The following is a 57,671-nucleotide window of genomic DNA, read 5'->3' on the forward strand; positions in this document are numbered from 1 at the left end:
CGGCGCAGCAATCTGAAACCGGTTCAGTGCGATCTGCGTGTGCTATGCACAGATACCCTGACTTTGCTAAAACGCACGATCGGGGCATCGTACCGGATCAGAACCGATTTTGCGGCCGAACTGGCTCCGGTGATGATTGATCCGGTTCAGCTGCAATCTGCTTTGATGAACCTTGCGCTCAATTCCCGTGACGCAATGGGAAGCGGTGGCGAATTGCTGGTCTCAATTGCCAATGTAGTGATCGACGACAGCTATATGGCGCAAGAAACGGACATTGAGCCGGGTGATTACGTGCGTCTGTCGGTCAGTGATGATGGTGCGGGCATGGGTCTTGAGGCACAACGCCGCGCATTCGAGCCTTTTTTCACAACCAAAGAGGAAGGCGGCGGCACCGGGCTTGGGCTGGCGATGGTGTACGGGTTCGTGCGCCAATCAGGCGGCCACGTGACACTGTATAGCGAATTGGGTCTGGGCACGAGTTTCGGGCTGTATTTTCCCGCTGTTCCGCACGAAATGCTGACAAAAGATGTGCCGCTGGCAGGCCATCAGCACCACGCGCTGCCACGCGGAAACGGCGAAACGATCCTGATCGTGGAAGACAATCCGCGTGTGCGCAAACTGTCTGTGGAACGCATTCACGATCTGGGCTTTGCGACACTTGAAGCCGAAAATGGCGATCGCGCTTATGAGATGCTGAAAAGTGGTGCGCAGGTGGATTTGGTGTTTTCCGATCTGGTGATGCCCGGAACGCTGAACGGCTATGATCTGGCGGCGAAAATCACAAAGGAATTTCCAGATTTAAAAGTTTTGCTGGCGTCTGGCTATGCCAGCGATGTGATTACAAGTTCAATGGAACACGACGGGCCTTTGGACATTTTGCACAAACCCTACCGCCAGTCCGACTTGGCAAAGCGCCTTCACGCTATGTTGGTGGACACCGCCGAAGACTGAACAATCTCTACGTTGCTTGCAAAGGTATAGCCGATCCCGCGCACCGTTTTGATCAGTGTTGGGTTTGCAGGGTTGCGTTCAATCTTTTTGCGCAGGCGTGCGACTTGATTGTCGATAGTCCGGTCCAGAGGGCTCCATTCCAGGCCGCCGGTTTTATCCATCAGTTGATCGCGGGACAGGACCCGTTTGGGGCTGTTCAAGAACACATTCAGCAGTTTGAAATCACCGCTGGTCAGCTCACATGGCGCGTTGTCCCGGTCCAGCAGCTCAAGCCGATCAGGAAACGCTGTCATACCATCAAACTTGAAGCGGGGGCTGCCAACGGGGGCATCTGCCGCGGAAACTGGCGCGGGCGTTGCGGACCGGCGCAACACGCTTCGGATGCGGGCAATCACTTCGCGGACGTGAAAAGGTTTGGTGATGTAATCATCTGCCCCGACTTCCAGTCCGACAACACGGTCAATCACGTCGTCTTTTCCCGTCACCATAATGATGGGCACTTGCGACACGGTTCGGATTTGCCGTGCGATGTCGATGCCGTTGTCCGCGCCAAGATGAAGATCCAACGTGACCAAACCAAGCGTGTTTTCCGCCATCACCCGCATGACGTCGGCGCCTGTTTCGGCCTCGACCACCTGCGCGCCTTCGTCTTCAAGCACATTGCGCAAAAGGGTTCTGATCTTGGGATCGTCTTCAACAACAAGGATCGTTTGATCTTTCATACGGGCCTCGTTGGGTCGGTTGCCTGGGCGGATTTACGGACAACGCCGGTTGCGTGTCGAAGTGGTGCAAAAGCGGATACGTTACAAAAAGATACAAAAAACGTCTCCCGAACGATAATTCAAAATACATATCCAGATCAAGGTGACCTTAAACCAACACAGAGGTCCGCCAAAATGTATGTCACACTTCCCAGCGAATTCACAACGGAACCGTCTGTGGCCCCATTGGACTGCGCCACGCCCAAAACAACGCAAACACATCTAAAGCCCGGGACCTATCTTTACTTTGAAGGGGATGAGGTCGAATGGCTGTATCAGGTCACGCACGGTGTTTTGCGATTGACCCGACTGCTGGCGGACGGACGCCGACAAGTCATCGCCTTTGGTTATCCGGGCGATATTGTGGGCTTTCCGGCAAAGGATTTGCATCACACCGATTGCGAGGCACTGACGGATGTGCGGCTGCAACCCTTTCGGCGGGCGCATCTGGAAAGCGGAGATGGCGATCCGGCCCTGCATTGCGCGTTGCTGCAAGCCGCCTTGCGGGAAATAAGCGCGATGCAGGATCATTTCATGATGCTGGGCCGTAAGTCGGCGACAGAAAAACTGGCTTCGTTTCTGTGTGTGTTGTCAGATCGTGTTGGCGATGATCATGGGGCTTTTCGCCAGATAAGCCTGCCCATGAGCCGTTCTGACATCGCCGATTTTCTGGGCCTGACCACCGAAACCGTCAGCCGCACCTTCACCCAATTGCGCAAAAGCCAGATCATTGCGATCGACAACATTCACACAATAATCATCCAACGCCCCAAAGCGTTGCTTGGCCTGACAGAAGGTGCGCGCGACTGAACGCTTTGATTGATCATGATCAATTGCTCCGGTCCGTGCCCTGATAGGCATGAATGGACACACCTAGGGTCAGCGCATCAAGACGCTTTGGTCCAGACCCCTTCAAAGGAGATAACCCATGGCCCCCAAGACAATTCTGGTATGCCTCACCACGCCTGATCATGCCAATACGCTGCTGAAAACAGCAGTGCCGTTGGCGCGCAAACATGGCGCGCATTTGATCGGATTGCATACTATTGAAGCCCTCGTGGTATACCCCGGTATTGCCATGCACATTCCCGACACAGCCTTTGCATCTTTCAATGAAAGCCAGAAACAAGAGGCCGAAGCCATCAAGGCAGTCTTCGAAAAACACACAGCCATCGAGGATTTCGTAAGCGAATTTCGTCTGGTCAGGGCCGAGGCACAATCGGCCAGCGCGCGAATGATCGAAAGTGCGCGGGCGGCAGATTTGGTGATTATGGCCCATGAAGACCCCAACAGCGATCGCTACGATCAGCGTCATGCGCAAACTCAGGTGATCCGCGAAAGCGGGCGCCCCGTGATCGTGGTGCCCCTTGATTATGACGGTCCTGAAATCGGCGCAAACATTTTGCTGGGTTGGAGCGATACACGCGAAGCGGCCCGCGCAGCCCATGATATGCTGGGCCTTGCTGATGATGGGGCGGCACTTACGGTGCTGCGTGTGGGTCCCCCGCCTAAGACAGCGTTCCAGGATTCCAATGCCATCGACACCGTGGAAATGTATGCCCGGCACGGCCTGAAGGCGACGCTGATCCACCGAGATCCCAAGGGGGAAAGCATTGCAGATGTACTGCAAAATGTTGCCTTTGAAACGGGGGCGGACCTGATCGTGACAGGCGCGTTTGGTCATTCCCGTGCCTACGACTTTGTTTTGGGGGCCACCACCTATGCCTTGTTACGGGATCAGAAACTGCCGGTTTTGTTCAGCAAATAGCTGCAGGCACCACAATGTCGGACCATATTGGCAAATGGTCCGACGCCACGCGGGCCAAGGGGCTTTGGTCTACGCCACCGTCGTGAAGCGAAACACCATGAGACAGCGCAAACCGGTCAAGTGCTGCGATGGGGCGGCGTGCGTGAAAAGATCGTCCGGGGCTGTGTGTTTCAAACCGTGCAGCCAAGGGGTCAAAGCCTTTCGTGGCAGACCATTCGTTGAAATCGCCGGCTATAACGCAATGCTGATCCGCGGCCGTGGCCCTGTTCAACTTTTCAAGTTGGGCTTGCCTGTCGCGCCGGCGCAAACCCAGATGTGCGGCAACAACTGTCAGCCCTTCCCCCACATTGACTTTTAAACGTACAGCACCGCGCGGTTCAAATCCCGGCAATTCCAAAAGGTCAACGTGTTGCACCTCAATGCCCTTGCGCATCAATATGGCATTGCCATGCCACCCGATACTGACGCTGTTTTGCGATACAGCAACCACATCAAAATCCGTTTGGGCCGCGATCATTGCACGCGGTAAAGCAGAGGGGCGTTGGCCCAACCGTTTGTCAGCCTCTTGCAGCACCACAATGTCCGCATTCAATCCATTGATCACGTCCAATGTGCGGCTGGGCCGTCGTTTCTGGTCAAGACCCCGCGCCTTGCGCATGTTATAGCTTGCGATGCGTATACGAGTTTCGTGCATAGTGCCTATATAGGAACGATCACGTTCGTTTTTAACACCGTCAACCAAGGCCGCCTGTGAAACTGATCAAAGACAGCAGTGCAATCATGCTCGTGATCTGGGCGATGCTTTTAAGCACCGCTATGATTGCACTTGTGCTGTCGCGCTGGCCTTTGGCCTTTGTCAGCTTTGCCACATTGTTTTTGTCCCTTTTGCCACCGCTGCTTGCGGCACGCTTGTCGCTGAAACTGCCATTGCCGTTTTTGTTGTTCACAACCCTGTTTTTCTTTGGGTCGATCTTTCTGGGCGAAGCTTTTGATTTTTACGAACGCCTCTGGTGGTGGGATATCGCATTGCACGGGCTTTCAGCGCTTGGGTTTGGGCTGACGGGGTTTCTGTTTGTTTTCATGTTGTTTGAGGGCGACAGATTTGCGGCCCCACCTTCGGCCATCGCGTTCATCAGCTTTTGTGTCGCTATGACAGTTGGTGCGATCTGGGAGATTTTTGAATTCGCCATGGATGTGACATTCGGGCTGAATATGCAAAAGTCGGGTCTGGATGACACCATGGGTGATCTGATTGTTGACGCTTTGGGCGGGCTGATCGGCAGCCTGACGGGCTACGTTTATCTGCGCCATGATGCTGCTGGATGGCTGGGACGCGGTTTGCGACAATTTATTGATATGAACCAGCGTCTGTACCGAAAGTACAAACAACGCATCAAAAAGTAACGCATCCTGTCTACTGTGGCGCGTAGTATTGATCTTTGTCAGTTGGTTGACTGCACAAAGTGACACCTTGTCTTGAAAAGACACCGCTTACCCGTTTGAAACTTCTGCCGAAGGAAAACTGCCATGCACCGCCGCACGATACTTTTTGTTCTAAACACAGACACGCCAGACGCGCAGATTTCGCAGGCTGCCGAAGCGGCCGCGCGTGATGAATCGCATTTGGTTTGCCTGTTGCTTGGGCAAGCGTCTGCGCTGCCGGTATATGCATATGGCGGTTCACCGTACGGCGGGATGACGATACCGGACAACTGGAACGAGACGATCGTAGCGGCACAGAACGTGCAAAAGGCCCGCGTGGATGCCATCGAAGCTTTGCTTGCCAAAAGCAACACATCGGGCGACATCCAGTCCGCCCTTTGTGTGGCCACAGACGTGAAACATCATGTATCCCGTCTTGCCCGTGTCAGTGATGAAGCCTTTTTGGACGCCAGTTTGCGTGATACGCCCGATGTCATGCGGGAGGCTGTAGCAGGGGTATTGTTCCACTCTCCGATCGGGCTTCGTTTGAACGGGTCAGTCGCCCAGAAAGCCGCCCGCGTGTTTGTGGCATGGAACAGCAGCGAAGCTGCGGCAACTGCAGTGCATGCAGCATTACCCTATCTGAAAGAGGCAGACGAAATTGTCATTGGGTGCTTTGATCCTGTCATGACGCCTGTGCAAGACGGGCAGGATCCCGGTGTAGATGTGGCCAAATGGCTAAGCCATCACGGGTGCAATGTGACCGTTTCCCAATACCCGAGCGGTGGCCGCGAATTGGGGGCATCCATTCAGGAACGCGCCGCAGAAACGGGTGCCGATCTTATTGTGATGGGGGCCTACGGGCACGCCCGTATGATCCAGACCGTTCTGGGTGGCACCACCCGCACCATGATTGAACAGGCTGACGTGCCGCTTTTGTTGGCGCACTAAGGGTCAGGCGCTGCCCGGCTGTGCCAAATCAGAAACCTTGTCCGCTTGGCCGCGCAAAGCACAAAACGCGGCAAACTGTGACAGGTAAACACGTCCCGTCAGATGCTTTAACAAGCCCCCCCTCTGTAGACGGTCCATGACGGGGCCTTTGACCTCGGACAAAGACAGGTCAATGCCCAGTTCCTTCAGCCTGACGTTGATCAGTTCCAAAGTTTCCAAAGCGCTTAGATCTATCTCGTTCACCGCGGAACACATCAGAACGACGTGTTTAATGTCGGTGTCATCGATGATGCGGTTGTAGATGTGATCCTCAAGAAAGCGTGCGTTTGCGAAGTATAGGCTTTGGTCGATGCGCAGGGTCAGAACGGAGGGATCTGTGACAACGTCGTGGCGCAAGATATTGCGGAAATGCTCGGTGCCTTTGATCATTCCGACTTCGGCAATGTGCGGTCGGGATGTGTCAAACAAGACGATCAGCAAAGATAGCATCACACCAGCCACCACGCCCAGCTCAACGCCAAGTCCCAGCGTCAACACGACGGTGATGGCTACGGCTCCAAAATCCCGTTTTGAATATGCCCAGCTTTCCCGCAACGTCTTTAAATCCACCAAAGACAACACCGCCACGATGATCGTCGCGGCAAGCGTCGCTTTGGGCAAAAAATAGATAAGGGGCGTCAGAAAAACCGCGGCCACGGCCAACCCGATCGCCGTAAGGGCCCCCGCCGCAGGGGTTTCCGCGCCTGCATCAAAGTTGACCACAGACCGTGAAAACCCACCTGTTACTGGAAACCCGCCTGTCAGCGATGCGCCGATGTTGGCGGCACCCAAGCCAATCAGCTCTTGATCCGGATCGATGCGTTGCCGCTTTTTGGTGGCGAGTGTTTGCGCCACAGAAATAGATTCGACAAACCCGATGATCGAAATCAGCGCCGCTGGCCCAAAGAGAGCAGCCAGAAGGTCCGTTGACACATTCGGCAACGTAAAAGGTGGCAAGCTTTGCGGGACGGCCCCGACAATCTGGACGCCTGTCTGCGCAAGATCAAAATGCCACGCCAGCAGCGTCGTTGCGACAACGGCCAGAACCGGGCCTGCTTTTGTCGCAAAATCTGCCGCACCCGGTCGCAGCCCCATGCGGATCAGCGCCGGCCGCAATCCTTTACGCACCCAGAACAGAAACGCGATGGCGCCCGCTCCGATGGCCAGCGTCAACAGGTTTGTGTCAGACGCATGGCTTAGGATCGACTCCAGAAGATCCGGCATCGTGTGGCCGTGTGCCTTGATCCCCAGCACGTGTTTGATCTGGCTCATCGCAATAAGAATTCCTGACGCGGTGATGAATCCTGAAATGACCGGATGGGATAGGAAGTTGGCAATAAACCCCATCCGTAGAACCCCCATCGCCAGCAATATCAGGCCCGACAAACCAGCAAGGCTAAGGGCCGCAGTGGCGTATCCGACATCAATGGTCTGTGTGACGTCTGCCAATGTTGCTGCCGTCATAAGGGAAACAACGGCCACCGGCCCCACGGCCAACGACCGGCTGGTGCCGAAAATGCTATACAGAAGGATCGGCACAATCGACGCGTAAAGTCCGGCTTCCGGTGGCAATCCGGCCAGCATGGCATAGGCCAACGACTGCGGGATCAGCATGATTGTCACAATGACCGCCGCCGTCAGATCGTTGATCGCGGCGGTACGGGAATACGTCCGCCCCCACGCGAGTATCGGCAAATGACGCGTCAGGGCATAGGTGTTTGCCATCTTCACCGCACCGTCAGCTTTTCAGGCGCGGCCATCCATTCGCGCCCTTTCAACATTGCTTTCCAATAGACCGGGGGCAGTATCTTTTCTTTCAAAAGCCACGCGAGGCGGCTGGGTTTGGTCCCGTCAATCAGCCAGTTTGGAAAACTGGGTTGCAAGGTCCCGCCATAGCCGAATTCAGCCAGAACGATTTTGCCACGTTCCACCGTCAGCGGGCACGATCCATAGCCATCATATTGCGACACCGGCGCACGACCGTCGATGTCAGCGATAATGTTGTCCGCCACCACAGGGGCTTGTTTGCGCGCTGCGGCTGCGGTCTTGGCGTTGGGGGCGTTCATCACATCGCCAAGCGACCAGATGTTTTCATGGGTTTTGTGGCGCAGGGTTGCCTGATCCACATCAACCCACCCCGCCCCATCAGCCAGAGGTGACACCGAAATGAAGTCGGGTGCGCATTGCGGCGGGGTGACGTGGATCATGTCAAATTCGACCTCGATCCGTTCCACCGGAGTGTCAGGCTTGGCCACATCAAACCACGCCTTTTTGGCCGGGCCATCAATCGCCACAAGGTTGCTAAAAAAGTTCAACCCAATGCGATATTTATCAACATAGGTTTGCAGTGCAGGCACATAATCCTTCACGCCAAAAAGCACACCGCCCGCGTTGTGAAATTCGATCTCGATGTTGTTGATGGTTTCGGTGCGCGTCCAGTGATCTGCCGACAGATAGATTGCCTTTTGGGGCGCCCCTGCGCATTTTATCGGCATGGGCGGCTGTGTGAAAATCGCCCGCCCGGACGTCATGCCCGACACCAGTTCCCACGTGTAGGGGGCCAAATCGTACCGGTAATTCGATGTCACGCCATTGCGGCCCAGTGTGTCCACAAGCCCTTCAACACGGTGCCAGTCCAGTTTCAAACCCGGACACACAACCAGCCGTTTGTATTTGACCACGCGGCACCCATCGAGGATCACCGCATCCTTTTCAGGTTCAAACGCGGCCACCGCCGATTTCAGCCAATGCACGCCCTTCGGCACCAAAGACCCCATCGTGCGCACTGTGTCTTGTGCCGCAAAAACGCCACCACCCACCATGGTCCATCCAGGTTGGTAGTAGTGCGCATCTGCCGGATCAATCACGGCGATTTCCAACTCTGGTTTGCGGGCCTTAAGACTTGAGGCCGCGGCAATACCCGACGCCCCCGCCCCGACAATCACAACGTCATAAGACGCGTCCGCCTGATCTGCCGGGGTCGTGCCACCATTCGCGATGCGCCGCACAACGCCTTTCATGTCGTATCCAGCAGCCTTGGTCGCACTTAGGATATCAGCCAGCGGCATGTCTTTGGCCTGTGCCAAAGACCAAAGCGTCGCAGACCGCGTTCCGGTGCGACAATAGGCCAGCACGGGCTTAGGCAACGCCTTAAGTTCTGCCGCAAAATCGTGGGTATCGGCATCGTGAACCATGCCACCGGATACAGGGATATACCGCATGTCCAACCCGAGTTTTTCAGCGGTTTTCGCCAGTTCCTCAAATGTGGGTTGATCTGCACCTTCACCGTCTGGGCGGTTGCAGATGACGGATTTAATACCCCGTTCTTTAATTGCCGCCAGATCGGTTTCCGAAATTTGCGCGGCAACAAGGAACTGGTCCGAGATTTTGTGAAGATTCATATGCGTTTCTCTTTGTGGGGCGTTTAAGGCCAGTTTCAAAAGGTGCTTTCAGATCGCGTTGACGGGCACCTTAAGCACAGGTTTGCCGTCTTCCGACTTGGGCACATCGCCTGCGCGCATGTTCACCTGAAGCGAGGGCAAAATCAGCTTTGGCACATCGAGGGTCGCATCCCGTGTTTCGCGGAATTTGACGAACTCTTCCCGGCTTTTGCCTTGGCCGACATGGATGTTTTCGGCCTTTTGCGTGGCTACCGTGGTTTCCCACATGATATCGCGGCCACCGGGCCCATAGTCATGGCACATGAACAGGCGCATATCGTCGGGCAGCGCCAACACCTTTTGAATAGAATCGTAAAGCGCGCCTGCGTCTCCGCCGGGGAAATCTGCCCGCGCCGACCCACCATCTGGCATAAACAGCGTATCGCCTGCAAAGGCCGCATCGCCAATCACATGCACCATACAGGCAGGTGTGTGGCCCGGTGTGTGCATCGCAACGCCGGTCATGCCACCAATGTTGTACGTGTCGCCGTCTTTGAACAACCTGTCGAATTGCGACCCGTCACGCTGGAACTCGGTGCCTTCGTTGAACACTTTGCCGAAGGTTTCCTGCACGACCGTGATTTGATCCCCGATCCCGATTTGGCCACCAAGCTTGGATTGAATGTAAGGGGCCGCAGACAAGTGATCTGCATGCACATGTGTTTCAATCAGCCATTCCAACTGCAACTTGTGCTTTTCGATATAGGCGATGATCTGATCTGCGTGTTCGTAGGTGATCCGTCCGGCAGCATAGTTGATGTCCATCACGGAATCGATCACAGCGCATGACGATGATGCGGGGTCTGTCACCACGTAGCTGATCGTGTTGGTTTGCGCGTCAAAGAAGGGTTCGATCTTTGGGTGAATGTGCATGTTGGTCGGAACCTTGGCCATTTGGATCTCCATTTTTGGCTTTGGTTAGATTTCGCACCATCGGCACTTGGCCGTCAGTGACATGGTCACACTCCGCGCGATCCTCGACTAGGATGCACACTATATTGCCATAAGCCGCCGAACCCCGCGGCTGGGGCTTTTCGCCCAAATCGGAATGCTGTAAGCACCGCGCATCGGGTTATGTGTTCGGGGTCAAAGGTGCGATGTCTGACGGAGATGTGTGGACAGGGATTGCGGCGCAACCGGACGTATCGGGACAACAAGCGCCGCGGTTTCAACTGAAAATCGAACGGCACCCGACCACACAACCTGCCGCATTGGAAAATGTACCGCCATGGGACCGCCCTTGGGTTGATCCGGATGCGGGTGATGTGCTGTTTCAAAAACAAATCACATCCCCACGACGCCATACATACCTTTTGGTTGACGCGGGATTGCGGGCCAAGACCGCGGGGTTCTTTGATCTGGACGAAGTGGATGTGCCCTGCCGCTGCTTGTTCAAAGGCAAAGCTGCGCAGGATTTGAAAAACGTTGCGCCGTACCTGATTGATCTGACTTTGCCTGAGGGCGCGTGGGACGATGCGGGCCTTGTCCCGCAGTTCCACAAGAATTTCTTTGCCAAACACTGGTCCACGGAAACAGGTATTTTGATCCAGTCCACAGCCACATTAGATGAGGTCTGGGCGCATTTTCGCAAGTTCACCAAAGTTATGATGCCCGACAAGAAAGTGGCGTATTTCCGGTTCTGGGATCCGCGCATGCTGATCCATTTCCTTCAGGCATGCACCCCTGCCGAACTTGAGCATTTCTTCCTGCACCCCGATGATGCGCTGTTTTCCGTCACCTTTTCAGAGCTGTTTCAATCCATTTCGTTGCGCAGTGCACGGCTGGAGGCCATTTGATGTTTGCCATCACGCCAGCCCACGAAGCAGGGTTTGAAGACTACCGCCGCGAACGGTTCATAGAAGAACTGGCGCTTGGCAGTTATGATTTCATCGCTGATGACGCGCCGTTTCTGACAAAAGACCAACGGTTGAAGGGCGCAAGGTTCATCTACCAAAGTGCGGAAAACGCAGGCTACGAAACGCGGGGCGGTTGTTTCTTTTGGTTGAACATGGCGGTGCTGTTTGGATCGCATTTTTCGAGCGACCCGCAGTTTGGCATCATCGCGCCCCGTCACGGTCAAACAGGGGGGTCACGCGAACTGGCGGATCTCAGCCGCGTCTACACGCAGGTCGCCAACTATGTCAGTCAGGTTCTGGGCGGCCCGTCCAACCGGATTTACAATGCGGCTGTGGCGGAATTCGTGACGCAAATGGACGATGTGCACGGGCTGCAAGACCTGACAGATGCCGCAAGTGTGTCGGCGCGCCTGTCCGCGCTTTATCCGCAAAAACAAAAGTCGCATGGGCGTGTCTATCTGGGAAAGCTGGACAGCGGTGCCTATCAGGCAAAAGCCCTGCGATTGTTTCAAGCCGATGACATGCGTACAGTGTATTTTGTGGCCGCCATGGAAATGTTCTTTGGCCATCAGTTCGAGACAGATTTTTTCAAACCCTGGATTGGGGCGGCCATTGCGGAGTGTGGTCCCTCTGGAACAGATGGTCCTTTGGATGTGCGTCCGCTGACAAAGCAGGTTAAGCTGTGGGTAGACAATGAGTAGGATGGTAGCGAATGGGACGTGAAGCCGCGTTACAAGACCCCAACCAGCGTGCCGGCGCGGGCGAACGTGTCACGTGTATATCCGGCAATTGTTGCGACCCCGCCACGTGGCCCGCGCGGTGGGATATGGTGTGCATCAGGTGTATCTTTTGCCCCGATGATGCTGATGTCATGTCGTATATCCGCAGCAATCTCAAAGTGTTGACATACGATCGCATCTATTGGGAAGACCCCTATTTTGACGGAACACGGTGGGGCACACGTACCATCGAAGGACTGGGATCGGCGGACGGCAACACCATTACCATCCTCTCTGGGAAAAGCTGCCCTGAAGCCGCTGACATTTTGTACCACGAAACATGGCACACACATCAACCCGAAGACATGCTGGCCAACGCCAAGGAACTGGAAGCCTACACCGTCACGGAAAGCTGGCTTATCCGCAAGGAATTGCCCGGAACCGCCGAATTCCGCATGGTTGATTCTTATGGAAACACAGTGCCTGATCCGGTGGCCATTCAGGAATTTATTGACCGCGAATACCCCGGCGGCACGTCAGACGCCCCGTCCATGGTGCCCCAAAGCTTTCAAGCTGATCCGCCAATGACCGAATTTTATGACTATGACAAAGGTGAATATGTGTGGTTGCCATCGAAAGAAGGCGACAGCTTGTATGGGCCTCAATTCACCGTGGGTGGCGGCGAAATTCCCGCAGACGAATTTTATTGTGAGTGATCGGATGACAGCCAAAAAGGCAAAATCATATGGACTATCCTGTCGACGCCTTTGCGGTCATCCATCCTTTGAGTGTGCAAGTGGAGCATCACGTGTCTGAAACAGTTGCCCTGAAATGTGGCGAGATATTTGTCGATGTGCCCAAAGGCCAAGCGCAGCAGTTTGCGGATGCTTTGGACACCTATCTGGCCGATGAAAAGAACACAGCCACGATCGACCCGTCTTTGCAGCGCTATGTTTTGTCGCCGCGCAAATTCGAATATCTGCCGGATCGCCAATTGATCCGCCACGGGGCGTGGCAGTTGCGCTGCTCGGGTCCGGGGCTGTTTCACTGGATGTTGCAACCTGTGCGCAAATTCATGTTTTCGGCTGATTTGGCTTATGTCAAAGACGACGATGTGTGGGGTGTGTACAAGTTGCGCACCACGCGTTTTCGCTAAGACGGCACAATCGCGGGCCAACCTTTTGGCGCTTTAGTGCCCGTTCAGCGCGGCCCAAATTCCAAAGGTGCCCACCAGAACCAAGCTGACGGCCCACACAAGATCAAGGTTGAACCAGGTCTTGGACAAAAACCGCAACCCAAGCCATTTGTAAATGACAACGGCAATGACCCCGCCCGCGACGGTCATGGCACCAGTGTGGGTCAACGCCACCACAAAGGCTGTCATTATGTTGGCTTGCATCAAGGTTTCGGCCGCCTGGTGTCCTGCGTCGGCGTCAATGCCGCAAATGCCAAGGAATAGTGGCACCAGCATCAATCCGGCCCCATGTGCGTTCGCCGCAATAAAAGACCACAGCGCCAGTCGGGCGGGATGAATACGTGCCAGAATTTTGGGATGACGGCGGTTGATCAGCAAATAGACCCCCATGGCAATCACCAAGGCCCCTGCCCCCACGCGCAGTTCAACCTGCCATTCTACCAAAAAGAACATCAGCGAAAAAGGCAGCAGAATTGCCAGCATCGCCAGAAAATGCCCAAGCGCCAAAAGCCCCAACGCTTTCGGCAAAGCGCTGCGTTTGCGTTCCATCAACGCGGCGGAGACGGCCAAAGGCCACCCCATGCCGGGGTTCAATCCGTGGTACAGTCCTGACAGGATGACGGCCCACCAAAGGGCCGCCACTGTGCTTATGTCACCCAGCACTTAGACCGATGGATAACAGAAACTGTCTGTGGAACAGTCGCCGCCCTCTAGCCGGATTTGGTGGCTGCGATAGCCTTTGGGGAAGTCGATGTAGAACTTTGGGTCCAGATGGAATCCGTTCTCATCGTTGTTGGCCATGACCATCTGACCACCTTCGTCGTCTGGATAAAACTGGTCGTCCCATGTGGAATAAAGCGAATTCGTCCAGTACACACGTTTGCCATCGCGGCTGACCTCGACCATTTGCGGACCATAGGCAAAGGGTTTGCCGTTGGGATGGTTTTCACCTTTGGCGATGCCGCCCAGTTCCACCTTGCCTGCAAGGACGGGGTTCATCGGGTCAGTGACGTCATATTGGTGCATTTCGCCCAGACCCCAGCAGGCGACATACAGATATTTGTCGTCCAGACTGAGGTCGATGTCGGTGACCAGCGGCGGCACAGCACCAAAGCCCTGCAACAAAGGCGGCAGGTTCGCGGGGTCTTCGGGACGCGGATCGATGGTGATGGTCTTCTTGGACTGCCATACCCCATCGTCATCCCGCCACCACGTGAAGATCGCGCCTTGCAGGTTGCTGGTGTCTACGACCACGCCGCAGAAGCCGTAAGTTTTGGTGGGATCATGGGCGGGGCGAATTTCCAACGCCATCTGGTAGTTTTCACCAAAGTCCATGGTCTGGATATTCTTGCGCGCACGCAGGTCCCAGAAATGGATGGAATGGCCGTATTTGTTGGACAGCAGGTCTTCGGGCACGACCCCGTTTTCAAACTGCGGCGGCAGACCCCATTCAGAGCTGACCATGTAATCTTGCGGCAGGTTCCACCAAAAATCATAGTGTTTGTCTTGCTTGCCGCGGTCCATTTCATAGCGGCCAATGATTTCGAAGGTCTCGCAATCCATGATGAAAATACCGGGAGGGCCGTCGGTGCCATCTTCACCGCCACCGCCAAGGGTCGAAACATAAATGCCTTCGGGACCGCAATGAATAGTGTGGGGGCGCGAATACCCCGTCTTCTCAAAGATTTCTTCGGGTTCGATGGTCTTGTGGATTTTCGCCTTCAAGGGTTCCTTGACATCGATGATGAAAATACGCGACGACCGGATGCCGGGCACGATCAGATAGCGGCGTTCTAGAAAGGCATGGCCTGTCAAAGGGGATAAAGACGACGAACAGGCGTTCCAGCCAAAGTGGTGAAATTCGTCCCCTTTTGTGGGTACAATCACCTGATGCACAATTTCGCCGTACGTGTCGCTGCCTTCACGCAAATCGACAACAGCGATTCCGTCGGACTGCGACCCATCGGGACTAAGCATCACGGTAAAGGCAAAGTTTTCAACAGGCGCTTGCATCGCAAGCTTTGGCGACGCGTGAAACGTCGGGTCTGGTCGTAAATTCATTTTGTCCTCCCAATTGACATGGCGCATCGTTTTTCGATGGTCGTCTTTTTGGGTCCCTTTGGACCAGTCCGCTCCTCGTGTAGATCACTCTGCCTAAGTCTGGATCAAAAACAAGAAATAAGTTCCACCTGAAGATGTCATGGCGGAACAGAATTCTAAACCATCGCCTGCAAATCAAAGATAGGCAGCAGCACTGCCAACACAATCACCAACACAAACGCACCAACCAGCATCATCAGCATCGGCTCTAGCAAAGCGGCGATGCGTTTGCGTTCGGTCGAAAGCCCGTTTTCCACCAGCATCGCGGCGCGTTCGGTCATGGGTGCTATGCGCACGGATGCTTCGCCAGCCATGATAAGCTGGCGGGCTACGGGGGGAACAATCGTTAAGTGTTCCAATGCTTTGGACAGGGTTTCGCCTTTGTGGATCGCATCCGACACTTGTGCGCCCTCAGATCGGAACTGGGCAATATCCAGCACATCAGAGGCGTTTTCAACAGCACTTGGAACGGTGTTCTTGCTGGCCAACACCAACGCAAGGGTGCGCAAATATTGCACAGCCGCAGACAGGCGCATGAAGTGGCCGACCATCGGCAACCGCAAAAACAAGCGGTCGCGGGATTGGCGCAAAGCGGGAACCGTGGCAGAGGCCACACCAAGGCCGACCAAGACTAAAGCAACGCACGCCAGTATCAAAAAGTTGTTCTGGATCCATGTGCTGGCTGCCAGAACGGTGCGGGTGATTTGCGGTAAGGGCCGCCCCGAAACCTCGAACATGGCCACGATTTCCGGGGCCACGTTCACCATCAAAATCCCACAGACCAAAAAGGACACGGCCGCCACAAATGCAGGATAGATCAGGGCAGTAGAAATCTGTGCCTTGTCGATGCTTTGGGCTTCCAGATAGTCGGCCAGTTCACCAAACACACCCGCCAAATTGCCTGCGACCTCGCCTGCGCGAACCGACGCCAGATAATAGGGGGCAAATCCCGCGCCGGACACGGTCAGCGCATCAGATAAAGTCGCCCCGTCCATTAGGGCAGCACGGGCTTTGGCAGCGACTGTATCAAGGGCGGGATGTCCCCCTTGGCGCACGGCCTCCAACGCGGCTTCTATAGGCATTTCGGCATCCATAAGCACTGCCATCTGACGGGTGAAAACGGCCTGAAGATCAGGGTTCAAAGCAGCACGGCGCCCTGTGGTAAAGCGTTGGCTTTTCTCCGAACGGGCGGTCAGTTCAGAGACAAACAACCCCTGCCCGCCCAACTGCGCAGAGGCTTGGCTTTCGGTTTCGGCCACAACGGTGCCTGCCTTGCGCTTGCCGTCTTCGGTAAAGGCAACATAGGCGAAAGCCTTCATGCCACGTCCCCCACCACGCGCAATGTCTCGGACAGGCTTGTGTGTCCGGCCGCGACCTGTTCCAGTCCTTGCCCGAACAGCGTTTCGCTTTCCTTCAGTGCCAAAGCGCGCATCTGGGTTTCATTTGCGCCTGCATCAATGGCGCCGCGCAACGCTTCGCCAACTTCGATCATCTCGAAAATACCAACGCGCCCCAAATATCCCGACGGGCCACATGTATCGCAGCCCACGGGTTCGTTCAGATGGGCGGGAACATCAATGCCGTGCCGTGTGAACAGGGCCGTTTCAGATGTGGTTAAAGCGCGCGGCGCTGTGCATTCGGAACACAATCGGCGCAACAGCCGCTGGGCCACAACGCCCCGCAAGGTCGCCGCAATCAGAAAATCATCCAGCCCCAAGTCGCGCAAACGTACCACCGCACCAACCGATCCATTTGCGTGCAGCGATGAAAATACCAAATGCCCCGTCAAAGCGGCCTGTGCGGCCACGCTGCCGGTTTCCGCGTCCCTGATTTCGCCAACCAAAATCACGTCGGGGTCCTGACGCAGCGTGGCGCGCAGCCCGTTGGCGAACGTCATGCCAATGTCCGCGTTGATCTGGCTTTGGCTGATGCCAGGCAAATCATATTCGATGGGGTCTTCGACGGTGACGATGTTGCGCTCGTCCCGGTTGGCGAGTTTCAACAGCGAATATAGCGTTGTGGTTTTGCCCGCGCCCGTGGGCCCAGTGGCCAGAATGATGCCGTTGGGCAGTGCCGACATGCGTTCCAACAGGGCCACTTGTCGGTCTGATAACCCAAGATCGGTCAGTTCCATCAAGCCGGCAGAGCGATCCAAAATCCGCAAAACGATGCGTTCGCCATAATTGCCGGGCAGTGAACTGACCCGCGTGTCAATCATCCGCCCCCCCATCGACAGCGGGATGCGCCCGTCTTGGGGCAGGCGCGTTTCTGCGATATCCAGCCCCGCCATAACCTTCAGGCGCGACACAACGCGGCGCACTGGCACGTCATTGCGATCCATGATCTTTTGCAAAAACCCGTCCACCCGCATACGCGCCCGCAATCCGCCCTCATAGGGTTCAATGTGCAAATCCGATGCACCAGAAGACACAGCACGCCGCAGCAATTGGTTCACAAGCTGAATGACAGGCGCATCGCTGCTGTCTTCCAGCAAATCAGGTTGGCGGTTGGGGCCTGCGGTCTCGGCCAGATCAAAGGATAAACCAGTATCAGAGGCATCGCTGCCCGCCTGATACACACGGTTCAATGCGGCTGTAAAATCCGTTTCGGTGCTATCCAGAACCGTCAGAGCCGCCCCAATGCCAGATGCGCGCCTTTGGGCTTCGCGCAGACCCATATCCGTGGCCGATGGCCCCACAATCAGTTGCGTGCCATCCAAAATCACCTGCTGGTCGCGGGCAAACGCAAAGGGCAGACGATCAATCGAAGCGGAGCCTGCTTGGGAGCGGAGGGTAGTTTCTGCTTTGGGCAAAGTCATCGACAAATCCGGCGTCAAAAGGTTGGTTCAAATCCGCCCCGTCAAAGGGCAACGCGCCCTGAGGCGTGCGCGGATACTGTCCACCATCCGGGGCCTTCAATGCAAGGCTTGCGCGTTTGGCTTCGCGTGCGGCTTCTTGGGTCAGGCGTTTGGCTTCTGCGTCGGTTTTGACCACGCGCGGGCGCAGCATCACCAGTAACACGCGTTGGTTCTGGTCTGACCGCTTACCCCGAAACAACCCCCCCAACACTGGCAAACGGCTGAGGCCCGGAACCTTTTGCGACACCGACCCCGACCCGTCTTCCAGCAAACCACCCAGCATAATGACATTACCGTCGCGCACCAGAACGGTGGTGGACAAGGCACGGCGCGCGGTGATTTCACCCCCCGCAGCCGAAGAATTGCTGGTCAGGCTCGAGACCTCTTGATTGATTTGCAGACGCACTGTGCGGTCCGCATTGATCTGGGGGGTCACGTTCAGGGTTAGGCCCACGTCTTGGCGTTCAATCGTCTGGAACGGGTTGTCTGGTTGGTTGCTTTCGCCCACTTGACTGAATGATCCGGTGACAAATGGCACGTTCTGCGCCACCACGATTTCGGCTTCTTCATTGTTCAGCGTCAGAATGGATGGTGTGGACAACAGGCGCGTCGAGGTGGTTGATGAAATGGCCGTCAAAAGCCCCGCTATGCCTTTGGCGCCGCTGCCCGCGCCCACAGCGATGGACCCGCCGCCGCCAGTCGATGGCACTTCATTCTTTAATACAGACGATACCAACCCAGTCAGGCTCGGTCGCCCTTCCAGCGCAAATTCGACACCGCCCACAACGGCATTGTTCAACACAGCCCCGAACTGCGCCGACAAATCTGCATAGCCGTCTACCGACATTTCGAAAATGACCGCCTCGACAAGAACTTGCGTCGGGCGCCGGTCCAGAAAATGCACAATCTTGGCGATGTCGGCCAAGCGTTCTTCGGGGGCGGTAATCAAAAGCGTGTTGGTTTGCGCTTCGGGCACGATGCGAACTTGCGCTTGGCCTTCCACGGGCACTTCGTTGTTGATGGCGCGCAAAACGACATCCGCCAATGTCGTTGCATCGGCATAGTTCAACTGGATTGCAGTAGAGGTGACGTTGTTGCGCTGGGTGTCCAAACGGGACGCCAGAATACGCAGCCGTTGACGCAGATCATCGGGGCCAGACACCACAAGCGCGTTAGACCTGCGGTCAACGGACACGGCAGCCCCATCGGGGATAATGTCCATGGACTGAATGACTTGCAGCACCTCGCCTGCATTGGCATTGCGCAAACGGATCATTTCAATCGGCTTTTCGCGGGGCTTATCAAGACGTCGTACAAGGGCTGCGATACGGGCGTGGTTTTGGCCACGATCCGACAGGATCAACAGCTTTGAGCCAGGCACAGGGGTCAACACAGCTTCGGCAGGCAAAAGCGGGCGAATGACGTCGATGATTTCGGTCAAAGGCACGTTTTGCACTTCTATGATGCGGGTCTCAAACCCGGCTTGGGTGATGTCGACGTCACCTGTGGCCAGTTCGCGGGCCACATTCATGGGCACGATGCGCGTGACGCTGCCGCCCTCTACAACCGTTAGGCGGTTGATTTCCAACACGCTTAAAAACACCTCGTACAGTTCGTCAGCGGTTAGCGTTTCAGCGGACAAGACCGTGACTGTGCCGCGCACACCGGAATCCAGCACAAAGCTGCGGCCTGTCGCTTCCGACACGATTTCAACGAAGTTGCCAAGATCTGCGTCACGCAAATTCAGCCGCACTTGCGCCGATGCAGGCGCGGTAGAAAGGGCCAGAAAAACGGCCTGTGACACAAGCAAAACAAAGGCCAGAAATGTGGCCCGTAGGGTAAATGTATAAGTCATGACTGCTCTCTGCCTGCCTGTCAGGTGACGGTTCTTGTGCCGCACGTCTGACTGATTGCCATGTTATTTTTGTCTATAGTAACGCATCACGCCACTTTTCGCATCATAAAATGCCAAAAAGCGCAGGCTGTGGCCGTGCTGCCATCTTCAACCCTCGGTCGCGAACCCAAGCAAGATTAGCTCTTCGCCGCCATTGTCGATCCAAAGGCCCGCTTCGTCGATTTTGCGCACGGTGACGCCTTGGGCCAAATCATCGCCCACACGCACCACCTGATCACCTGTCGGATGTGACACCATACCCCACACGCTGCGTCCGGCACGAACGACGCCCTTCAAGGCATATCCAAGCGCTTCAATGGGCGGGCCAGTCGGAGCGGGTGCGGCTTGTTCATCTGTGATTTCAGTGGGTTGAGGTTCCTGATACAGAGTTGGTGCTTGCAATTCCCCAAAAACAGACGCCCACCGAAAAGACAGGTCCTGACGGGTCGCTGTTGCAGGTTCCGCCAGCGCTGCGTTGGCTGCTGTCACGCCTTTGGATTGGGCGGGTGACGTGGTTAAAGCAAGATGCAATTTTTGCCCCGCAACCGCGGCTGCCGCCAAAGCGACCAGTGTCATAATCGCAGCAATCAGCCGCATAATGCTGTCTCCGCACCCATCTTCCTTGTGCAATTGTGGACGAAACGGTGTCTGCATGGTAGGGGTTGGGTAATAAAATAATAAAATTCGAGCAGGTAAATGCAGGTTTTCACATGTCTTCGGGTTGGCTTTGCCAGTCTGTCTGTTTTGGCGCTTGTCAGTTGTGACGAAGGCGCAATTTTTGGTCAGGGCAATTTTCAGGCCCAATATTCCGGTGCCCGCGACGCATTGGAAAAAGGGCGCTACGATCAGGCCTCAAAGGCGTACACGCGCCTTTTGCCCGTCTCAGGGTCGTTGGCCCCCCGCATCCGGCTTGAACTGGCCCACAGTTATTTGCGCGGTGGTAATTTTGCGGCGGCCGCAAAAGAAGCCCGCGGCCTGTCCAGCAGCCAATCCGGTGACGCACGGGCCGCAGCCTTGACGGTACAGGCGACTGCAGACCACGAACTGGGGTTGAAAGCTCTGGCAAAGGGCGACACAAAAACCGGCAAGCAGTTGCTGCGCCAAGCGGACAAAGCGATGGCTTCGGTGCTTAAATCACATCCAAAGATGGATCCCCTTGGTGCTTTGGCCGGTCGACGCGCCAGCATTGCTGTGCGCCTCAAGGCTTTGTAAAGTTTAAGCGTCTGAGGGTGTCAGCACCAGACTGGCGCTGACCTTGCCCGGCGCGTCAAGCGCTTCAAACCGGAAACTCGTCAGATCATAGCCCCAGTCGGTTTCATTGTCTGACAGCCAATTGGCCAATTGCGTGAACGTCACCGTGTCGAAACGCAATTCGATCACGCCTTCGTCGCGCACCCCCAAATCGCTAATGAAGGGACGCAGGCCAGCGTCGATCAGGCGCTCTTCGATGCCGCTGGACCCGATAGGGGCTTTGGGTGTGGTGTCCTTTACAGGGCCAAGCGCTGCCGCGTCCACAGCACGGGTCGCCACCCAGATGTGCAATGCAGCCGTGCGCGCTTCGGCCTCTTTTGCGGCCTCTTTTGCGTCATGAAGGGGCAACAAAACCCCGAACGCGATAGCCAACGGCACCACGACCAACCCCAGAACGGCCAGAATCCGGCGTTCGCTGTGGGTGCGTTTCAACAAAAATTCGATCATGAGGCCACCGCTGTCACACGCAGTTCGCTGCGCACACCGCTTGTGGTGTCGCTGACGCGCGATTCAATCACGTCTACGTTCAGATCGGCCGCGCGCAGTGCATCCGCCAATTGATCAGAGGCTGCAAAATCCGCCACCCGCAGCACCAAGATCACTTCGCGCGGCGTGGCTGAGGTCACGGCCTCGATTGTGGCGGATTGATCGGCAATCACTGTGCTGGCGCGGGCAAACAACGTCAAAGCGGTGATTTGGGATTGCCCCTGCCCTGCCGCAACCTGTGCGTTCACGATGGCACGGCTGACTTGACTGCGTACATCAAGGATCGGGCCGTTTGGAACGAAATGAGTGCGCACCAACGCGCGGGTTTCAGCGGCCAAAGCTGCGGAGCGGGCTTCAATCGTGCGTGTTTCAATGATCTGTGCCGCAGCCCAAACAGCAGCGGCCACCCCCCCGATCAATGCAGGCCACCGCCATGGCAATACCTTGCGCCGCAGTCGCACACGCGCTTGCCGCGGATCACGACGCAAATCAAAGCTGATTTCACTGTGGCTTAGGGATTTCAGGCCCGTCTGATCATCTGACACGGCGATGTCTTCATCTGCCAACACAGTTTCGATCGCCGGCACATCCGGCCCAACGCGCACCATCTTTTCGGGGCGACTGTTGCGCAATTTGCGCCGTAGCATGGCACAGGCCACATCAACATTTGCACTGAACCCGTCGTGTGGCCCAAAGCGCACCGCGACGCCGTCTGTACTGGCGGCAAAGCTCCAGACTCCATCAGCTGTCGGCAGAGCCAGATAATCAGGCAGCACGGCCTTGCACGATTGTCCCAACTTGCGCCACCCGGCCAAAGATGCGGCGTCGGCCAGCAACACGTGAGACCACGTTTCCTTGTCCTTAAGACCATGGAACGGGCGGATTTCGACAGCTTTGTCGTCTAGCCCCATCCGGTCCAAAACTTGCCTGCGCGCCACTTGTTCACGTGCTTCGCCGCGCAAACCCGATGGCAAGTCCAGTGGCAGCACCGGCACCAAAGCCCCCGGCACCAAAGCGACTTGGCGGGACTTGGGCGCTGTGTCTGCGTTTAGGTCAACGAAGCTTGCGCCAAAAATGGATGTGGATGGGCGCGTCACGTGGAAGCGGGCCTTTCAAAGGGTGTCGCGCAAAGATGCCGCCCCACGCAAGGTTTAGCAATGGGGTCTGACTTGGATATCATCATGGATATGTGCTGACGCGGTAAGTCACGATTGCGCCCAAAGGCAAAGACTGGCGAAACATCACAGCTTTGCGGCTGCCGCTGTGGTCGTTCAATGCCGCCGTCGCTTCCATTTCGAACCAGTCCGACGCCACATCAAAGCGCCCCCTGTCAAAGGTTTCACCCAATCCGGCGCCTTGGGCGGCTTCGATTGCCTCCAAGAACGCATCGGCTGATGGAAACGGGTCCAATTTTCTGCCTGCAAGCACTGCGTTTACGACGCTTGGTTTCGTGTCGGGGAAAAAACCGCGCACCACAGTCGCAGAGGCCGTGTTGATATTCAAAGGCAAAGCCCCTGTCAGCGCTGTGATATAAGGCCTTAACCGGTCCAGCTGTGCGCCATCTATGCCCGGCATTCCGTTTAATTGGTCGATATGCAAAAGAGCTCCGCCCACAGGGTCTATCGGTGGCGTCAATTGCGCGAAAGCGCTGCGTGCGCCCTGTCCACCGGGCTCCATAAAGGCAAGGATCGCGGTGACCGTTTGATCCGACACCCCAAGGCGCTGCACCAGATCATCGAATGCAGTTTTGGCGGCAGTGTCTTCGGCGTTCGTCAACCAATTAAGGTTAAAACGCCCCTGCATGTCATGCACACTGCCACGCACGGTGCCGCGGTCCAACGGCACCGATTGCACGTCTTGCGCCCACCCTTCGCCCAGATGGTCGGTGCCGGCTGCAGATGCGTCACGGTTCAATGTCTGACGGGCCAATGCCTCAAATGCATCAAGATAGGCTGTCAATTGGTCGGCGGTTTGGGCTGCATGGATTTGTGCGCGCCCTGTCTCAGACCGTGACAACAAGAAAACGGCTGCTGCGGCCATGGCAGCCACCAGAACCAATGCGTTGACCAAGACAAATCCGCGATCACGGTTCATTGCAGCGTCTCCACCAATCGAATGGCACCGTGGTGCTTGGTGTCTACCGTGATCTCTATGGCGCGGGGCAATGTGTCCGAATAGACTTCGGGCGCGCCGCCAGTCTGATCCCCATCCGCCAAGGGTGGCGCGAAAGACCCGTTGGGGTTGGCCCATCCGTCGCGCCACCCCAAGCCAGACCAATAGCTGCGAAAGCGCAGGTCTGTGACGTCTTGAAGAACAGCAATTTGCGGCATCAGTGCCGATGTTTTGGCCGGGTTCAACACGGACCACACTTGTCGGTGCAAAGTGCCCGTGGCTTTGTCCAACTGCCACTGGCTGCGCTGGGTACTGCTGGTTGTTCCGGTGGCGCCGAACCCCGGCTGTCCACCCAAAGACATCGCAAATCCGGAGGCGTCGGTTGTCAGCGCAGACAGGGGCGTGGCCCGTTCCGGTGGAAAGAACAGCATTGGCACAACAGCATCCATATCGTGGCGCAGCATCGCAAGGCCCGCGCCCAGTTCTGACGCCGCGTCGCCCGTACGCACAAGTTGATCGCGGCTGCGCAAAAGCCCTGTCAGGCTTTGCAACCCCATGACTGCGACCAGAGCGAACACGGCCATGGCCACCACCAGTTCCATCAAGCTAAGACCTTGATCGCGGCGGTGTCTCATCCCCCTGTCCCATCAGGCAAATACACCACAAGGGCAGCCCCCGGCCCGCGCCCGGATTGTGCGATAATTGTCACCTCACGCAGCCCACTCGCTGTTGCTTTGGATGTGCGGCGCAGATCAAAGCGCGTGCCGTTCAAAGTGATAAAGTCCGGCAAAACCGCAGCATGTCCCAACAGGTGCAGTTCCTCGGCGCGGTTGCGTACGGCGACCTGCGCCAGAACACGATCCTGCGCCCCGCCAATCGACACACGCGCTTGATCCGATGCGCGAATGGCCGCCAATGCCCCGATGGACAGTACAAGCACCGCAATCGCCAGCTCAAGCAAAGTCAGCCCTGTGTCACGTCTCATCTTGTGCATGACAGCCCCGTCCAGCCATCGCTTTGACACGACACGCCATCGTCAAAGGTAATCGCGAATGGTGTGGTTTGCCCGTTGGCCAGCATGATGATGTCAGGGGCCCCGGTTTGCGGTCTGATGCTGCGCAAAGACACGCGGGATTTCCAATTGCGCGGGGTACCTTTTGCCCAGCCTTCAGGGGTGGTTTTGGCGGTGCTGATTGCGCTTTGGGTGACAAACAACCCGCGACTTTGCCGGCTTTGAATGGCAAGGGCACGGGCTGTATCGAATTGTGTGCGAAACCAAGCCAGATCGGTCGTACCTTGCTGCGAAGTGGTTGCGATCCCTGCCCCGACAGCCAAAACAGCCAGAATAGCAACCACAACCAGAAGCTCCACCAAGGTGATGCCCGTTTGGTGTGTCGTGTTTTTTGTGGCGGGTTCTAATTCACCGCCCATGATCCGATGTCAGCATCCGCACCGCTGCCCCCCTCGACCCCGTCAGCGCCATAGCTAAAAACATCAAAGTCTTTGCTGAACACGCCTGGCGTCAGATATTGATAGGGTTGGCCCCACGGATCAACAGGCAAACGATCCATATAGCCGCTAGTTGCCCAATTGGCCGGGGCAGGATCCGTGGCCGGTTGAGTGACCAAGGCTTGCAAACCCTGTTCTGTTGACGGGAACGTCAGGTTGTCCAGCTTGTAAAGCTTCACAGCACTGGCAATGGCTGCGATGTCGGATTGGGCGCGTGCGGCGCGTGCCTGATCGGGGCGGTCGATCACCCGCGGTACGATCACAAGCGCAAGGATCGACAAGATCACGACCACAACCATAAGTTCCAAAAGGGAAAATCCCGCATCACGCGCGGCGTCGGATTTGCAATGTTTGCGCTGTTTCAACATCATGTCGCCCTTTATATCCCGCACATGATAGGATCGCTTTTACGACGTTGTCCATGCGCCGCAGTCAGAAAGATGCGGGGTTTGGCACCTCTTTTGCGTGATTGCATAATCCAAGGTTGAAGTTGCAGAATATGACATCTTTTTCAGTCTTTCTTTTGTGCATAAGCCCCTGTGTCGGATCGTTCCTTGCCCTTTTGGTAGACCGGCTGCCACGAGACGAAGACGTGATCCGCACCCCGTCTGCCTGTCGCAGTTGCCGCACACGGTTGGGCTGGGCGGACCTAATCCCTATGCTGTCTTTTGTTTTGTCGCGCGGACGGTGCCGCCGATGTGGCGCGGTTATTCCACCTTGGGTGCTTTATGCCGAAATCTTGGCGATGGGCGCAGGGGTTTTGGCCATCAGCGCAGGCGGCAGCCCGCTGGAAATCACTTTAACCGCCGTGATGCTTTGGGCCCTCATCGCCTTGGCGTTAACAGACCTGTTGTGGTTGCGTCTGCCTGATGCTTTGACCTTGACCTTGGCTTTGGCGACTTTCGGGCTGGCCGCCTTGCCTATTGGCATTGGTCTGGCGCCAGCATTCTGGGGCGCTGTTTTCGGCGCGGGCAGTTTTTGGGCAGTACGTGTCGCTTACAAAAAACTGCGGGGGCGCGACGGATTGGGGCTTGGCGATGTGAAGCTGATGGTGGGGCTTGGGGCGCTGGCTGGCCCTTATGAATTGCCAGTGTTGGTCTTGGTCGGGGCAGTGATCGGGTTGGGGCTGGCCCTGTGGCAGCGCAAATTGGACGCGCACCATCCGGTGCCATTCGGGGCCGCTTTATGTTGTGCAGGGGCGTTGATATGGCTGTTCTTCTTGGCTTGACGCGACCCTTCACCTGACTATCGTCGCAGCTATTGATTTAAGGATATCTGCCCTGATGTTTCGCCCCCTTTGCCTTGCTATTTTCCTGTTGATCAGCCCTGCCGTGGCTCAAGACGGGTCCCAAACCGGGACCCCGCCCGACATGGCACAGGTTGAACAGGCCTGGGCGCGGGGCGATTTCGTGTTTGTGCGCAAAGGTCTGGCGTATCTGGCCCAGGAAAACGGCAGTGCTCTGGCGCAATATCGGTATGGGCGTGTGTTGCTGGAAGGCCGCGGGGGGCCAGCCGATCCGGAAAACGCAAAGCTTTGGTTGGAAAAAGCCGTGGCGCAGAACAACACGGATGCCGCGACGCTTTTGGGGCAAATCCTGCTGACGCGCGGGCCGGCACGTGATGCCACCCGCGCCGCCACTTTGTTCGAGGCCGCAGCGGCCCGCGGAAAGACGCAAGCGCAGTATTTTCTGGGGCGGCTTTATGCAGAAGGCGATGGCGTGCCGCAGGATGCGACAACCGCCTTTAACTGGTTTTTGGCGGCTGCCGAAGATGGCAACAAAGACGCCCAATATGCATTAAGCCAAGCCTATGCCGAAGGGCGCGGGGTGGCACAAAGTGCCCCTGACGCTTTGCGCTGGCTGGAAGAAGCAGCCAGCAACGGCGTGCCTGAAGCCCAGTACAATCTTGCTGTTGCATATGACACAGGGCGCGGGGCAAACAAATCCGCCACAGCGGCTTTGGACAACTATCGCCGTGCAGCCGAAGCGGGCCATGTGCTGGCGCAACGGGCGTTGGGCACCAAATACTTGCAAGGCACACAAGATTTCGATCCCGACCCCACAGAGGCATTGCGTTGGCTTCAGGCCGCCGCACAAGCAGGTGATCCCGGTGCGATGTCGAATTTGGGGTTTGGATACACACAAGGCACCGTCTTGCCGCGCGACGACGCCTTGGCGGCGCAGTGGTATCAACGTGCCTCTGACCGCGGTTTGGCGCGGGCGACATTGGCACTTGCGCGCATGGTAGAAACCGGGCGTGGAGTGCAGGCAGATCCCGCGGCCTCTTTTGCTTTGTACCAGCTGGCTGTCGAACAAGGATCGACATTGGCCGCGCAACTGTTGGGCCAACGCACACTGGCAGGCGATTTCGATGCGACGCTTGCGCCACATGACGCTGTTGGGTGGGTTGCGGTTTTGCTGGACGGTGACCAATCAGACGCGGCACAGGTCTGGCTGACCACACAAGCCGATGCAGGTGTGCGCCCTGCGCAGGCGGCGTTGGGCCAGTGGCTGCTGACACAAGAAAGCCGTGCCACGGACGCCATCCGTTGGCTGGAACTCGCAGCTTTGGCAGGTCACGTGCCATCGCAATACCGGTTGGGCGACGCCTATAGCACCGGTGCCGGTGCCCCCCTGGATTATGTGCAGGCCCATGCGTGGATGAACATCGCAGCGGCCAGCGGCCACATCAAAGCAAGCGAAACCCGCAGCCTTCTGAACGATCTGATGACACCAGATAATGTGGCAAAGGCCCAAACGATTGCGCGGACGTTTTTTGAACGTGCGGATGCACAGGTGCCCCAGACAGCGCAGACAGTCACACAAAGCGACACCAAATGAAGCAAACTGTTCTGGCCATAACTTTGGCTTTTGGGCTGGGGCTTGGATTTGGCGCACAGGCCCAAGAGACCGAATACGCCCTTGGCCTGCAATACCACTCTGGCGAGGGGGTGGTGCAAAACTATGCGGCCGCCGCGCGCTATTTCGAACAGGCCGCAAGCCTTGGCTTCGCCCCTGCCCAGAATTTTCTGGGCCGCTATCTGTTTGAAGGCTTGGGTGTACCGCAAGACACAGTGGCCGCCCTTCAGTATCTGGAACAAGCAGCCGCAGGTGGCGATCCACAGTATATTTTTGATCTCGCAAAAATTCTGGAACTGGATGATGCGTCCGTGGTGCGCGCGGCGCAGCTGTATGAAACCGCCACAGACCTTGGCCACCTTGAAGCGGCTGTGCATCTTGGGGTGCTGTTCCAAGAAGGACGCGGTGTTGCCCAGGATCTGATCAAAGCCCGCACCCTTTACGAAGGTCCTGCCCGCCAAGGCAACCCACGGGCTTTGAACAATTTGGGGCTGCTGTATGTGCGCGGCACAGGGGTGCCGCAAGATTATGAAAAAGCCGTAGAATTCTTTAAAGCGGCGGCTGATCAGGGGCTGAAGACGGCCATGACCAACCTTGGGGTCATGTATGAAAACGGATACGGAGTGCCCATAGACGAAGCGCAAGCCGCAGCCTTGTACCGTGCGGGCGGACGCGGGACCGAGGCCGTCGACACCGTGCCTTTCGTCTACGACACACGGCTGAAACCCGTCACGCAGAATACCGATGCGCTGGATCTGTTGCGCCGCGCGGCAGATGCGGGTGAACCTGTTGCGCAGTTTCAGTTGGGTTGGGTGTTGGTGCAGAACGCCGACACGTCGTTTGATACCTTCAAACGCGCAGCGCGTTTGTTTGAAAGCGGGGCCAAAGCCGGGCATGGGCCTTCCATGATTAACTTGGCCGGTATGTACTTGCGCGCCGAGGGCCTGCCACAAGACTATGTACTGGCACAGATGTGGGTTTTGTTGGCGCGATCACATGGCGCAGATGTGCCTGCCAATCTTGGCGATGCGCTGAATCAAAAAATGACACCTGAACAGGTGAACATGGCCCAGTCACTGGCCAGCACATTTTTCAACCAAGACTAGAAAGTGCGTGTTGCCAGTGGCTTATCCACCTTTTTGGATTTGATTGCATGATCAAATTTCAAAAGGTTGGCACAAAGAACAGTTTGCCTCAAAAACAAAAATTGTGCTATTGTTATCTGTGTTTCAAACGCCGTTGTGCGTGTGGTATTTTATGTTTTGATTTAGCGGCCGCCAGTGGAGGCGACATATGAAGACAAAATTGATCAGTTTCGGACTGGCGCTTGGCATGGCCGCTTCGGTGGCGATTGCAAAAGAAACGCCAAAACCTGTGCAACAGCACAATTCAAATGCGGTCTGGTTCGAAAACTGGACGGGCCTGACCAACACATCAATGATCATTCAGGCCCCGGACGGCGCTGTAACGACCATTTTCGCAAAATCGGGCACACCGGTGTTCCAACTGAATGGCGACCAAGTTCAAGACGGAATTTACCGTTACGAATTGTCGGCAGCCACGGAAAACACGGTTAAGATCGTGAACAAACAAAACAATGGACGCGGTGACGCAAGCAAAGACAGCTTGGCCGAAGCCTACCGTCTGAACGGCCATTTTACGGTGTACCGTGGCGTGATTGTGACGCCGAAAGACGTCAAAGAAGAATAACATTGCAAGGTCGTCGTGGGTGGCGCTGATGCATTTCAAAAAAGACCTTTAGGGGGACAAGATGACAAACTATTCCAAAAAACTGCGCCTTAGCACGGCTTTGACAACCGGGGCGTTGGTATTGATGGCCAACACCAGTTTTGCTGACAACGTGATCGTTGACGATTTGATCGTTCAAGGATCGGCGTGTATCGGCATCGACTGCAACAATGGCGAAAGCTTCGGTTTTGATACGCTGCGGCTTAAGGAAAACAACTTGCGCATCCGCGCAGACGATACATCAGTCTCGGCCAGCTTCCCCTCCACCGATTGGCAGCTGACATTTAACGATTCAAGCAATGGCGGCGCCAACAAATTCTCCGTTGAAGATCTGACGGCAAGCCGTGTGCCGTTCACTATCGAAGGCAGCGCTCCGACCGATTCCGTATACATCGAGGATGGTGGTCGCGTGGGCTTTGGCACCAACACACCAGTCGTTAACCTTCACGTTAAAGAGGGCAACACACCAACATTACGCTTGGAACAAGACGGGTCCAGCGGGTTCACGCCCCAGATTTGGGACATGGCAGGCAACGAAGCGAACTTCTTTATTCGCGACGCAACAAACAGCAGCAAACTGCCGCTGCGCATCCAGCCAAATTCAGCTGATGCGTCGATTATGATTACCTCGAATAATCGCGTGGGCTTTGGCACCACATCGCCAAATGCGGCTTTGCACTTGCGCCGCACTGACGGCACAGCAGGGTTTCTTGTTGAAGAAGCTGATTCTTCAGTAAGCAACCGTACCTTGATGCAACTGTCCAACAACGGCGGCGTATTTTTCAGCTTGAAAGACAGCTCACAAGCATCTGGCGGCAACTGGAATATCCAGAACAATTCTACCGAATTGCGGTTCTCTAACAACCTTGTTTCAGGTCTGGAAATGAAGCTGGACACCAGCGGAAACCTGACCTTGCTGGGCGGCTTGGTGACAGGCACGTCCGGGATTTGTGACGCTGGCACGCCGTGTGACGCGGTCTTTGATCCCGATGTTTACACTGTCCCTACCATCGAAGCCCATGCGGAACAAATGTGGGCAAACAAGCACTTGCCTGCTGTTGGTCCAACCCTTCCCGACCAGCCTTTGGACGTGACGACAAAGATGCTGCGTATGCTGAACGAGCTTGAGCACGCGCACATCTTTATCCAACAACTCAACGCCGAGATTGGCGTGTTGGAAGCGCGTCTGAACGAGATGGAAGCCGACGAAGGCTAAGCCCAAAGGTCTTTGACTTTGCAAGGCCCCGGACGCATTTTGTGACCGGGGCCTTGTTTGTTTTCAACCAAAGAATTGGCCGCATCTTGAGGGATTTTCGTGTCTGACGTGACCGTATCGCACCATGCGAAACCAGGATTAATACATCCGGGCCAAGGGCTCCGCTTTGCGTTAGCGGTGTTGATCGTTGTTGTGTTGGCCTATCTTTTCTGGACTGGATCGCGTTATCCCGCATTGGATGAAAAGGCGATGATGTCAGGGGCTATCCAGCTCGAAGACCCGCTGGGATTTGAGGCGTGGTTCACCCTGACCCCCGACATGACCCTGTTCGAGCGGGTCTTTTTCAGCACCCTCAACTGGATCAACACCAACAAAAAAGGCATGAGCTTTGGCATCCTGTTTGCCGCAGCCTTCCTGACAGTGGTGCCGTTTCTGACAACCCGGTCATTTCGCAACAGCTTTGCCAATGCAGCCCTTGGACTGGTGATCGGCACCCCTCTTGGCGTTTGTGTCAACTGCGCAGCCCCGATTGCACGCGGCATGTATTCCGCAGGGTTGCGGGCTGAAACGACACTGGCCGCAATGATCGCATCGCCCACATTGAACATCGTTGTGTTAACGATGCTGTTTTCCCTGTTGCCGTTCTATATGGCCGTGACCAAAATCGCCCTAAGCCTATTTGTCATCCTGATCGCCGTGCCATTGATCTGCCGTATATTGCCACAGATTGAATTGCCCGCGGACGAAGTCATCTGCCCCCTTCCGGCACCTTTGCAGGCAGGGGCACAAACTGGGGTACGTCCGCGCCCAGACACGCTTTGGACGGCCTTTGTGGCAGTTGCCAAAAGCTATGTTTCGAACCTTTGGTACATTGCCAGAATGACAGTGCCCTTGATGGTGCTGGCGGGTTTCTTGGGGGCGCTGACCGCCACCCTTTTGCCCCCCTCCCTGATCACCGGCATCGGGTTTTCTGTAATAGTGCTGGTTCTGGTCGCTGGTGTCGGGCTATTCTTGCCCGCCCCCATCGCCTTTGACGTGGTCCTGTGTGGCGTCTTGATCAGCGCAGGACTGGCCCATGGATATGTGATGGCCTTGCTGTTCACGCTTGGCACGTTTTCAATCTATTCGTTTTTTATCGTGCGGCAGTCTGTCGGTCTGAAGGCTGCGACCTATTTGTCAGGCGTCGTCTGTGCCTTGGGTATTGCGGCGGGGGCGGGGGCGCAGGGGTATTACAATTGGCAATCCCAGCGCGCCCTGGATCTTTTGCTGCAAGGCAACGCACAGCCTGAGCCGGTATTTTGGGGCGCACATGCCAGCGAAGCGTACCCTTGGACCGCATCTGATGATATTACCGTGACCGCGCAGCCACTGGCCCCTGTGTCCGCCCCGGCCACCACGCCGTTCACCCGCGCAGAAGCGCGTACAATAGGCATTCACAAGCCTTTGGAATTTTCCATGCGCGATATGTGGCCACCCTTTTGGGAAGGGCGCAGTGTGGCATCGGGTGATTTCGACCGCGACGGCGATTTGGATCTGGTGATCGCCTCGACCCAAGCGGGGGTGTATCTGTCTACGAACACAGGCGACGGGCAGTTTGCACCTGTTGATCTGGGTGAATTCACGGCTTTGCGGGACATGCTTATTTTTAACGCTGTTTTGGTGGATATCGACAATGACGGCTGGCTTGATTTGTTTCTGGCAACCTATTTGACGGGCAATTTCATCGTACCAAACACACAAGGGCGGTTCGATTTTGCGGCGATGCGCCCCGTGAAAAACCGTGACGATGCAGTGATGACAATGGCCCTTAGCTTTGCTGATGTGGACCGCGACGGTGATTTGGACGCGGCCTTGGGCAATTGGGCGGCTGGTTGGTATCGTCGCATCCCCGGCGAGGAATCCCGCAACCGCGTGATCTGGAACAACGGCGCACTGTCTGGCGACGCCTTCACCGATTTGCCCGGCATCCCCGGCGAAACACTCAGCATTCTGTTCACAGATTTTGACGCCAACGGCACAGCGGACCTGATCGTGGGCAACGATTTTGAAATCCCCGATTATTTCTACAAAGGCGACGGGGCGGGCGCGTTGGATATGGTTGTGGCAGACGACGCCTTGATCCCGCACACCACCGACACCACTATGGCCGTAAAAACCGCCGACCTGATGAACAACGGCCATCCCGACATTTATCTTGCACAGATTGCAGGACGATCTTCGGGAGTGTCCGAAACGCTGAAAATGCAGCCTTTGGCGCAGTATTGCGACGGCGTCGACCATGCCGAAGACAAAGCCAAATGTCTTGAAAACATGGCCATCAAAGGCTGGTACAAATCGGGCAACAACTTTGACCCGACATATGCTGCGCGTTGCCAGACGCTGTCAGGCGTCAACAAAGACCAATGCCGCGCGATGCTGGTCAAGGACCTCGCCATCCAAAAACGTGACCCTAATGTGTGCAAGCTGATCCCTGTGGGCCAACCCGTGGCGCAAGCCTATTGTGCGCTGCATTTCAAACCCTCCCGCACGCCAACGGCTTTGGAAATTGCGCTGACGCATTTGCAAATCCGGCGATCCAACGTGCTTTTAACGTGGCAAGGCTCCGCGTTCGAGGATCAGGCCGAACCGCGCGGACTGGATGTCGGCGGCTGGAGCTGGGACACCAAGATTGCCGATTTTGATCATGACGGATGGCAAGACGTCTATATCGTGAACGGCACATGGGTCCCCAACGAGGTGTCCCCCTCAAACCTGTTTTTCCACAACACGGGTGGCACATTTGTCGAAGCATCAGGGCCGTTTGGGCTGGAAGATTACATGATGACCGCAGCCGCCACACGCTTTGACATGGACAATGATGGAGATCTGGACATGATCACCCATACGGTAAACGGCCCCATCACAGTTTTCACCAACAACACACAGACACGTGGCATTGTTTTTGATCTACAGGATTTGCAAGGCAATCGCGACGGTATCGGAGCCGTGGTGAAACTACATGACGCAAGCGGGCGCATTCAACGCCGCGAGGTTCAGTTGGGCGGTGGTTTTATGTCCTTCGACGCGCCCCGCGTTCACTTTGGGTTGGGGGATGAAACCCATGCCACGAAGGTCGATGTGCATTGGGCCACTGGCGAGGCCAGCACGATCGAAGGGCGATTGGAGATCGGTCAAAAATACACCATCACACGCCACCCGGCACAATAACATCCGCCACGGCCACGCCACCGTTTAGATATCGTCGAATGTGCCCGCTTCATCGCGGATCATAAGGCGCAGCGCCTCGTTCAGACTGTCGTGCTGGTCTGCGGTTAATTTGTTCAGGAAATGATCCTGATTGGCCTGCACCAGCGGCCAACAGGTCGCGACTTTTTGCTTTCCGCGGGCTGTAACCATGATTTGGCGGGCGCGACCGTCCTCATGGTTCAAGCGGCGTTCGATCAGCCCGTCTTTTGTCATAGCCTTAAGCAACCGCGACATCGCGGGACGTGTAATTCCGATGTTGTCGGCCAATTCCGAAGGCGTGTTCAGATGCTCCATCTCGACGCTGGCCAGCACACACCATTTCAAACGGGTCAAACCATGTGCCGCCAAATCCGCCCCAAGGCGGCTTTGCATGATACGCGACAAACGGCTGAGTTTGAAACCAAGTCGATTCTGGAGCTGGTAAGTCATGCGCATGGGTCCAAATCTGAAAGAGCAGGCAACGTCATGCCAATATGCACAAGATGAGGCGGCGAAAACAGGCAGTTTTGCAGGTACATTCAATTTGATTGCTTATGATAACTATTTACGTTTGCAATCTTCCTGTTAAACCTGAGGCCATGACATCTCGTTTTTTTTCTGACAAAGACCGTCCGGTCCATATGGGCCCCTATCCCACCGAACGCTTGGCCCGTCGTGCGACGGCACCGGACTTGTCCGCCGTGCCCCCGATTCAACAGCTTCGCTTTGACGCCCCCGACAATACATCGTCCATCATCAACGCGATGCGCGAACATCAGGCCATGCTGGACGCCATCCGCGATGGCCTGATCAACGGGGCAATCGCTGAAACGCCCCACGACCGCAAGACGCGCGCCAACCACCTGAAGGCATTTGGATATTTCGCAGATGCCGCTGACGTGGGCGTCTGTACATTGCCAACCGATGCGCTGTTGCGCAGGCCATTCATCAACCTCGACGTCGGTCGCTTGGCCGAGGACCTGAAAACGCGCCAAACCAAAACACTGGCCGCCGGCATCGACATGATAATGGCCGACCTGAAAGAATCCATCGCAGCAAGCCCAACTGATATTGGGGCACACACCCATGCGCTTGTGTTTTTGTACGAAAACCCGCGCGATCCCCATAAAGACGAAGAAGGCACCGCATGGATAAAGGACGCGCAAGCGCACCGTGCAGGGTTGTTGGCCGCGGAAACCGCCGTAGTGCTTGCCAATTACCTCCGGCTTTTGGGCTATGATGCGCGTGGTCACACGGTTGCTTCATCGGACGTTGATCTGGGGAAGCTTGCGGTTGCAGCGGGGCTGGCGACCGTCGAAAACGGCACTTTGATGCATCCCTACATCGGAACGCGGTTCGGGATCGGGGCCGTCACCACCACATTTGAATTGGCTGCGGATCAGCCGTTGGCGCCCCTGTCTGCCCAACCTAAATCGGCCTTTGGTGCTGCGTGGCGGTTGGGCACCTCCTCAGCCAAAAACGCGATGAACGCCGTGCCATATGCCAAGCGCCGATTTGTAGATGGGGCGCATCCGTTTGAAAAACTGAAACGTGTCAACACCCCCACCACATACATCGACGAAGACCGTGTGGCGCGTGTGCCCAAACGCACCGATATGTTTGCGCGGGCGCAGTTTGGTGACATGGGCAAAAAAATGCAGGATGGGGCGAAAGGCGGACGCTATGTTGCCCAAGCGCCAACCAGCATGGCGCAACGCCGCGCACTTGGGGCCTTTGTGCTGTTGCAAGACGGGGACGCCGCCGACCGCAAAGTGCCAATGTCACCACAAGACGCAGCCGCACTGGTCAAGGCCACATCCTACTGGTTGGGCGCCGACGCCGTTGGCATTTCACGTTGCCCCGATTGGGCATGGTACAGCCATGACGCACGGGGCGACGTCATTGATCCGCCCCATGATCAGGCCATCAACATGATCATCGATCAGGGCTATGAAACCATGGAAGGCTCCTCTGGTGACGACTGGATCGCCGTGGCCCAATCCATGCGCGCCTATTTGCGCTTTTCGTTGTTGGGCGGTGTAATCGCCAAGCAAATCCGCAACCTTGGCTATAAGGCAAAGGCCCATACCGTTATGGACGGCGAAGTATTGCAGCCCCCCTTGTTGCTGCTTTCGGGGCTGGGTGAGGTCAGCCGCATCGGCGAGGTCATTCTGAACCCCTATCTGGGGCCGCGCCTGAAATCGGGCACGATCACCACCGATCTGCCTATGACACATGACAAACCCATCGACTTTGGGCTGCAAACCTTCTGCGGGTCGTGCAACAAATGTGCGCGCGAATGTCCGTCAGGCGCCATCACGGCAGGCCCCAAACTGATGTTCAATGGCTATGAGATTTGGAAATCTGACAGCCAGAAATGCGCAACCTACCGCATCACGACCCCCGGTGGGGCCATGTGCGGGCGCTGCATGAAAACCTGCCCATGGAACTTGGAAGGCATCTTTCGCGATAAACCTGTGCGGTGGGCCGCGATGAACGTGCCACAACTGGCCCCGGCGCTGGCCAAATTGGACGATGTTGTGGGCAACGGCGGTTTGAACCCTGTGAAAAAGTGGTGGTGGGATCTGGAGATCGAGGAAGACGGCGGCTACCGCCCCACCAAACATCCCGTAAACGCCCGCACCTTGCAAAAAGATCTGGACCTGAAATACGAGGACCAGACGCTGGCCGTTTACCCTGCGCCTCTGGCCCCCCATCCCTACCCCTATCCGTTTCCGATGGACCGCGAAGCAGGGATCAAAGCCTACAAAGCGATGATCCCCGCCGACACCTACAAAGCACGACTGGCCCAAGGCGACGAAAGTGCCGTGCATCTGTATCCGGCGCATGGGGACAGCCCCGTCATTCAAGTTCAAATCACCCGCGCGACAGAAACGGCCCAAGGCATCACCCTTTACGAATTTACGCCGGTAGATGGTGCTGATTTGCCCCCTTGGGCCGCCGGGGCGCACCTTGATATTGTCGTGGCCCCCGAATTTCTGCGTCAATATTCCATGTCTGGCAATCCTGCGGACCGCTCGAAATACCAGATAGCTGTGCTGCGAGAGGCCGAGGGCCGCGGCGGATCAAAACTGCTGCACCGCATATTCACGGTTGGCCGAAAGGTTTTTATCTCGCATCCGGTCAATCACTTTGGACTGGACCCATCCGCGTCAAAATCCATCCTGATGGGGGGTGGCATCGGGATTACGCCAATGATTGCAATGGCACATGAACTGCATGCGCAGAGCCGTGATTTTGTGTTGCACTACTCGGGGCGGTCACGGTCAACCATGGCGCTTTTGGATGAGATTGCCCAATTCCCTTGGGCGCAGAACGTGCACATCCATGTCACCGATGAAGACACCCGCGCCGATTTCGATACGATTTTGAAAGGCTATTCAGAAGGTTGGCACCTTTATACCTGTGGGGCCGAACGTTACATGACGGCCGTGCTGGATGCAGCCACGCAGGCGGGTTTTCCTGAAGATGCGCAGCATCTGGAGTATTTCTCGGTGCCTGACCAACCCGATTTTGAAAACCATGCCTTTACACTAAAGCTGGCGAAATCGGGACGTACTCTGGCTGTGCCTGCCGACAAAACAGCCACGGATGTTTTGCAGGACAACGGCATCGCGGTGGACGTCAAATGCGCTGACGGTATTTGCGGGGTCTGCAAATGCGGCGTTCTGGCCGGCGAGGTGGAGCACCGGGATTTTGTGCTATCTCGTGCGCAGCGCGCCAACACGATGATCTTGTGCCAAAGTCGGGCCGCAACCAAGGACGGGGTTCTGGAAATCGACCTTTGAGGCCGAAACAACACCGTTCGACACGTATAAAGTGCACACAACACCAGCTAATCGACACTGCCCTCTTGACCAGTCCCCCTGTTTTTGTGGACAGTTGCGCACGTTAACATTTCTAAATTCCTGTTTTGATTCTGGGCCTTGATCACGATGAATGATGTATTGAATGAGGACGACGCAGACAAAACGCGCCCACCCCAAGGGGCGCTTCGGTTTGATACACCACAGGATTTATATGCAGCTCTGCCCCAGATCGCAGAACTGACCCAACAACGCCCGCGCGAGAACGAAGACGCCTTGCACTATCTGGGACGGTTGCGGTCTTCGACCACACCGGAAGAGGCCGTGACCTACACCGCCTTTGCGGCTTTGCCCCAGATGGCGATTTGGTGGGGCCACGAATGTTTGCGTGTGATGCCCGAAGTGCTGGACCAGCGCGACCGCGCCTTTATGGAAATGATCGCGGCCTGGATCGCAACGCCGACCAAGGATTTGCGCCACAGCATCATGAAAGAAGCGCTTTGGGCCAACGGGCGCACCCCTGCAGTGATGTTAGGGCTGGCCGTGGGCTGGTCTGGCGGATCCATCGCGCCCAATGATCCAGCACCCGTGCCGCCCTACCGCGCGCCCCGGTCCATAAACTCTAGCGTATTGTCCTGTCTGGCCCGCGCCGACCTTACACGCCGCCCCGTGTATCTGGCGCGCTTCATCGACATGGCGGAATCGCTTTATCGGGTTTACTAACCTCCACCAGCATTTACATTAAAACGCCCATAGGCGCACACGGCGAGACTTCATGACCCTGACGTTGCAAATCGAAAACTATGACATGCTGGATGATGGTGGTCCTGCCCAGTTCTCTGTGACAGGACAGGGCGCACAGATCGGGCGTGCGTCGGTGCGCGACTGGACACTGCCCGATCCGACCAAGCATATTTCGGGGCACCACTTTAACATTCTGTTTCAGGATGGCGCTTATTTTTTGCAAGACGTGTCCACCAATGGCACTTTTTTGCAGGGCAGTCGCTACCGCCTTGAACAACCGCACCGTTTGAATTCCGGCGACCGTTTTCAGGTGGGACCGTATTACATCGTGGCCCACATCCAAAGCGCCGCACAAGCAGCTCCACCCGCCGCGCAAGCCAACACATGGGCCCCCGCCGCCGCCGCGACCCCCGCAGCAAGTGGCGATCCGTGGGACATGGGCGGTCACGCGGCCCCCGTTGATGTGGCCCCGCAAGCACCCACCGCGCGGCGCGAAGACTTTGCTGATGATTTCATCGCCAACCCCGTGTCTATGCCGCCCGTCACCCCACAGCCTTTGGACGATGACCCTTTTGCGCTGCCGTCCAGCTTTGATCCAGCGCCTGCGGCCCCGCAGGGTGGTGGCAATATCCAGATGCCTGCCCATCTGACAACGCCCCCCCAAGCGATGCCGACCCCTGCCCCGATTGCGGCACCGCCGATGCCAACACCCGCGCCGCAGCCTGCGCCACAACCCATACCACAAGCGGCTCCGCAGCCTGTCCCACAAGCGGCGCCCCAGCCGCCACTTGATGCGCCCATTTACACAAACCCGACGGCCCCACCCGTTGAAATGCCTGTCCCAGGCGCACCTGCCCCCTTAGCCGCTGCCCCGCGCCCAGATGCCGCCCAAATGGCACGTCCCGACCCGATCCCTGTGCCAGCCGCAGCCCCTGCGATGGGGTCCGGTCAAAACGATGTCGTGCGCGCCTTTTGTGAAGCTGCAGGCATTTCGCCTGATGCCTACGGCGATGTCGATCCCGTGGAATTGGCCCGCGCCCTTGGGCAAAGCACACGGCATGTGGCAGGTGAGCTGATGACGTTGTTGCAGGTGCGCGACGCGGCCAAGCAGTTTACGCGTGGCGGCGAACGCACCATGCGGCGCAACTCTGACAACAACCCGCTCAAGTTCTTGCCCGATGCCGAACAAGCCATCGAAGCCATGTACCTCAAGCACCGTGCGGGGTTTTTGAAAGGGCCCGAAGGCGTGGCCGAAGCCCTGCGGGACGTACGGGTTCACCAAACGGCAGTGTTCGCCGCCATCCAGCCTGCGTTGGCCCAGCTTTTGACCGGGCTTTACCCTGAAGAAATCGAAGAAAGCGCAGGCAGCGGGGGCGGCATGTTGGGCAGCGTGGGCGGCGGCAAACGCACCAAGGCCTGGGAAACCTTTGTAGAGCGGTGGGACCAGAAAACATCACCCCATGAGAACGGTATGCTTGGCGAATTTTTAGTCCATTTTGCAAAAGCTTACGCAGATGTCGTTGGCAATGAAGGGTCGTAGCTATGTGCACTTGCGCGGCATCAAAGGTAAGGACATCCGTACTTGACTTTACCCCCCGTCTCCGCTGACTTTAAGACTTTGTTAAACCCGCGTTAAGAGGACCGTATTTTAGATGTCGTTTGAATGGCTCACACAGCCGATCCACCCAGATGAGCCATGCGGCTTGGATTTGGATCTTGAAGGTGATGATGATTACATCGATTACCTCGACGACGTTGATATTCGCCTGCCCTCCATTTACGCCAAGAAGGTCTTTGGTGGCGAAAAGGGTGAAACAGCACAGTTTGAAGTGTTCAAGCCGTCCTCTGTCAAAATCAAACAAGAACGCAAAGCCGTCGAAGATTTGCTGCAAAACACCCGCGACATCCGGTTGCTGGTATATTTAGCGCAATGGGAAATTCTGGCAGGCGAACTTGAAGGCTTCATGGAAGCCGTGGAAGCCATCGCAGCCCTGATCGAAGCCTTTGGTCCTGATGTCCACCCCGCGCTGACTGCTGATCCAAACGACCGCAAACTGGCGCTTGAAGCTTTGACAAAAAGCGACACAGTTCTGCAACCGATGCAGCATGTTTCGCTGACTGGCGCGGACGATGTCACCTACCGCCTGTATCAGGTCGCCACCCAAGCCGTAACAGCGCGTGGCGGCGAAGAAAGCGCAGATGCCGGCCGCATCATGAGCGACATAGGCTCTGCCTCCGAAGTCGAAGACACACACGCCTTTCTGACGCGCACTGCCCAAGCCCTGCACAAAATTATGGTGCTGTCCAAGAAGGCACCGGAAGGGGCATTCACCCCGAAACTGGAAGGGTTGTTCCGTATCATCGCGGACATCCAAGGGTTGATCCGCTCGGGCCGTGCAGATTTGCAAGTCTGGTCCGCTGAAGACGCCGGTGACATGGACGACAGCGCCGATGACGCAATCGCGAACGAAGATGCAGGCGCCGCCGGGGACGATCCAGCCACCGGGGACGCGCCCGCCGCGACCAAAGCGACGTCTGTGGCGGATGCCCCCGCTGCAGGTTCGATCACCACACAGCCCGAAGCCCGCGTGACATTGCGCGCCATCGAGACGTATTTGGCACGGTTTGAACCGTCGTCAGCGGCTTTGTTGTTGGTCACACAGTCACGCCTTTTGATAGGGCGGCCCCTGATCGAGGCGCTGGAAACCCTGTTGCCCGGCGAAGCCAACAAGGCCGTGATTGATTTTGGCCCCGGCACCGGATTTGCATTGAACATGGACAAATTGCGGACGCTGGCCAGCGAAGGTCTGGGCGCGGTCAGTACCGCTGATGATCCAAGCCAACCTGATCCTACGCCGCCTGTATTGAACAACCGCGCAGACGTCGCCGCACAATTGCGCGCCGTGGAAGATTTTTTCCGTCGCAATGAGCCGACAAGCCCTATTCCTTTACTTTTGGTGCGGGCACGGGTCTATTTAGACAAAGATTTCGAGGCGATTGTCGCCGATTTAATACCTAAACAAGTCAGCACAGGGGACTGATGCCAATCCGTGTAAAACAGCGTTAATGCTGTTGACTCGAGACACAGCTAAAGGTTCACTGTTTTCAACTAGGGAGATAAGTTAATGGCTTCTGATAAAGCGACGGATTTCGTCAAAACAAACAACCCGGGCCGGGTTAACATTTCATATGAAGACCCATATGACAGCGAAAAAATGGTGGAACTGCCGTTTGTGATGGGCATCATGTCCGATCTGTCCGGTAATGCATCCGAAAAAGAAAAAGCGCCAGTTGGCGAACGTGATTTCCGTGAAGTGTCCGCCAAGAAGCTGGACGAATTCATGGCCGACGTTGAGCCGGGCCTGTCGTTCCGTGTCGACAACAAGCTGACGGACGAAGGCGGCAAGCTGGGTGTGAACCTCAAGTTTTCGTCCATGGACGACTTTGGCCCCGCACAGGTCGCCGAACAGGTGCCGTCGCTGAAAAAGCTGTTGGATGCGCGCAAGCACCTTGCCAACCTGCAACGCTACATGAACGGCAAGCCCGAAGCGCAAGCCAAAATCAAAGAGCTTTTGAATGACCCTGATCTGATGTCTGCTTTGGCAGAACGTGCAGCGGCAGAAAAAGCGGAAGGCTCTGACGAGCAGGAGAACGATTGATGAGTGACGCAACTTCACAGGTCGAAGAAAGCGCAGGCGGTTTAACGGAGCTTGACGAATTCTCGGACATGCTCAAGCAGAAGATCAAGCCACGTGGCAAGGTCGCCGAAACCGAAGTCGACAACGCCGTTGTGTCCCTGGTGCAAGAAGCACTGGGCGACAACAGCCTGATCGCGGATGATGTGATCGACACGCTTGACGCCATTCTAGCCAAGCTGGACGAACAGCTGACTGTTCAGGTCAACGAAATCATCCACAACGAAGAATTCCAGAAGCTGGAAAGCAGCTGGCGCGGTTTGGCGTATACGCTGGACAACACGCGCACGGATTCCTCGATGAAAATCAAGGTTTTCAATGCGTCCAAAGACGAATTGAACGCACAGTTCCGTCAATATCGTGGCGACAAGTGGATCACGTCCCCACTGTACAAAAAGATCTTCCAGGAAGAACTGGGTACGTTGGGCGGCAAACCCTACGGTTGCCTTGTGGGCGATTACCACTTTGGCATGGACAGCCCCGATGTCACGTTTTTGCGTGAAATCAGCCGTATTGCGGCGGTGGCCCACGCGCCGTTCATTTCGGCTGCGTCGCCTGAATTGTTGGGCATGGACAGCTACAACGAAATGGATGTTCCAGATGACATCGGTTCGATCTTTGATCGCCCTGAATACGCCAAATGGAACGGCATGCGCGAAAGCGAAAATTCGCGTTATCTGGCGCTGACATTGCCCCGCGTGCTTGCACGTGAGCCTTACAGTCAGAACACAAATTCCGTGGTTGAAGAATTCAACTTCGAGGAAGAAACCGACGGTCACGATGGCATGAAATACGGGTGGATGAACTCTGCCCATGCTATGGCCGTCAACATCAACCGCGCCCACAAAGCGCATGGTTGGACAGTACAAATCCGTGGTGTGCAATCGGGGGGGGAAGTGTTGAACCTGCCCAGCCACACGTTTGACACGGGTGATGGCGGTAAAGATCTGAAATGTCCGACAGAAGTCGCCATTCCGGACAGCCGTGAGAAAGAGTTAAGCGATGCAGGCCTGATCGGTTTGTTGCACCGCAAAAATACAGACAAGGCAGCGTTTATCGGGGCCCAAACCCTCTATAAACCGACGCAACGCATGGACGCGGAAGCCACGGCTTCTGACAATCTGTCGTCGCGCCTGCCCTATATCTTCGCCGTGTCACGGTTCAGCCACTTCTTGAAGTGCATGATGCGTGACAAAATCGGGAAAAGCGACGATCGCATCAAGATCGAGAAGGACTTGCAGACGTGGATCAACAAATACGTCCATGCAAATCCGGAAACCGCAAACGATCTCGATAAGGCGAAGAAACCCTTGGCAGGGGCCAAGGTCGAAGTCATTGAAGACGAAGAGAACCCGGGGTACTACACTTCGAATTTCTACCTTAAGCCGCATTTCCAATTGGAAGGCGTCAATGTAGGTATGTCTCTCGTGTCCAAGATTCCGAACGGCAAATAAGCGTAACCACTATCCCATCTGTAAAAGGAGCTATTAAATGGCTGTCGATATTTTTCTGAAACTCGGTAACAACATCAAAGGCGAATCTCAGGACGCCACACATAAGGACAACATCGACGTCCTGGCGTGGAACTGGGGTCTGTCGCAGTCCGGCACAACCCACATGGGCAAAGGCGGCGGCGGCGGCAAAGTCGACGTACAAGACATCACTTTGACAAAATACGTGGATCTCGCATCTAACGACCTGATCCGCCGCTGCACAAACGGCGAGCACATCGAAGACGGTGAGCTGATCGTGCGTAAATCCGGTGGCGCAAACCCAATCGAATACTTCCGCATCAAGATGGAAAACATCATGATCACAACGTATTCCACAGGTGGTTCCAAAGACGGTCTGGACCGTATCCAAGAAACACTGACATTGAACTTCCGCAAGTTCGAAGTGTTCTACACATTGCAAGAAGAGTCCGGTGCAGCAGGCGCCGAGACAATGATGGGCTGGGATATCGCCGAGAACATCGTCTGGTCTTCCTAATTGCCGACCGGCTTTTGAAAATACAAAAGGGCCGGCGCATTGCGTCGGCCTTTTTTTGGCCCAAAATCTGATAGGCAGCCTGACGGGCTAAATTAAATATGCGTTCATCCAGCACCGAAAAAGACGCGCGCGCACAGCGCCGGGGCGCCCGCCAAAACAAGCGGTTGGTGTCGATGATGCAGGTGTTCCGATCCGCCGCTGCCAACAAGACCGCCCAACGCGATATGGCCGTGCGCGACGGCGAAGATACCAATCTAACCACCCGTTCCAAACAAATCCGTGAAAGCGTTGATGAAAGCGAATTGCGCAACCACCTGAACATCGATCTGGATTTCCTAATGGCAACCACCCGTTTGGATTCCATCGTTGATTTGGAAGAAGACAGCTATGTGGAACGGTCTATCCTGAATTACGGGTTCCGGGATCTGTCCAAGCTGACGCGGTCCCACACAACCGACCAGAAGATCGCCGAAAGCATCCGCGAATCCATGATCCGCCATGAACCGCGCCTGATCCCCGAAAGCATCAAAGTCACCATTGTTCCCGAAGCCGACAGCGCCACGGGCCGCGTGTCTTACGAGGTCTTCGCCGTGATGGTCGCGGACCCTATTGATCTGCCTTTGGATTTTGTCGCCGAAGTCGACATGGGGGCCTGCAAAGTCAAGATGAAGCGCCTGCGGGTGTCCTCATGAAGAAAAGTTTCCGCGACGCCTACAACCGTGAACTGTCTTTGCTGTATGAACGTGCCGCTGAATTCGCAGCCGAATTCCCCGGCATCGCCGACAGCCTGGGCGGAGTTCTGCGCGAAAACACCGACCCCGGTGTCGCGGGCTTATTGGAAGGCACCGCCTTTCTGTCCGCCAATGTGCAGCACAAAATGGACGAGGAATTCCGCAACTTCACCACGGAATTGTTGGACCAGATCTTCCCCGAAGCACTGGCCCCTGTCCCGTCCATCATGATGGCCAAAGCGCAGCCGCCCTGGGACAACAAAGACCTTGCCGAAAGCATTGTCTTTGACGCCGAAAGCCCCGTGGACGCCCGATTTGTCGACGCGGACCAACGCGTATCTTGCCAATTCCGCCTGTGCGCCCCACTGACGCTGTGGCCATTGCGCATCGAAGACGTAAGCTATTTGGCCAGCCCAGCCCCATTGGAAAAGCTTGGGTTGGACACGGAAGTCGGCTCCAAGGCAGGTATTCAGATCGAAATCACCCGCCCCGAAGAAGCCGGTGAAGGTCCACTGTCCGATTTTGCAATCGATGAATTGCCCTTGCATTTCGTGGGTGAAATGTCCGAAGCGGCAAAACTTTATGAGCAAATTCAATGCAATATGGTCCGCGCCACGATCCGTTATCTGGATAAAAACGGCGATGCTACGTTCAAGATTATTCCGTTAGAGCATCTTCAGCAGGTTGGTTTTGGCAACGACGAACGGTTGCTGCCACGTCCCGGTCAGCTTTTTGACGGCTTCGCCCTACTGCGCGAAGCCTTCGCCTTTCCGCGGAAGTTTCTGGGCGTAAAACTGGTGGGGCTACAGCAACTTTGGACCAGTTTGGGCGCACAATCGGCGCAGATCATTTTGGAATTTGACCGCTCTGATCCGGTGTTAGCGGCCCGTCTGGGCGTCGATGACATTTGTCTGTTTGCAGCCCCCGCCGTGAACCTTTTTGTGGAAAATGCCCGTCAGCGTGTGGACCGCAAACGCCACGAATTTGAAGTCCGCCCCGACCGTTCCCCCATCACCCACTTTGAAGTGCAACGCATCGAAAAGATCTATGCCCACTACACCGGCAACCAAAGCAAGGTGAAAGTGTATCCGCTGTACGGTGTGGCCGATGGCGAAGTGAACCCGCGTCAAACATTGTATTTCACGTCGCGTCGGAAACCGCGCCGTTTGACTGAACACGAACGCCGCTTTGGGGTGCAGCACCGCTATCGTGGCACCGAAACCTTTGTGGCGCTGTATGAGCCACCCGACACACCGGAAGAAGCTTCGGTGCAGCGTTTGCAGATCACCACCCTGTGTTCCAACCGCCATTTGCCGGAATATCTGCCCATCGCCGGATCGCAAAACGACTTCTATATGTCTGACGACACCACGGTGAACATCGCCTGTGTCGCAGGCCCGACACCGCCCCGCGAACCCCTGTCCGAGATGGAAAACGACGCACCGCACCGCGCGGTTCAGGGCGATGTGTACTGGCGGCTGATCAGCTATTTGTCCCTGTCCCATTTTGGTCTGGATGATCGCGGTGGACGCGACGGGGCCGCCGCCCTGCGCGAAATGTTATCGCTGTTTGCCGATCTATCCGACAGCATCACAGAGGCACAGATCGAAGGCTTGATCGGGTTGGAGACATCCGTTGTCACCCAATCCATCCAGCGCAATGACGGGTTTTTCCCTGCGCGCGGCTTGAAGGTGAAACTGACCTTTGACGAAGAAAACTTCGAGGGCAGCGGCATTGTCCTTTTGGGCGCTATTCTGGATCGTTTTCTGGCGGAATACGCATCGGTTAACAGCTTTACCCAAACGCAAATCGCGTCCCGCCAGCGCGGCGTTTTGAAAACCTTTGCGGCGCGCACCGGCAACGGGCCGTTGTTATGACCGCAATAGAAGACAAAGGGGCCGAAGACGCCTTTCGCCGCGGCCTTTTTGCGACGCTGCGCGAATTGGAACGGCAACATCCCGACAAACCCCGCATCGGGCGGTCCGTGCGGCTAAAAGACGAATACATCGCCATCGGTCAGGACCCGACATTGGCTTTCCCGTCTTCTGACATCCGCCGCTATGAACGCCGCCCCGACGGCAAAATGGATATCCGGTCACAGGTTCTGGGCTTTTTCGGCCCCCAAGGTGCGCTGCCTTTGGATGTCACTAAAGAAGCCGCCGAATGGAAGGCTGCAGGCGACGAAAGCTTTGTGCGCTTCACCGATATGCTGGGCACACGTTTCTTTCAGCTGTTCTTTCGTGCCTGGTCCGACGCCCATGCGATCAGCCAGTTCGACCATCCCGAAAGTGACCGGTTTGCCAGCTATATTGGTGCTCTTAGCGGAGTGTCCACGCCCGCATTTTTGGAAAAAGACAGCATCGAAGATGTGCACAAAGCGTCGCTTGTGCCGCTTCATGCCAACCGGGTCAAAAGCCCTGTGCGTTTGCGCCAGCTGATCGAATTGCATTTGGGGGCTCAGGTCGAAGTTGTCGAACACGCGCCTTCGTGGCTGGATTTTGAAGAAGCGGACCAGAACCGCATGGGCCAGCGCGGCAGCATGCTGGGGCAGAACATGTTTCTGGGTGCGCGAATGCAGACCGTCAATGACCGGATCGAATTGAAGATCCAGACCCGCAGCCTGAAAGACTATCGGCGCTATTTGCCGGGTGGTCTGGCCCACAAAAACCTTGAAGATCTGGTGTTCTGGTATCTGGGCAAAACAATCGAAGTGGGTGTGGAATTGTCCCTGCCCGCCGAAGAAATTCCGCCTGCGCAGTTGGGGCAGACGGTGGAACTGGGATGGATGGCCGCCGTCCTTCCCGCAAATGACAACACAAAGAAGACTGGCTTTGTGACAGTCGCCAAGTACACTTTGGGCCAAGCCGCATAAAAAATGGCAGCCTGTTTATAACGAATTAGGGTGAGGGATATGACAGAAATTACGATTGAAAAATACGCCGGTAAAATGAATCGCGCGGGCTATGACGCATTTTTGCAGTCGATGCGCTTTGCGCGCGGCGAAGGCAACCGCCACGTGGAATTGGTCCATTGGCTGTTTCACGCCATCAGCAACCAGAAATGCGATATCTCAACCACGCTCGCTGAATTGAAGATCGACCGCGGCGCAGTCCTGAAGGCGCTTGATAAATCCATGGCGTCCTTGGCCAAGAACGTCACCGAGAACCCGCAAATTTCGCAGACTTTGGCCGATGCGCTAAACTCGGCTTGGGTCTATGCCACCTTGTTCTTTGGCGAAGCCCAAATTCGCACAGGCCATGTGTTGGTTGCGATCCTGAACGACCCGACATTGCGCCGCGAGTTGCTGTCCTCTGTGTCGATGTTGTCCGAACTTTCCGTGGATCACATCAGCAAGGAAACCCGCGCCCTTTGGGGAAGCTCTGAAGAAGAAGACATGCGGCCAATGGATGGCTCCGGTCTTGCGTCTGGTGGGTCAGGCGACGGCGCGTCTGCGGCAGGTGGTGCGGCCACCGCTTTGGGTCGCTATTCCCAGGACATGACAGCCGAGGCCGCAGAGGGCAACATGGACCCCATCGTGGGCCGCGACGAGGAAATCCGCCAGATCGTTGACGTGCTGTTGCGCCGCCGCCAGAACAACCCGATCCTGACGGGCGAAGCAGGCGTGGGCAAAACCGCCGTTGTTGAAGGCTTTGCCCAACGTCTCGCCGCCGGTGACGTGCCGCCCAAGCTGAAAGGCACCCGCCTGCACGCTTTGGACATTCAAGCCATGCAAGCCGGTGCGTCGATGAAAGGCGAATTCGAGGAACGCCTGAAATCCGTCATCGACGAGGTGCAGTCTTCGCCCACCCCCATCATTCTGTTCATCGACGAAGCCCATACGCTGATTGGTGCAGGCGGGTCCGCAGGCACAGGCGATGCCGCGAACCTGCTGAAACCCGCCTTGGCGCGTGGCACCTTGCGCACCATTGGCGCGACGACCTTCGCAGAATACCGCACGTATTTTGAAAAAGACCCGGCCCTGACCCGCCGTTTCCAGCCTGTGAATGTCGAAGAACCCGACATCGACAAATGCTGCTACATGATGCGCGGCATTCTGGGGCCGATGGAAAAGCACCACCAGGTCCGCATCTCGGACGAGGCCATTGTGGCCGCCGTGTCCCTGTCCGCCCGCTACATCCCCTCGCGCCAGTTGCCGGACAAAGCCGTGTCTTTGCTGGATACCGCTTGCGCCCGCGTGGCCGTGTCTCAGGCCAGCACCCCTGCCCGCATCGCGGATTTCAAAGCGCTGATTGCATCGCTTGAGAAAGAGATCGAAGGCAAAATTTCGCAACGTGATCTGGGCGAGACCAACGAGGAACGCCTGCTGGAAGCCCAAGCGCAGAAAGGCAAAGCAGAAGCTGATCTGGTGGAAGCCGAAGCGATGTATGCGACGGAAAAAGGCGTGGTCGACGCCATTCTTGATCTGCGCCGCCGCATTGCCGAAGACGGCGAGGCCGACGCGGAAATGTCCGACGACGAAATGCGCACCGACATGGCCAAGCGCATGGCAGAGTTGGAAGCCACAGACGCCGACAACCGCATGGTCTATGCCCACGTGGATGAACAGGCCGTGGCCTCTGTCATCTCCGATTGGACAGGCATCCCAGCGGGCCGCATGGTCACGGATGAGTTGGAACAAATCCTGCAATTGTCCGAACATTTGGGCGAGCGTGTCATTGGTCAGGATCACGGGTTGAAGATGATCTCCAAGCGCATTGAGACATCCCGCGCGGGCCTCTCTAACCCCAACAAACCCATCGGGGTGTTCATGTTGGCAGGCCCCTCTGGCGTTGGTAAAACCGAAACCGCGCTGGCGCTGGCCGAAACGCTTTATGGTGGCGAACAAAACATCATCACCATCAACATGTCCGAATTCCAAGAGGCGCACTCGGTGTCCCTGCTGAAAGGCGCACCTCCCGGCTATGTCGGCTACGGCGAAGGCGGGCGTCTGACCGAAGCGGTGCGGCGCAAGCCCTATTCCGTGGTGCTTTTGGACGAGGTCGAAAAGGCCCACCCCGACATCCACGAACTGTTCTTTCAGGTGTTCGACAAAGGCATCATGGAGGACGGCAACGGGCGGGCGATCAACTTCAAAAACTGCCTGATCTTGCTGACGTCCAACGTGGGCACCGATGTGATCATGGAGATGGGCCAAAACGGCGAGGTCGTGCCAGACTTTGACGAACTTGACGCCGCGATGAAGCCGTTCTTGCTCGAAGTCTTCCCGCCCGCCTTGCTGGGCCGGATCGTGACGATCCCGTATTTCCCATTGGGCCACGAAGTGCTGGGCGGCATCACCCGTTTGAAGCTGAATTCTGTGGTGAAACGCCTGTCGGATGCGCATGGCGCAAAACTGACCTATTCCGACGAGGTGCTGGCCCATATCGTCGATCAATGCCGCGACCCCGACAGCGGCGGGCGGATGATCGACAACATCATCTCCAATTCAATCCTGCCCGACCTGTCGCGTCAGGTCTTGGCGCGCATGGTGTCGGGCGAAGAAATGAAAACGGTAGAGATCACGCTGAAAGACGATACTTACGACTACGTGTTTACCTAAACGAAAAAGGGCGGCAAGGATGTGATCCCGCCGCCCATTCTGTCTACCTCTGCGACGTAGGTTACATGTATTGCTGACATTCTTCAAACGATGCCACGGCGTTGCTCAGGTCGGTTTGTAGACGGCGCATTCCCATGATGTAATTGTGCTCTGTCGCAAAGGCAGAGGATTGCAAACGGTCGTGTTCTGACCAGTAATTGTCCTGTGCTGTGTCCAGCGCAAAGCCGTAAGAAGACGCAGCCTTGGCCACGCGCATACCTGCACCAACCTTGCCCATTACGGGCTGGTTTTTGGTCATGTCGGTGATCAGGATCGCATTGTCAAAACTCACATCTACCGCATATTTCAATCCGGCTTTTTGTGTGGCCGCCTTGTCCCCCTTGAACGCCGTGTTGGCAACGCCCGCCGCGCCAATGTGCGTTTGGGCGACATGGTTGCTGGCGATGCCTATGGGTGTAGAGGACGATTTATAGTTGCTGAATTCACTGGCGGCCTTCAGCGCCACATCACCCATGTTTGCATCGCCGGTGTAATACTCGCCCATCGTTTGTGTGCTGGTGATCAGAGTCGATCCGATGCCCGCAAACTTTTGCTGTTGCTCCGTCGGGGCCAAGGCTGCGGCCATGTCCAGAAAGCCCACGCAGGTATCGCGAATGATCGTGGCCACCAGCAACCCTTTGTTCAGGCGCATCTGCAAGGCATTGTTGGATTTTTGTGCCTGCGTGATGTCTTCCAGCGATTTGATCTGGGATTCGATGTTCCGGATCTTTGCAGACAGATCAACACAGCTTTGCGGCGTCAGCGTTCCGTTCTTTTTATAGCTCAGATCGACAAGCTGAAAGTTCGAGGACATCGCGATGGGGGCGTGGGGCATCATTTTTCCTAACCAATTACAATTTGAGGCAAGTTTAGTGACTGCCCGTGGACTGTCTATATCAAACTGCACAAACGCCGGCTTTTCACCCCACCTCTTTCAGCACCTGATCCACAAGGTCCTTGTAGACCTTGACCTCGGGCGACACGGGCTTGGGCGGGGCGGCAACCACGACGCTACCCTTGCCCCGTCCGCGCATCTTCCGATCCGCCCAGTTTTTCAGATCAAGCACAGAATAGTTACGCAGGAACGGGTTGGCTTTGACCACCCCCGCCCCCATCAGACGCGCGATGGTGTCGTCGTTGGCGGCACTCAGCACAGTGTGCGCCCCCCCTGGCCCCAAAAAGTGCGATAGATAAAGCCGGCCGGCCGTGATGTTGTGGCCGCGCTTGCGCAAGAAGCTTTCGTTTTCCTGCGCCAGTTTGGTCACCATCTCACGGGACAAAGTCGGATCACGGCGCAAATTCAGAAGGTCCTGCTTGGACATCGTGCTGTGTAACTCGGGGCGATAATCGCGCATCATGCGCAACCATGTGCTGGAAATAAACTGCCCCAGCCCCGTGGCAGAAGACAACGGGTTTTTGGCGTTGGCATTGCCCGCGCTTTCGACCTTGATGATCTGCGCCACCAATGCCTCGACAGCGCCGGATGCCACCACAGGTGCGCCCCCATTCAGCAGCCCCATAGGATCAACGGGCGTGCCGTTCAATCGTGTCTCGAAGTGCAAATGCGGTCCTGTTGAACGTCCGGTCGTCCCAACATACCCAATCAGATCACCGGCCTGCACCAAGCCACCTGTTTTCCCTTTCGGGGCAAATTTGTTCAGGTGCGCATAGCGGGATTCAAGACCGCCGGGGTGCTTGATAATCACCAGATTGCCGTAACCCTTGCCGTCGCCTGCATGGCTGACTTTGCCGGGCGCTGCGGCATAAACAGGCGTTCCAGTGGGGGCCGCCCAATCAATGCCCGCATGCAAACGCACAACTTTGTGGATGGGATGTTTGCGGGGGCCGAACTTGGACGTCAAAATACCCTGTACCGGCGAAATAATCGCTCCGCCAGAAGACGGGCGGCGCTTGTTGGGGTCGAAACACTTGAACCCCCCTTCGTCTTTGTCGGGAATAACATAGCATTGCATATCACCCGATGGCCCCTTGATGGCGGCATACATCAACTGCCCTGATGCACTGCCACCCGGCCCGTGTTGTGGGGCGTAAGCAAAGGTGAACTGATCGCCGGTCTTGGCGAATTTATCCAGATCATGCACCTTGGACATCAAAGCGATCATTTCACCGACCAGCGTGGTGGGGACGCCATTGCGCACGGCTGCGGAATATACCGCATCCAGCAACCGAAATTGACCATCGGTGGATCCGGTGTCTTCTTCCTCGGTGCCTGCCAGTTCCATCAGATTGTCTTCGAACCACGGGTCAGAGGCGATCATGACGTTGCCCGCGCGGGTTTGCGCGATCGACCCCACATAGCCCTGAGGGTTGTAATAAGACAGTTGCAACAAGCGCTGTGTGTTGGGGCCAAGGGGGGCCAAGCGCAATGCAATGATGGATCCCTTGGGGGGCGCATCCACACCGGAAATCAATCCGGTGATCTGCGGGGCAAGGCGTTTCGCATCCACCTCTGTGATACCGTTCTGGACCAGAACATCCAACAACGTGCGTTCGACCTTGGCCTCGATGACACGGTCCGAAAACAGGGCGATGCGAAAGGCCTCGCGGCGCACAAAGGCCACGCTGGTGGTGTTTTCAACTTCGGTCTTTTGCACAAAATCTTCTTCGGCGCTGACACCGCTTTCAAGACTTGCCCCGTAACTGTCGGTCAAATCACCCAAATCGACATCGCCATCGATATTGGCCAGAATATCGATGGGTTCCGCGTTCATGGCGGCATCCATCACTTCCAACGCCTGACTGCGTTGGGCCTGGAAAAAGGCGAAATCCTCGCGGGTTGATGGTAGGGCCGTCATCAGCTGGCGTTGCATCACCACAAGATTGTCGCGCATCACGACCAAACGCTTGGGCTGCTGCAACCCGAAGCGGCGAATGTCCAAGACACCGGGTCCTGCAGTTTCACGCATCACACCTGTGCCGCCACTGGCATCGAACCGCAAAATCGTCGGATCACCTGCAATATCAACAAAGGCGTTGTTGGGCACGACCGGGGCCACAACGATGTCGGATTCAATCTGCACCAGTTGCAAATCATCCTGACCGCCACCGAACAGGCCCGCAACCTTGGCCCCCATCCCCGTCAAAAACCAAAGCGGAAGAACAATCACGACGAACGGCAACAAACCGAACACAGCAAATCGCAACCCGTTGCGGCGCCACTTGCGACCACGGGCTTTCTTGCGTCCTTGCTGAAACCTTGGATCAACTTCGAACATGGTTTAGCGCTGCCGCCTCACCGGAAGATGCCCGAACCCAGATTGTTGGTATTGATGCCACCGCTGGACGCCGGTGCTTGCTGGCGTGGCTGCTGTCGGGGTTGTTGACGCGGCTGCTGACGGGTGGTGCCAGTGTTGTTGCGTGTCCGGTTACCCGCGTTTGAATTGTTACGCGGTGCCGCGGCCTGCACCTGAACAGGACAGGTAACCGCGTCGTTCAGCAAGATTTTGCGGAACAGTTCGATGGTGGCCTGTTCGGTCGGGGCCGTTTCACCGATCTGCGTGAAGTAAGCACGCACAGAGCGCCGTGATCCCGGTCCAAAGGCCCCGTCAATGCCGCCAGTGTAGCAATTCATACGTTTCAATTCAGTTTGCAGCGCCCGCGCCACATCCCCTGCCGGATCAAATGCGCCGCTCGCCACCAATTGAATGTATAGATCGGGGTCTTGCGCCTTGATGCCTTGGCGCGCTTCAAAACCGGTGCCATCCAGCCCTGTGCCGGCCAACGATCCGCCATCTTCAGTCGGTGAAAACGCGGCGTTGGTGGGACGGATCACACCCACGATAATCGAAGGTGTGGGCAGACCTGCCGCCGTTGCCACAGCTTGCGGGGCCGCACGCGGTGCTGCGTTGAAAATCTGCACGCCGCCGGTGCCTGTGCTGGACGGGCGGATCGGGGTAAACGCCACCGATTGCACCGCGCCGCTTACAGTCGTTCCGGACCCTGTGCCCGATCCTATACTCGTTCCCGTAACGGTGACAGGTGCAACGGCTGTGACCTGAACCGCACGATTGACAGGCGCGGAAATGACCACAGCGTCGCTGGTCACAGTGACATCGGATGATACAGATGCGGTGGCCCCCAGCATAACCGGCGCCTTCAACCCGTTGGCGACCATGGCCTGCCCCGGCAGGGCCTTGAACGCGTTCATAACGCCAACACCACTGGTACCCAAAGCCGCAAGCAACCGCTGCGAATAGCCCATTTCGTCTTCTGCCGTTGCGGCACATTCAGCCGCCTCCGACATCGCGTAGGATATGGAAATGCCGTCAAGATCGGCTTCTTCGGCAGGCAAGGTGGCGGTGTCCTCTGGCATGTAACAGTTTTGCACAAACACCAGCACGTTTTTCGCGCCTGCCGCGCGGAACTTTTGGGCCGTTCGCACCACGGGCCAGCCACCGCTTGGCGCGTCGCCCAATTGCGCACCCATCAGATACGTCACGCCCTCGCGCACTTCGGTGCGTCCGGAAAAATACAAAACAACCGTGTCCGCCGCGCGGTTGCCCAAAGCCAGCGTATTTGCATCGGTGTTCTGCCGGCGGATCACGTCAAACCCCAACCCGATCAAAGCGCGCGACATTTCCAAAGCGTCATCGGCAGGCCCGTCCAGACGGTCCGCGCCATAGCGTTCATTGCCCACAACATAAGCCAAGCCCTGCTGCGCCGAAACCATCTGCGGCGCCAGTCCCATGGCGCCCAAAATCAAAGCAAACCCAAATCCACAAACGGATGTATGACGCGGCATGTCTTACTCCTGAACAGCACAAAAACTCGAATGACAACAGCCTAACGGATTCCCCGTCCCCACGCCAATGTTTTGCCCAAAAAATTACAGGCTATTCCGGTTGTGCGGACACAAACAACGTCCAGCGTTCTGTGCCTTGGGTATCGACCTCCAGAAAGTCTGCCTCTAGAAAGCCGCGCACCAGACAATCGGTCTGGATGTCTTCCGAAAAACGGTTGGGGCGGACGCAAAGCGGAAAAGACCCGTTCAACAGTTCTTTGCCAAAAACATCTTGCGCAAACACATACACACGCGGCGTCGTCAGCGCATCACGGATCGCGTTAGAGCATTGATTTGGGCCGATTTTCCACCAGCCGCGCGTCCGGATTTGTCCACGCACCTCGTGACCTATGGCGACATTTATGACGTCAAACGACTGATTGCATACGGCAAACTGTGCTTTGGCGGGCACAGCGCAAACAGTCAGCGCCAAAGCCATCAAAACTGCCTTAAAAATATTATAATTCAACATGTTGCGCCTGTCAGTGCCTACGGTCTTTGCGGTAGATCACCACAAAAACACATCCGCGACCATGCCATTTCGGCCAGTTTATGCCCAAAATGCTGCGCAGAAGTTGAAAATTTACAGATTTTCGCCTATGTCTGACGGGTGGGGATGAGAATCTGGAGCGTATAAGATGTTTCGTACGATGATTTACTGTGCAGGTTTTGCGACTTTGTCCGCAAGTGCTGCCTTTGCGCTTGTCCTTGCGCATGACACTTTGGGGCCAGACCACGGCTTTGACGCCCAAGCTGAAACTGCCCGCGTCGCACCTGTTGTGCAAAAACCTTTGCCTGCGTTGAAAGCGGCCCCCGCCCAAACTGTGGCGGCGTATTCGGCACCCCTGCAATCTGCACCTGTTGTGGACGCGCCCGGTGTGATTATCAAAAATGATGTGACGGCGACGGTCACGTCTTTGCGCCCGCAGTTGCGTTTCCAGCCTGCTGCGGTGCAGACCGCGTCAACGGACCCTTTTGCAGGGATCGAGCGTCTGAACCCGCGTGAACTGCGCAGCGATGTTCCCGTCATGGCATTTCAAGGCACCGCTGGCGGACAATCCGCATCCAGTGGTGAACGGTCCGCGCCCGTGACGGAATACAAACCTGTTCGCGCACCGAACCCTTATGTTGCACGGTCCGCACCCGCGACCACAGGCGAACGTCTGGCCAACAACTGGAATACTGGCGTTTATCGTTAACTCTGTAGTTGACTTCAAAACGTAAACTTGCCCCAATTGCACTGACTTAAACGCAGCGCCCTTTTTGTGCTGCGGTATCAGCATTTGGGGGTTGAGTATGAAACAGATTTTTAAAAATGCATTTCGCGGTGCTGCGTTGGCCGGATCGATTGTCGGTCTGGGGGCCGCACAGCTTATGGCGCAAGACGATGCGCGGTTTTCTTTGGAACTGAACAATGCCGCGCAGACGGATGCAGGCGGGTGCCGCCTGACATATGTGGCCACGAATCAATCTGACCTTGGCCTGAACCAAACCGCCTATCAGGTGGGTGTTTTTGATGCAGGCGGCGTGGTGCGCCGTATTTTGGTGCTGGAATTTGGCGCTTTGACCGCTGGCAAAACACGCATCGTGTTGTTCGACCTTGCAGATCAGCCCTGCACCGACATTTCGCGCATTATTGTGAACACGGTTGCCGAATGTACCTTGGCAGACGGGCAAGCATCTGATTTCTGCCTGACAGGCCTTGCCACCTCGTCACGCACCGATATCCAGTTCGGCCTATAACGGGGCGGTTTGACCGACCTATTTACCATGTTTCGACCGTTACCGGAGTAAGCTTTTATGCTAAGCGCATTTGATCCCGCCACAATTATCGTTTTTGCCGCTTTGGCAATCCTGTCCGTGATGGCGGTGACGGTGACCTTCTTTAAGGTGATCCAGTTCCGGCGCATGGGTGTGGGCAAAAAC

The 57,671-nt window shown here is 56.4% G+C and carries 53 protein-coding genes (1 of these 53 running past the window's edge); 30 read left to right on the plus strand and 23 right to left on the minus strand.

What is annotated here, in order from left to right; genetic code table 11:
- The coding region (locus ASD8599_RS19235) for an ATP-binding protein (RefSeq protein ID WP_146188243.1) at positions 1-951 on the plus strand (951 nt) is incomplete at its 5' end.
- On the opposite strand, the gene ASD8599_RS19240 is transcribed toward ASD8599_RS19235, so the two are convergent.
- Complete coding sequence (locus ASD8599_RS19240; RefSeq protein ID WP_108830405.1) at positions 918-1,673, minus strand: response regulator; 756 nt, start codon at positions 1,671-1,673, stop codon at positions 918-920. The genes ASD8599_RS19235 and ASD8599_RS19240 overlap by 34 nt on opposite strands.
- A 174-nt stretch (positions 1,674-1,847) precedes the next feature.
- On the opposite strand from ASD8599_RS19240, the gene ASD8599_RS19245 reads away from it, so the two are divergent.
- Positions 1,848-2,522, plus strand: a complete 675-nt coding sequence (locus ASD8599_RS19245) for a helix-turn-helix domain-containing protein (protein ID WP_108830406.1) — start codon at positions 1,848-1,850, stop codon at positions 2,520-2,522.
- A 118-nt stretch (positions 2,523-2,640) separates the two neighbouring features.
- Positions 2,641-3,480: a universal stress protein gene (locus ASD8599_RS19250; protein ID WP_108830407.1), complete on the plus strand. Its 840-nt coding sequence runs from the start codon at positions 2,641-2,643 to the stop codon at positions 3,478-3,480.
- Here ASD8599_RS19250 and ASD8599_RS19255 read toward each other — a convergent pair.
- Complete coding sequence (locus tag ASD8599_RS19255; RefSeq protein WP_108830408.1) at positions 3,470-4,174, minus strand: endonuclease/exonuclease/phosphatase family protein; 705 nt, start codon at positions 4,172-4,174, stop codon at positions 3,470-3,472. The two genes, ASD8599_RS19250 and ASD8599_RS19255, sit on opposite strands and share 11 nt — an antisense overlap.
- Positions 4,175-4,230: 56 nt before the next feature.
- On the opposite strand from ASD8599_RS19255, the gene ASD8599_RS19260 reads away from it, so the two are divergent.
- A complete protein-coding gene (locus tag ASD8599_RS19260) occupies positions 4,231-4,884 on the plus strand; it encodes a DUF2238 domain-containing protein (RefSeq protein WP_245926166.1) in 654 nt (217 codons plus the stop codon).
- 123 nt (positions 4,885-5,007) lie between these two features.
- Positions 5,008-5,853: a universal stress protein gene (locus ASD8599_RS19265; protein ID WP_108830409.1), complete on the plus strand. Its 846-nt coding sequence runs from the start codon at positions 5,008-5,010 to the stop codon at positions 5,851-5,853.
- A gap of 3 nt (positions 5,854-5,856) precedes the next feature.
- Here the strand turns inward: ASD8599_RS19265 and ASD8599_RS19270 are convergent, their stop codons facing one another.
- Genes ASD8599_RS19270 through ASD8599_RS19280 form a run of 3 tightly spaced genes read right to left on the minus strand, consistent with a single transcriptional unit; the run spans position 5,857 to position 10,226 of the window.
- Positions 5,857-7,617, minus strand: a complete 1,761-nt coding sequence (locus ASD8599_RS19270) for a SulP family inorganic anion transporter (RefSeq protein ID WP_108830410.1) — start codon at positions 7,615-7,617, stop codon at positions 5,857-5,859.
- 2 nt (positions 7,618-7,619) lie between these two features.
- Positions 7,620-9,293 (minus strand): bifunctional protein tyrosine phosphatase family protein/NAD(P)/FAD-dependent oxidoreductase, encoded by a 1,674-nt coding sequence (locus tag ASD8599_RS19275; RefSeq protein WP_108830411.1) that lies wholly within the window; start codon positions 9,291-9,293, stop codon positions 7,620-7,622.
- Between the two features lie 48 nt (positions 9,294-9,341).
- A complete protein-coding gene (locus ASD8599_RS19280; RefSeq protein ID WP_108830412.1) occupies positions 9,342-10,226 on the minus strand; it encodes an MBL fold metallo-hydrolase in 885 nt (294 codons plus the stop codon).
- 203 nt (positions 10,227-10,429) lie between these two features.
- Here ASD8599_RS19280 and ASD8599_RS19285 point away from each other — a divergent pair, with 203 nt between their 5' ends.
- From ASD8599_RS19285 to ASD8599_RS19300, 4 genes are read left to right on the plus strand one after another with little or no spacing between them, the layout of a single operon-like run.
- Positions 10,430-11,128 (plus strand): DUF4123 domain-containing protein, encoded by a 699-nt coding sequence (locus tag ASD8599_RS19285; protein ID WP_146188244.1) that lies wholly within the window; start codon positions 10,430-10,432, stop codon positions 11,126-11,128.
- On the plus strand, positions 11,128-11,889 hold the full coding sequence (locus tag ASD8599_RS19290) for a hypothetical protein (RefSeq protein WP_108830414.1): 762 nt from the start codon (positions 11,128-11,130) through the stop codon (positions 11,887-11,889). The genes ASD8599_RS19285 and ASD8599_RS19290 overlap by 1 nt, the downstream gene beginning before the upstream one ends.
- 11 nt (positions 11,890-11,900) lie before the next feature.
- Positions 11,901-12,623, plus strand: a complete 723-nt coding sequence (locus ASD8599_RS19295; RefSeq protein WP_108830415.1) for a hypothetical protein — start codon at positions 11,901-11,903, stop codon at positions 12,621-12,623.
- Positions 12,624-12,652: 29 nt separating this feature from the next.
- Positions 12,653-13,063, plus strand: a complete 411-nt coding sequence (locus ASD8599_RS19300; protein ID WP_108830416.1) for a hypothetical protein — start codon at positions 12,653-12,655, stop codon at positions 13,061-13,063.
- A gap of 33 nt (positions 13,064-13,096) precedes the next feature.
- Here ASD8599_RS19300 and ASD8599_RS19305 read toward each other — a convergent pair whose 3' ends face one another.
- The 6 genes from ASD8599_RS19305 to ASD8599_RS19330 all read right to left on the minus strand — a co-directional run bounded on the left by ASD8599_RS19305 (position 13,097) and on the right by ASD8599_RS19330 (position 20,550).
- Positions 13,097-13,762: a hypothetical protein gene (locus tag ASD8599_RS19305; protein ID WP_181364574.1), complete on the minus strand. Its 666-nt coding sequence runs from the start codon at positions 13,760-13,762 to the stop codon at positions 13,097-13,099.
- Positions 13,763-13,765: 3 nt separating this feature from the next.
- Complete coding sequence (locus ASD8599_RS19310) at positions 13,766-15,163, minus strand: selenium-binding protein SBP56-related protein (protein ID WP_108830495.1); 1,398 nt, start codon at positions 15,161-15,163, stop codon at positions 13,766-13,768.
- A gap of 155 nt (positions 15,164-15,318) precedes the next feature.
- Complete coding sequence (locus ASD8599_RS19315) at positions 15,319-16,521, minus strand: type II secretion system F family protein (protein ID WP_108830418.1); 1,203 nt, start codon at positions 16,519-16,521, stop codon at positions 15,319-15,321.
- Positions 16,518-18,020 (minus strand): GspE/PulE family protein, encoded by a 1,503-nt coding sequence (locus ASD8599_RS19320; protein WP_108830419.1) that lies wholly within the window; start codon positions 18,018-18,020, stop codon positions 16,518-16,520. The genes ASD8599_RS19315 and ASD8599_RS19320 overlap by 4 nt, the downstream gene beginning before the upstream one ends.
- Positions 17,962-19,914 (minus strand): secretin N-terminal domain-containing protein, encoded by a 1,953-nt coding sequence (locus ASD8599_RS19325; protein ID WP_108830420.1) that lies wholly within the window; start codon positions 19,912-19,914, stop codon positions 17,962-17,964. The genes ASD8599_RS19320 and ASD8599_RS19325 overlap by 59 nt, the downstream gene beginning before the upstream one ends.
- 147 nt (positions 19,915-20,061) lie before the next feature.
- Positions 20,062-20,550, minus strand: coding sequence for a hypothetical protein (locus tag ASD8599_RS19330; RefSeq protein WP_108830421.1), 489 nt, complete (start codon positions 20,548-20,550; stop codon positions 20,062-20,064).
- A 99-nt stretch (positions 20,551-20,649) separates the two neighbouring features.
- On the opposite strand from ASD8599_RS19330, the gene ASD8599_RS19335 reads away from it, so the two are divergent.
- Positions 20,650-21,165, plus strand: a complete 516-nt coding sequence (locus ASD8599_RS19335; protein ID WP_108830422.1) for an outer membrane protein assembly factor BamD — start codon at positions 20,650-20,652, stop codon at positions 21,163-21,165.
- Between the two features lie 3 nt (positions 21,166-21,168).
- On the opposite strand, the gene gspM is transcribed toward ASD8599_RS19335, so the two are convergent.
- The 7 genes from gspM to gspG form a co-directional block, all read right to left on the minus strand.
- Positions 21,169-21,651, minus strand: coding sequence for a type II secretion system protein GspM (gspM, locus tag ASD8599_RS19340; protein WP_108830423.1), 483 nt, complete (start codon positions 21,649-21,651; stop codon positions 21,169-21,171).
- Positions 21,648-22,787: a type II secretion system protein GspL gene (gene gspL / locus ASD8599_RS19345; protein WP_108830424.1), complete on the minus strand. Its 1,140-nt coding sequence runs from the start codon at positions 22,785-22,787 to the stop codon at positions 21,648-21,650. Before gspL ends, gspM begins: the two co-directional genes overlap by 4 nt.
- Positions 22,788-22,869: 82 nt before the next feature.
- Positions 22,870-23,784 (minus strand): type II secretion system minor pseudopilin GspK, encoded by a 915-nt coding sequence (gene gspK, locus ASD8599_RS19350; RefSeq protein WP_108830425.1) that lies wholly within the window; start codon positions 23,782-23,784, stop codon positions 22,870-22,872.
- A complete protein-coding gene (locus tag ASD8599_RS19355) occupies positions 23,781-24,437 on the minus strand; it encodes a type II secretion system protein GspJ (RefSeq protein WP_108830426.1) in 657 nt (218 codons plus the stop codon). The genes gspK and ASD8599_RS19355 overlap by 4 nt, the downstream gene beginning before the upstream one ends.
- Positions 24,434-24,796, minus strand: a complete 363-nt coding sequence (locus ASD8599_RS19360; protein WP_108830427.1) for a prepilin-type N-terminal cleavage/methylation domain-containing protein — start codon at positions 24,794-24,796, stop codon at positions 24,434-24,436. The genes ASD8599_RS19355 and ASD8599_RS19360 overlap by 4 nt, the downstream gene beginning before the upstream one ends.
- Positions 24,784-25,233: a type II secretion system protein gene (locus tag ASD8599_RS19365; protein WP_108830428.1), complete on the minus strand. Its 450-nt coding sequence runs from the start codon at positions 25,231-25,233 to the stop codon at positions 24,784-24,786. The genes ASD8599_RS19360 and ASD8599_RS19365 overlap by 13 nt, the downstream gene beginning before the upstream one ends.
- On the minus strand, positions 25,218-25,682 hold the full coding sequence (gene gspG, locus ASD8599_RS19370; RefSeq protein WP_281261569.1) for a type II secretion system major pseudopilin GspG: 465 nt from the start codon (positions 25,680-25,682) through the stop codon (positions 25,218-25,220). Before gspG ends, ASD8599_RS19365 begins: the two co-directional genes overlap by 16 nt.
- A 128-nt stretch (positions 25,683-25,810) precedes the next feature.
- Between gspG and ASD8599_RS19375 the strand changes: the two genes are divergently transcribed.
- The 6 genes from ASD8599_RS19375 (at position 25,811) to ASD8599_RS19400 (ending at position 34,341) form a co-directional block, all read left to right on the plus strand.
- Complete coding sequence (locus ASD8599_RS19375; RefSeq protein ID WP_108830430.1) at positions 25,811-26,539, plus strand: prepilin peptidase; 729 nt, start codon at positions 25,811-25,813, stop codon at positions 26,537-26,539.
- A 55-nt stretch (positions 26,540-26,594) separates the two neighbouring features.
- Positions 26,595-28,151 (plus strand): SEL1-like repeat protein, encoded by a 1,557-nt coding sequence (locus ASD8599_RS19380; protein ID WP_108830431.1) that lies wholly within the window; start codon positions 26,595-26,597, stop codon positions 28,149-28,151.
- Entirely contained in the window at positions 28,148-29,275 is a 1,128-nt protein-coding gene (locus tag ASD8599_RS19385; protein WP_108830432.1) for a tetratricopeptide repeat protein, read from the plus strand. Before ASD8599_RS19380 ends, ASD8599_RS19385 begins: the two co-directional genes overlap by 4 nt.
- Positions 29,276-29,462: 187 nt before the next feature.
- Positions 29,463-29,879, plus strand: coding sequence for a hypothetical protein (locus ASD8599_RS19390; protein WP_108830433.1), 417 nt, complete (start codon positions 29,463-29,465; stop codon positions 29,877-29,879).
- A gap of 61 nt (positions 29,880-29,940) precedes the next feature.
- Entirely contained in the window at positions 29,941-31,134 is a 1,194-nt protein-coding gene (locus tag ASD8599_RS19395) for a hypothetical protein (protein WP_108830434.1), read from the plus strand.
- Positions 31,135-31,233: 99 nt separating this feature from the next.
- Complete coding sequence (locus ASD8599_RS19400) at positions 31,234-34,341, plus strand: FG-GAP-like repeat-containing protein (RefSeq protein WP_245926167.1); 3,108 nt, start codon at positions 31,234-31,236, stop codon at positions 34,339-34,341.
- Between the two features lie 24 nt (positions 34,342-34,365).
- Here the strand turns inward: ASD8599_RS19400 and ASD8599_RS19405 are convergent, their stop codons facing one another.
- Positions 34,366-34,809 (minus strand): MarR family winged helix-turn-helix transcriptional regulator, encoded by a 444-nt coding sequence (locus ASD8599_RS19405; RefSeq protein ID WP_181364570.1) that lies wholly within the window; start codon positions 34,807-34,809, stop codon positions 34,366-34,368.
- Positions 34,810-34,958: 149 nt separating this feature from the next.
- Here ASD8599_RS19405 and ASD8599_RS19410 point away from each other — a divergent pair, with 149 nt between their 5' ends.
- From ASD8599_RS19410 to tssH, 11 genes are all read left to right on the plus strand, one after another.
- Positions 34,959-38,168: a reductive dehalogenase gene (locus ASD8599_RS19410; protein WP_108830436.1), complete on the plus strand. Its 3,210-nt coding sequence runs from the start codon at positions 34,959-34,961 to the stop codon at positions 38,166-38,168.
- A 147-nt stretch (positions 38,169-38,315) separates the two neighbouring features.
- On the plus strand, positions 38,316-38,909 hold the full coding sequence (locus ASD8599_RS19415) for a DUF6931 family protein (protein ID WP_108830437.1): 594 nt from the start codon (positions 38,316-38,318) through the stop codon (positions 38,907-38,909).
- 52 nt (positions 38,910-38,961) lie between these two features.
- A complete protein-coding gene (gene tagH, locus ASD8599_RS19420; protein WP_108830438.1) occupies positions 38,962-40,470 on the plus strand; it encodes a type VI secretion system-associated FHA domain protein TagH in 1,509 nt (502 codons plus the stop codon).
- A 112-nt stretch (positions 40,471-40,582) separates the two neighbouring features.
- Entirely contained in the window at positions 40,583-41,971 is a 1,389-nt protein-coding gene (locus ASD8599_RS19425) for a type VI secretion system protein TssA (RefSeq protein WP_108830439.1), read from the plus strand.
- 84 nt (positions 41,972-42,055) lie between these two features.
- Complete coding sequence (tssB, locus tag ASD8599_RS19430; RefSeq protein ID WP_108830440.1) at positions 42,056-42,589, plus strand: type VI secretion system contractile sheath small subunit; 534 nt, start codon at positions 42,056-42,058, stop codon at positions 42,587-42,589.
- Positions 42,589-44,079 (plus strand): type VI secretion system contractile sheath large subunit, encoded by a 1,491-nt coding sequence (tssC, locus tag ASD8599_RS19435; RefSeq protein WP_108830441.1) that lies wholly within the window; start codon positions 42,589-42,591, stop codon positions 44,077-44,079. Before tssB ends, tssC begins: the two co-directional genes overlap by 1 nt.
- A 37-nt stretch (positions 44,080-44,116) precedes the next feature.
- Positions 44,117-44,614, plus strand: a complete 498-nt coding sequence (locus ASD8599_RS19440; protein WP_108830442.1) for an Hcp family type VI secretion system effector — start codon at positions 44,117-44,119, stop codon at positions 44,612-44,614.
- A gap of 98 nt (positions 44,615-44,712) precedes the next feature.
- Positions 44,713-45,306 (plus strand): type VI secretion system baseplate subunit TssE, encoded by a 594-nt coding sequence (locus ASD8599_RS19445; protein ID WP_108830443.1) that lies wholly within the window; start codon positions 44,713-44,715, stop codon positions 45,304-45,306.
- Positions 45,303-47,222 carry a type VI secretion system baseplate subunit TssF gene (gene tssF / locus ASD8599_RS19450; RefSeq protein WP_108830444.1) on the plus strand — a complete coding sequence of 640 codons (1,920 nt, stop codon included), beginning with the start codon at positions 45,303-45,305 and terminating at the stop codon, positions 47,220-47,222. The genes ASD8599_RS19445 and tssF overlap by 4 nt, the downstream gene beginning before the upstream one ends.
- Positions 47,219-48,217 carry a type VI secretion system baseplate subunit TssG gene (gene tssG, locus ASD8599_RS19455; RefSeq protein WP_108830445.1) on the plus strand — a complete coding sequence of 333 codons (999 nt, stop codon included), beginning with the start codon at positions 47,219-47,221 and terminating at the stop codon, positions 48,215-48,217. Before tssF ends, tssG begins: the two co-directional genes overlap by 4 nt.
- A gap of 39 nt (positions 48,218-48,256) precedes the next feature.
- A complete protein-coding gene (gene tssH, locus ASD8599_RS19460; protein ID WP_108830446.1) occupies positions 48,257-50,905 on the plus strand; it encodes a type VI secretion system ATPase TssH in 2,649 nt (882 codons plus the stop codon).
- Positions 50,906-50,966: 61 nt separating this feature from the next.
- Here the strand turns inward: tssH and ASD8599_RS19465 are convergent, their stop codons facing one another.
- The 4 genes from ASD8599_RS19465 to ASD8599_RS19480 all read right to left on the minus strand — a co-directional run bounded on the left by ASD8599_RS19465 (position 50,967) and on the right by ASD8599_RS19480 (position 56,217).
- On the minus strand, positions 50,967-51,779 hold the full coding sequence (locus ASD8599_RS19465; protein ID WP_108830447.1) for a hypothetical protein: 813 nt from the start codon (positions 51,777-51,779) through the stop codon (positions 50,967-50,969).
- Between the two features lie 85 nt (positions 51,780-51,864).
- A complete protein-coding gene (locus ASD8599_RS19470; protein ID WP_108830448.1) occupies positions 51,865-54,180 on the minus strand; it encodes a peptidoglycan DD-metalloendopeptidase family protein in 2,316 nt (771 codons plus the stop codon).
- A gap of 17 nt (positions 54,181-54,197) precedes the next feature.
- Complete coding sequence (locus tag ASD8599_RS19475; protein ID WP_108830449.1) at positions 54,198-55,706, minus strand: caspase family protein; 1,509 nt, start codon at positions 55,704-55,706, stop codon at positions 54,198-54,200.
- A gap of 91 nt (positions 55,707-55,797) precedes the next feature.
- Positions 55,798-56,217 (minus strand): DUF1036 domain-containing protein, encoded by a 420-nt coding sequence (locus ASD8599_RS19480; RefSeq protein ID WP_108830450.1) that lies wholly within the window; start codon positions 56,215-56,217, stop codon positions 55,798-55,800.
- A gap of 166 nt (positions 56,218-56,383) precedes the next feature.
- Between ASD8599_RS19480 and ASD8599_RS19485 the strand changes: the two genes are divergently transcribed.
- The 3 genes from ASD8599_RS19485 to ASD8599_RS19495 form a co-directional block, all read left to right on the plus strand.
- Positions 56,384-56,944, plus strand: coding sequence for a hypothetical protein (locus ASD8599_RS19485; protein WP_146188246.1), 561 nt, complete (start codon positions 56,384-56,386; stop codon positions 56,942-56,944).
- A 97-nt stretch (positions 56,945-57,041) separates the two neighbouring features.
- A complete protein-coding gene (locus tag ASD8599_RS19490) occupies positions 57,042-57,488 on the plus strand; it encodes a hypothetical protein (RefSeq protein WP_108830452.1) in 447 nt (148 codons plus the stop codon).
- Between the two features lie 57 nt (positions 57,489-57,545).
- Positions 57,546-57,671: the 5' end (the start) of a MotA/TolQ/ExbB proton channel family protein gene (locus ASD8599_RS19495; RefSeq protein WP_108830453.1), read on the plus strand. It continues 504 nt past the right edge of the window; only the first 126 of its 630 coding nucleotides appear in the window; it begins with the start codon at positions 57,546-57,548; its stop codon lies off the right edge, out of view.

This window comes from Ascidiaceihabitans donghaensis (assembly GCF_900302465.1).
Lineage (GTDB): Bacteria > Pseudomonadota > Alphaproteobacteria > Rhodobacterales > Rhodobacteraceae > Ascidiaceihabitans > Ascidiaceihabitans donghaensis.

Bases quoted from the DNA above. Each gene is read 5' to 3' on its own strand.
- ASD8599_RS19320 (WP_108830419.1), bottom strand. From the start codon at position 18,020: ATGACTTTGCCCAAAGCAGAAACTACCCTCCGCTCCCAAGCAGGCTCC.
- tssF (WP_108830444.1), top strand. From the start codon at position 45,303: ATGAAGAAAAGTTTCCGCGACGCCTACAACCGTGAACTGTCTTTGCTG.
- ASD8599_RS19275 (WP_108830411.1), bottom strand. From the start codon at position 9,293: ATGAATCTTCACAAAATCTCGGACCAGTTCCTTGTTGCCGCGCAAATT.
- ASD8599_RS19385 (WP_108830432.1), top strand. From the start codon at position 28,148: ATGAAGCAAACTGTTCTGGCCATAACTTTGGCTTTTGGGCTGGGGCTT.
- ASD8599_RS19375 (WP_108830430.1), top strand. From the start codon at position 25,811: ATGACATCTTTTTCAGTCTTTCTTTTGTGCATAAGCCCCTGTGTCGGA.
- ASD8599_RS19300 (WP_108830416.1), top strand. From the start codon at position 12,653: ATGGACTATCCTGTCGACGCCTTTGCGGTCATCCATCCTTTGAGTGTG.
- ASD8599_RS19265 (WP_108830409.1), top strand. From the start codon at position 5,008: ATGCACCGCCGCACGATACTTTTTGTTCTAAACACAGACACGCCAGAC.
- ASD8599_RS19425 (WP_108830439.1), top strand. From the start codon at position 40,583: ATGTCGTTTGAATGGCTCACACAGCCGATCCACCCAGATGAGCCATGC.
- ASD8599_RS19250 (WP_108830407.1), top strand. From the start codon at position 2,641: ATGGCCCCCAAGACAATTCTGGTATGCCTCACCACGCCTGATCATGCC.
- ASD8599_RS19415 (WP_108830437.1), top strand. From the start codon at position 38,316: ATGAATGATGTATTGAATGAGGACGACGCAGACAAAACGCGCCCACCC.
- gspK (WP_108830425.1), bottom strand. From the start codon at position 23,784: ATGAACCGTGATCGCGGATTTGTCTTGGTCAACGCATTGGTTCTGGTG.
- tssG (WP_108830445.1), top strand. From the start codon at position 47,219: ATGACCGCAATAGAAGACAAAGGGGCCGAAGACGCCTTTCGCCGCGGC.
- ASD8599_RS19290 (WP_108830414.1), top strand. From the start codon at position 11,128: ATGTTTGCCATCACGCCAGCCCACGAAGCAGGGTTTGAAGACTACCGC.
- ASD8599_RS19445 (WP_108830443.1), top strand. From the start codon at position 44,713: ATGCGTTCATCCAGCACCGAAAAAGACGCGCGCGCACAGCGCCGGGGC.
- ASD8599_RS19245 (WP_108830406.1), top strand. From the start codon at position 1,848: ATGTATGTCACACTTCCCAGCGAATTCACAACGGAACCGTCTGTGGCC.
- ASD8599_RS19240 (WP_108830405.1), bottom strand. From the start codon at position 1,673: ATGAAAGATCAAACGATCCTTGTTGTTGAAGACGATCCCAAGATCAGA.
- ASD8599_RS19465 (WP_108830447.1), bottom strand. From the start codon at position 51,779: ATGCCCCACGCCCCCATCGCGATGTCCTCGAACTTTCAGCTTGTCGAT.
- ASD8599_RS19325 (WP_108830420.1), bottom strand. From the start codon at position 19,914: ATGACTTATACATTTACCCTACGGGCCACATTTCTGGCCTTTGTTTTG.
- ASD8599_RS19310 (WP_108830495.1), bottom strand. From the start codon at position 15,163: ATGAATTTACGACCAGACCCGACGTTTCACGCGTCGCCAAAGCTTGCG.
- ASD8599_RS19280 (WP_108830412.1), bottom strand. From the start codon at position 10,226: ATGGCCAAGGTTCCGACCAACATGCACATTCACCCAAAGATCGAACCC.
- ASD8599_RS19285 (WP_146188244.1), top strand. From the start codon at position 10,430: ATGTCTGACGGAGATGTGTGGACAGGGATTGCGGCGCAACCGGACGTA.
- ASD8599_RS19255 (WP_108830408.1), bottom strand. From the start codon at position 4,174: ATGCACGAAACTCGTATACGCATCGCAAGCTATAACATGCGCAAGGCG.
- ASD8599_RS19490 (WP_108830452.1), top strand. From the start codon at position 57,042: ATGAAACAGATTTTTAAAAATGCATTTCGCGGTGCTGCGTTGGCCGGA.
- ASD8599_RS19330 (WP_108830421.1), bottom strand. From the start codon at position 20,550: ATGCGGCTGATTGCTGCGATTATGACACTGGTCGCTTTGGCGGCAGCC.
- ASD8599_RS19390 (WP_108830433.1), top strand. From the start codon at position 29,463: ATGAAGACAAAATTGATCAGTTTCGGACTGGCGCTTGGCATGGCCGCT.
- ASD8599_RS19410 (WP_108830436.1), top strand. From the start codon at position 34,959: ATGACATCTCGTTTTTTTTCTGACAAAGACCGTCCGGTCCATATGGGC.
- ASD8599_RS19360 (WP_108830427.1), bottom strand. From the start codon at position 24,796: ATGCACAAGATGAGACGTGACACAGGGCTGACTTTGCTTGAGCTGGCG.
- ASD8599_RS19440 (WP_108830442.1), top strand. From the start codon at position 44,117: ATGGCTGTCGATATTTTTCTGAAACTCGGTAACAACATCAAAGGCGAA.
- tssC (WP_108830441.1), top strand. From the start codon at position 42,589: ATGAGTGACGCAACTTCACAGGTCGAAGAAAGCGCAGGCGGTTTAACG.
- gspM (WP_108830423.1), bottom strand. From the start codon at position 21,651: ATGATCGAATTTTTGTTGAAACGCACCCACAGCGAACGCCGGATTCTG.
- ASD8599_RS19485 (WP_146188246.1), top strand. From the start codon at position 56,384: ATGTTTCGTACGATGATTTACTGTGCAGGTTTTGCGACTTTGTCCGCA.
- ASD8599_RS19365 (WP_108830428.1), bottom strand. From the start codon at position 25,233: ATGGGCGGTGAATTAGAACCCGCCACAAAAAACACGACACACCAAACG.
- ASD8599_RS19405 (WP_181364570.1), bottom strand. From the start codon at position 34,809: ATGACTTACCAGCTCCAGAATCGACTTGGTTTCAAACTCAGCCGTTTG.
- ASD8599_RS19480 (WP_108830450.1), bottom strand. From the start codon at position 56,217: ATGTTGAATTATAATATTTTTAAGGCAGTTTTGATGGCTTTGGCGCTG.
- ASD8599_RS19475 (WP_108830449.1), bottom strand. From the start codon at position 55,706: ATGCCGCGTCATACATCCGTTTGTGGATTTGGGTTTGCTTTGATTTTG.
- ASD8599_RS19355 (WP_108830426.1), bottom strand. From the start codon at position 24,437: ATGAGACACCGCCGCGATCAAGGTCTTAGCTTGATGGAACTGGTGGTG.
- ASD8599_RS19315 (WP_108830418.1), bottom strand. From the start codon at position 16,521: ATGAAGGCTTTCGCCTATGTTGCCTTTACCGAAGACGGCAAGCGCAAG.
- tssB (WP_108830440.1), top strand. From the start codon at position 42,056: ATGGCTTCTGATAAAGCGACGGATTTCGTCAAAACAAACAACCCGGGC.
- ASD8599_RS19270 (WP_108830410.1), bottom strand. From the start codon at position 7,617: ATGGCAAACACCTATGCCCTGACGCGTCATTTGCCGATACTCGCGTGG.
- gspG (WP_281261569.1), bottom strand. From the start codon at position 25,682: ATGATGTTGAAACAGCGCAAACATTGCAAATCCGACGCCGCGCGTGAT.
- ASD8599_RS19380 (WP_108830431.1), top strand. From the start codon at position 26,595: ATGTTTCGCCCCCTTTGCCTTGCTATTTTCCTGTTGATCAGCCCTGCC.
- ASD8599_RS19395 (WP_108830434.1), top strand. From the start codon at position 29,941: ATGACAAACTATTCCAAAAAACTGCGCCTTAGCACGGCTTTGACAACC.
- ASD8599_RS19335 (WP_108830422.1), top strand. From the start codon at position 20,650: ATGCAGGTTTTCACATGTCTTCGGGTTGGCTTTGCCAGTCTGTCTGTT.
- tssH (WP_108830446.1), top strand. From the start codon at position 48,257: ATGACAGAAATTACGATTGAAAAATACGCCGGTAAAATGAATCGCGCG.
- ASD8599_RS19470 (WP_108830448.1), bottom strand. From the start codon at position 54,180: ATGTTCGAAGTTGATCCAAGGTTTCAGCAAGGACGCAAGAAAGCCCGT.
- tagH (WP_108830438.1), top strand. From the start codon at position 38,962: ATGACCCTGACGTTGCAAATCGAAAACTATGACATGCTGGATGATGGT.
- ASD8599_RS19295 (WP_108830415.1), top strand. From the start codon at position 11,901: ATGGGACGTGAAGCCGCGTTACAAGACCCCAACCAGCGTGCCGGCGCG.